This is a genomic window from Limimaricola sp. G21655-S1 (assembly GCF_027213785.1).
Lineage (GTDB): Bacteria > Pseudomonadota > Alphaproteobacteria > Rhodobacterales > Rhodobacteraceae > Limimaricola.
Genome location: NZ_JAPWGO010000008.1, coordinates 59,084 through 114,436, shown reverse-complemented (window position 1 = coordinate 114,436; position 55,353 = coordinate 59,084). Strand labels below are relative to the sequence as shown.

At 70.3% G+C, this 55,353-nt stretch carries 56 protein-coding genes (1 of these 56 running past the window's edge); 26 read left to right on the top strand and 30 right to left on the bottom strand.

All coding sequences use genetic code 11. The features are described from left to right. Positions 1–88: 88 nt before the first annotated feature. From O4G76_RS09985 to O4G76_RS09970, 4 genes are all read left to right on the top strand, one after another. Complete coding sequence (locus O4G76_RS09985) at positions 89–415, top strand: iron-sulfur cluster assembly accessory protein (protein ID WP_085897387.1); 327 nt, start codon at positions 89–91, stop codon at positions 413–415. 84 nt (positions 416–499) lie between these two features. After that, positions 500–2,944, top strand: a complete 2,445-nt coding sequence (locus O4G76_RS09980) for a PBP1A family penicillin-binding protein (protein ID WP_269397194.1) — start codon at positions 500–502, stop codon at positions 2,942–2,944. A 58-nt stretch (positions 2,945–3,002) separates the two neighbouring features. After that, a complete protein-coding gene (gene xth / locus O4G76_RS09975) occupies positions 3,003–3,785 on the top strand; it encodes an exodeoxyribonuclease III (protein ID WP_269397193.1) in 783 nt (260 codons plus the stop codon). 456 nt (positions 3,786–4,241) lie between these two features. Beyond that, positions 4,242–4,583, top strand: coding sequence for a hypothetical protein (locus O4G76_RS09970; protein ID WP_269397192.1), 342 nt, complete (start codon positions 4,242–4,244; stop codon positions 4,581–4,583). Positions 4,584–4,641: 58 nt separating this feature from the next. Here the strand turns inward: O4G76_RS09970 and O4G76_RS09965 are convergent, their stop codons facing one another. Both O4G76_RS09965 and dksA read right to left on the bottom strand, forming a co-directional pair. After that, positions 4,642–5,814 carry an FAD-dependent oxidoreductase gene (locus tag O4G76_RS09965; protein WP_269397191.1) on the bottom strand — a complete coding sequence of 391 codons (1,173 nt, stop codon included), beginning with the start codon at positions 5,812–5,814 and terminating at the stop codon, positions 4,642–4,644. Between the two features lie 4 nt (positions 5,815–5,818). Continuing rightward, positions 5,819–6,241, bottom strand: coding sequence for an RNA polymerase-binding protein DksA (dksA, locus tag O4G76_RS09960; protein WP_085897299.1), 423 nt, complete (start codon positions 6,239–6,241; stop codon positions 5,819–5,821). 361 nt (positions 6,242–6,602) lie between these two features. Between dksA and O4G76_RS09955 the strand changes: the two genes are divergently transcribed. After that, entirely contained in the window at positions 6,603–6,773 is a 171-nt protein-coding gene (locus O4G76_RS09955; RefSeq protein ID WP_269397190.1) for a hypothetical protein, read from the top strand. A 23-nt stretch (positions 6,774–6,796) separates the two neighbouring features. Here O4G76_RS09955 and O4G76_RS09950 read toward each other — a convergent pair whose 3' ends face one another. Beyond that, positions 6,797–6,955: a hypothetical protein gene (locus tag O4G76_RS09950; protein WP_269397189.1), complete on the bottom strand. Its 159-nt coding sequence runs from the start codon at positions 6,953–6,955 to the stop codon at positions 6,797–6,799. 170 nt (positions 6,956–7,125) lie between these two features. Here O4G76_RS09950 and O4G76_RS09945 point away from each other — a divergent pair, with 170 nt between their 5' ends. Then, positions 7,126–7,809, top strand: coding sequence for a M48 family metallopeptidase (locus O4G76_RS09945; RefSeq protein WP_269397188.1), 684 nt, complete (start codon positions 7,126–7,128; stop codon positions 7,807–7,809). On the opposite strand, the gene O4G76_RS09940 is transcribed toward O4G76_RS09945, so the two are convergent. Together O4G76_RS09940 and O4G76_RS09935 are read right to left on the bottom strand one after the other, a co-directional pair. Then, a complete protein-coding gene (locus O4G76_RS09940; protein WP_269397187.1) occupies positions 7,806–8,354 on the bottom strand; it encodes an RSP_2648 family PIN domain-containing protein in 549 nt (182 codons plus the stop codon). The two genes, O4G76_RS09945 and O4G76_RS09940, sit on opposite strands and share 4 nt — an antisense overlap. Next, positions 8,351–9,559: an RSP_2647 family RNA methyltransferase gene (locus O4G76_RS09935; RefSeq protein WP_269397186.1), complete on the bottom strand. Its 1,209-nt coding sequence runs from the start codon at positions 9,557–9,559 to the stop codon at positions 8,351–8,353. Before O4G76_RS09935 ends, O4G76_RS09940 begins: the two co-directional genes overlap by 4 nt. Positions 9,560–9,741: 182 nt before the next feature. Between O4G76_RS09935 and edd the strand changes: the two genes are divergently transcribed. Continuing rightward, positions 9,742–11,544, top strand: a complete 1,803-nt coding sequence (edd, locus tag O4G76_RS09930; RefSeq protein WP_269397185.1) for a phosphogluconate dehydratase — start codon at positions 9,742–9,744, stop codon at positions 11,542–11,544. On the opposite strand, the gene O4G76_RS09925 is transcribed toward edd, so the two are convergent. Further along, entirely contained in the window at positions 11,545–12,147 is a 603-nt protein-coding gene (locus O4G76_RS09925) for a hypothetical protein (RefSeq protein ID WP_269397184.1), read from the bottom strand. Positions 12,148–12,251: 104 nt separating this feature from the next. Here O4G76_RS09925 and eda point away from each other — a divergent pair, with 104 nt between their 5' ends. After that, complete coding sequence (gene eda / locus O4G76_RS09920) at positions 12,252–12,893, top strand: bifunctional 4-hydroxy-2-oxoglutarate aldolase/2-dehydro-3-deoxy-phosphogluconate aldolase (protein ID WP_269397183.1); 642 nt, start codon at positions 12,252–12,254, stop codon at positions 12,891–12,893. Between the two features lie 22 nt (positions 12,894–12,915). Here the strand turns inward: eda and O4G76_RS09915 are convergent, their stop codons facing one another. Both O4G76_RS09915 and O4G76_RS09910 read right to left on the bottom strand, forming a co-directional pair. Further along, the gene (locus tag O4G76_RS09915; RefSeq protein ID WP_269397182.1) at positions 12,916–13,182 is read right to left on the bottom strand and encodes a hypothetical protein; all 267 of its coding nucleotides are present in this window, start codon (positions 13,180–13,182) and stop codon (positions 12,916–12,918) included. Next, positions 13,179–15,965 (bottom strand): glutamine-synthetase adenylyltransferase, encoded by a 2,787-nt coding sequence (locus O4G76_RS09910; protein ID WP_269397181.1) that lies wholly within the window; start codon positions 15,963–15,965, stop codon positions 13,179–13,181. Before O4G76_RS09910 ends, O4G76_RS09915 begins: the two co-directional genes overlap by 4 nt. Before the next feature lie 188 nt (positions 15,966–16,153). Here O4G76_RS09910 and O4G76_RS09905 point away from each other — a divergent pair, with 188 nt between their 5' ends. The 3 genes from O4G76_RS09905 (at position 16,154) to O4G76_RS09895 (ending at position 18,126) form a co-directional block, all read left to right on the top strand. Next, positions 16,154–16,612, top strand: a complete 459-nt coding sequence (locus O4G76_RS09905; protein WP_373568028.1) for a DUF2852 domain-containing protein — start codon at positions 16,154–16,156, stop codon at positions 16,610–16,612. Between the two features lie 79 nt (positions 16,613–16,691). After that, positions 16,692–17,153 carry an RDD family protein gene (locus tag O4G76_RS09900; protein WP_269397180.1) on the top strand — a complete coding sequence of 154 codons (462 nt, stop codon included), beginning with the start codon at positions 16,692–16,694 and terminating at the stop codon, positions 17,151–17,153. 133 nt (positions 17,154–17,286) lie between these two features. After that, positions 17,287–18,126, top strand: coding sequence for an arginyltransferase (locus O4G76_RS09895; RefSeq protein WP_269397179.1), 840 nt, complete (start codon positions 17,287–17,289; stop codon positions 18,124–18,126). 23 nt (positions 18,127–18,149) lie between these two features. Here O4G76_RS09895 and O4G76_RS09890 read toward each other — a convergent pair whose 3' ends face one another. Continuing rightward, on the bottom strand, positions 18,150–19,799 hold the full coding sequence (locus O4G76_RS09890; RefSeq protein ID WP_269397178.1) for an alpha-amylase family protein: 1,650 nt from the start codon (positions 19,797–19,799) through the stop codon (positions 18,150–18,152). 115 nt (positions 19,800–19,914) lie between these two features. After that, entirely contained in the window at positions 19,915–21,792 is a 1,878-nt protein-coding gene (locus O4G76_RS09885) for a PhoX family phosphatase (RefSeq protein WP_269397177.1), read from the bottom strand. A 173-nt stretch (positions 21,793–21,965) separates the two neighbouring features. Here O4G76_RS09885 and O4G76_RS09880 point away from each other — a divergent pair, with 173 nt between their 5' ends. The 6 genes from O4G76_RS09880 (at position 21,966) to O4G76_RS09855 (ending at position 29,350) form a co-directional block, all read left to right on the top strand. Then, complete coding sequence (locus O4G76_RS09880) at positions 21,966–22,916, top strand: YihY/virulence factor BrkB family protein (protein ID WP_269397176.1); 951 nt, start codon at positions 21,966–21,968, stop codon at positions 22,914–22,916. Between the two features lie 289 nt (positions 22,917–23,205). Next, positions 23,206–24,984: an acetolactate synthase 3 large subunit gene (locus O4G76_RS09875; protein WP_269397175.1), complete on the top strand. Its 1,779-nt coding sequence runs from the start codon at positions 23,206–23,208 to the stop codon at positions 24,982–24,984. 72 nt (positions 24,985–25,056) lie between these two features. Further along, on the top strand, positions 25,057–25,623 hold the full coding sequence (gene ilvN / locus O4G76_RS09870; RefSeq protein WP_085897319.1) for an acetolactate synthase small subunit: 567 nt from the start codon (positions 25,057–25,059) through the stop codon (positions 25,621–25,623). An 87-nt stretch (positions 25,624–25,710) separates the two neighbouring features. Beyond that, positions 25,711–26,640 carry a nucleoside hydrolase gene (locus O4G76_RS09865; protein WP_269397174.1) on the top strand — a complete coding sequence of 310 codons (930 nt, stop codon included), beginning with the start codon at positions 25,711–25,713 and terminating at the stop codon, positions 26,638–26,640. Between the two features lie 123 nt (positions 26,641–26,763). Continuing rightward, positions 26,764–28,167 (top strand): YdiU family protein, encoded by a 1,404-nt coding sequence (locus O4G76_RS09860; protein ID WP_269397173.1) that lies wholly within the window; start codon positions 26,764–26,766, stop codon positions 28,165–28,167. 73 nt (positions 28,168–28,240) lie between these two features. Further along, positions 28,241–29,350, top strand: a complete 1,110-nt coding sequence (locus tag O4G76_RS09855; protein ID WP_269397172.1) for a histidine kinase dimerization/phosphoacceptor domain -containing protein — start codon at positions 28,241–28,243, stop codon at positions 29,348–29,350. Positions 29,351–29,394: 44 nt separating this feature from the next. Here O4G76_RS09855 and O4G76_RS09850 read toward each other — a convergent pair whose 3' ends face one another. After that, the gene (locus O4G76_RS09850) at positions 29,395–29,940 is read right to left on the bottom strand and encodes a peptidylprolyl isomerase (RefSeq protein WP_269397171.1); all 546 of its coding nucleotides are present in this window, start codon (positions 29,938–29,940) and stop codon (positions 29,395–29,397) included. After that, positions 29,933–30,439 (bottom strand): peptidylprolyl isomerase, encoded by a 507-nt coding sequence (locus tag O4G76_RS09845; RefSeq protein WP_085897324.1) that lies wholly within the window; start codon positions 30,437–30,439, stop codon positions 29,933–29,935. The genes O4G76_RS09850 and O4G76_RS09845 overlap by 8 nt, the downstream gene beginning before the upstream one ends. Positions 30,440–30,558: 119 nt before the next feature. Here O4G76_RS09845 and pgk point away from each other — a divergent pair, with 119 nt between their 5' ends. From pgk to O4G76_RS09810, 7 genes are all read left to right on the top strand, one after another. Next, positions 30,559–31,749: a phosphoglycerate kinase gene (pgk, locus tag O4G76_RS09840; protein ID WP_269397170.1), complete on the top strand. Its 1,191-nt coding sequence runs from the start codon at positions 30,559–30,561 to the stop codon at positions 31,747–31,749. Continuing rightward, a complete protein-coding gene (locus O4G76_RS09835; protein WP_269397169.1) occupies positions 31,746–32,573 on the top strand; it encodes an SDR family oxidoreductase in 828 nt (275 codons plus the stop codon). Before pgk ends, O4G76_RS09835 begins: the two co-directional genes overlap by 4 nt. 126 nt (positions 32,574–32,699) lie before the next feature. Further along, a complete protein-coding gene (locus O4G76_RS09830; protein WP_269397168.1) occupies positions 32,700–33,629 on the top strand; it encodes a class I fructose-bisphosphate aldolase in 930 nt (309 codons plus the stop codon). A gap of 160 nt (positions 33,630–33,789) precedes the next feature. Continuing rightward, positions 33,790–34,086, top strand: coding sequence for a septum formation initiator family protein (locus O4G76_RS09825; protein WP_085897328.1), 297 nt, complete (start codon positions 33,790–33,792; stop codon positions 34,084–34,086). A 165-nt stretch (positions 34,087–34,251) separates the two neighbouring features. After that, on the top strand, positions 34,252–35,298 hold the full coding sequence (pdhA, locus tag O4G76_RS09820) for a pyruvate dehydrogenase (acetyl-transferring) E1 component subunit alpha (RefSeq protein ID WP_269397167.1): 1,047 nt from the start codon (positions 34,252–34,254) through the stop codon (positions 35,296–35,298). Positions 35,299–35,301: 3 nt separating this feature from the next. Next, positions 35,302–36,702, top strand: coding sequence for a pyruvate dehydrogenase complex E1 component subunit beta (locus O4G76_RS09815; RefSeq protein WP_269397166.1), 1,401 nt, complete (start codon positions 35,302–35,304; stop codon positions 36,700–36,702). Between the two features lie 12 nt (positions 36,703–36,714). After that, the gene (locus O4G76_RS09810; protein ID WP_269397165.1) at positions 36,715–38,088 is read left to right on the top strand and encodes a pyruvate dehydrogenase complex dihydrolipoamide acetyltransferase; all 1,374 of its coding nucleotides are present in this window, start codon (positions 36,715–36,717) and stop codon (positions 38,086–38,088) included. A gap of 100 nt (positions 38,089–38,188) precedes the next feature. Here the strand turns inward: O4G76_RS09810 and O4G76_RS09805 are convergent, their stop codons facing one another. Next, positions 38,189–38,620 carry a carboxymuconolactone decarboxylase family protein gene (locus tag O4G76_RS09805; RefSeq protein ID WP_269397164.1) on the bottom strand — a complete coding sequence of 144 codons (432 nt, stop codon included), beginning with the start codon at positions 38,618–38,620 and terminating at the stop codon, positions 38,189–38,191. Positions 38,621–38,920: 300 nt separating this feature from the next. Between O4G76_RS09805 and O4G76_RS09800 the strand changes: the two genes are divergently transcribed. Further along, a complete protein-coding gene (locus O4G76_RS09800; protein WP_269397163.1) occupies positions 38,921–41,167 on the top strand; it encodes a pyrroloquinoline quinone-dependent dehydrogenase in 2,247 nt (748 codons plus the stop codon). Between the two features lie 108 nt (positions 41,168–41,275). Beyond that, positions 41,276–42,178 (top strand): DMT family transporter, encoded by a 903-nt coding sequence (locus tag O4G76_RS09795; RefSeq protein ID WP_373568027.1) that lies wholly within the window; start codon positions 41,276–41,278, stop codon positions 42,176–42,178. Between the two features lie 34 nt (positions 42,179–42,212). Here the strand turns inward: O4G76_RS09795 and cysE are convergent, their stop codons facing one another. The 17 genes from cysE to O4G76_RS09710 form a co-directional block, all read right to left on the bottom strand. Next, positions 42,213–43,028 (bottom strand): serine O-acetyltransferase, encoded by an 816-nt coding sequence (cysE, locus tag O4G76_RS09790; protein ID WP_269397161.1) that lies wholly within the window; start codon positions 43,026–43,028, stop codon positions 42,213–42,215. Positions 43,029–43,086: 58 nt separating this feature from the next. After that, the gene (locus tag O4G76_RS09785; protein WP_085897334.1) at positions 43,087–43,371 is read right to left on the bottom strand and encodes a hypothetical protein; all 285 of its coding nucleotides are present in this window, start codon (positions 43,369–43,371) and stop codon (positions 43,087–43,089) included. Continuing rightward, the gene (locus O4G76_RS09780) at positions 43,368–47,276 is read right to left on the bottom strand and encodes a glycoside hydrolase/phage tail family protein (protein WP_269397160.1); all 3,909 of its coding nucleotides are present in this window, start codon (positions 47,274–47,276) and stop codon (positions 43,368–43,370) included. Before O4G76_RS09780 ends, O4G76_RS09785 begins: the two co-directional genes overlap by 4 nt. After that, positions 47,276–47,695 (bottom strand): NlpC/P60 family protein, encoded by a 420-nt coding sequence (locus O4G76_RS09775; RefSeq protein WP_269397257.1) that lies wholly within the window; start codon positions 47,693–47,695, stop codon positions 47,276–47,278. Before O4G76_RS09775 ends, O4G76_RS09780 begins: the two co-directional genes overlap by 1 nt. A 197-nt stretch (positions 47,696–47,892) precedes the next feature. Continuing rightward, positions 47,893–48,744 carry a DUF2163 domain-containing protein gene (locus O4G76_RS09770; protein ID WP_269397159.1) on the bottom strand — a complete coding sequence of 284 codons (852 nt, stop codon included), beginning with the start codon at positions 48,742–48,744 and terminating at the stop codon, positions 47,893–47,895. Then, positions 48,741–49,373, bottom strand: a complete 633-nt coding sequence (locus O4G76_RS09765; RefSeq protein ID WP_269397158.1) for a DUF2460 domain-containing protein — start codon at positions 49,371–49,373, stop codon at positions 48,741–48,743. The genes O4G76_RS09770 and O4G76_RS09765 overlap by 4 nt, the downstream gene beginning before the upstream one ends. 11 nt (positions 49,374–49,384) lie before the next feature. Beyond that, positions 49,385–50,023 (bottom strand): phage tail tape measure protein, encoded by a 639-nt coding sequence (locus tag O4G76_RS09760; protein WP_269397157.1) that lies wholly within the window; start codon positions 50,021–50,023, stop codon positions 49,385–49,387. Further along, the gene (locus O4G76_RS09755; RefSeq protein ID WP_269397156.1) at positions 50,020–50,205 is read right to left on the bottom strand and encodes a rcc01693 family protein; all 186 of its coding nucleotides are present in this window, start codon (positions 50,203–50,205) and stop codon (positions 50,020–50,022) included. Before O4G76_RS09755 ends, O4G76_RS09760 begins: the two co-directional genes overlap by 4 nt. Continuing rightward, positions 50,205–50,519 carry a gene transfer agent family protein gene (locus O4G76_RS09750; protein WP_269397155.1) on the bottom strand — a complete coding sequence of 105 codons (315 nt, stop codon included), beginning with the start codon at positions 50,517–50,519 and terminating at the stop codon, positions 50,205–50,207. Before O4G76_RS09750 ends, O4G76_RS09755 begins: the two co-directional genes overlap by 1 nt. Beyond that, a complete protein-coding gene (locus tag O4G76_RS09745) occupies positions 50,519–50,932 on the bottom strand; it encodes a phage major tail protein, TP901-1 family (RefSeq protein ID WP_269397154.1) in 414 nt (137 codons plus the stop codon). The genes O4G76_RS09750 and O4G76_RS09745 overlap by 1 nt, the downstream gene beginning before the upstream one ends. Before the next feature lie 24 nt (positions 50,933–50,956). Further along, positions 50,957–51,367 (bottom strand): DUF3168 domain-containing protein, encoded by a 411-nt coding sequence (locus O4G76_RS09740; RefSeq protein ID WP_269397153.1) that lies wholly within the window; start codon positions 51,365–51,367, stop codon positions 50,957–50,959. Then, positions 51,364–51,702, bottom strand: a complete 339-nt coding sequence (locus tag O4G76_RS09735) for a head-tail adaptor protein (protein ID WP_269397152.1) — start codon at positions 51,700–51,702, stop codon at positions 51,364–51,366. Before O4G76_RS09735 ends, O4G76_RS09740 begins: the two co-directional genes overlap by 4 nt. Next, positions 51,699–52,298: a hypothetical protein gene (locus O4G76_RS09730; RefSeq protein WP_269397151.1), complete on the bottom strand. Its 600-nt coding sequence runs from the start codon at positions 52,296–52,298 to the stop codon at positions 51,699–51,701. The genes O4G76_RS09735 and O4G76_RS09730 overlap by 4 nt, the downstream gene beginning before the upstream one ends. A gap of 67 nt (positions 52,299–52,365) precedes the next feature. Continuing rightward, positions 52,366–53,517: a phage major capsid protein gene (locus O4G76_RS09725; protein ID WP_269397150.1), complete on the bottom strand. Its 1,152-nt coding sequence runs from the start codon at positions 53,515–53,517 to the stop codon at positions 52,366–52,368. After that, a complete protein-coding gene (locus O4G76_RS09720) occupies positions 53,510–54,058 on the bottom strand; it encodes an HK97 family phage prohead protease (RefSeq protein WP_269397149.1) in 549 nt (182 codons plus the stop codon). Before O4G76_RS09720 ends, O4G76_RS09725 begins: the two co-directional genes overlap by 8 nt. 11 nt (positions 54,059–54,069) lie before the next feature. Continuing rightward, the gene (locus O4G76_RS09715) at positions 54,070–54,285 is read right to left on the bottom strand and encodes a hypothetical protein (protein WP_269397148.1); all 216 of its coding nucleotides are present in this window, start codon (positions 54,283–54,285) and stop codon (positions 54,070–54,072) included. Beyond that, positions 54,278–55,353: the 3' portion of a phage portal protein gene (locus tag O4G76_RS09710; protein WP_269397147.1), read on the bottom strand. The gene runs 97 nt beyond the window's last position; only the last 1,076 of its 1,173 coding nucleotides appear in the window; its start codon lies beyond the right edge, outside the window; the stop codon is at positions 54,278–54,280. The genes O4G76_RS09715 and O4G76_RS09710 overlap by 8 nt, the downstream gene beginning before the upstream one ends.

Below are 55,353 nucleotides of genomic sequence, written 5' to 3'. Positions count from 1 at the left end.
ATGGGTCGGGAAGCCGCCCGGACAGGGAATTCGCACGGATTCCCGCGCCCGGACCCGGTCAATGACCCTGCCCATGGATAGGTTCCACATGCTGACGCTGCCCCCCAAGGTCACCCCCCGCGCCTGGGAACGCCTCGCCGAGATCGGCGCGCAGGCCCAGGGCAAGGCGCTGCGCGTCGCGGTCGAGGGCGGCGGCTGCTCGGGCTTTCAATACGAGATCGCGCTCGACGAGCCCAAGGAGGACGACCTCGTGCTCGAAGGCGCGGGCGAAAAGGTCGTGGTCGACAGCGTGTCGCTGCCCTTCCTCGCCGACGCGGTGATCGATTTCGCCGACGAGTTGATCGGCGCGCGCTTCGTGATCGAGAACCCCAACGCCACCAGCTCCTGCGGCTGCGGCACCAGCTTTTCCATCTGATCGCTTTCGGGTGGGCCGCGGCCGCTTGACGCGGCCCGGCCCTCGCCTACCCTCCGGGACTGACAGCACCGGAATTTCAAGATCATGACAGACGACAAGATGCCCGACCGCCCCGAACATGCCGCTGAGGGGACTGGCCAGGAGCCTCTTGCCGAACCGCGCGCGCACGCGCCCGGGACCCCGCCCGAGACCGATCTCGTGCAGGCCGCGCGCGCCTTCTGGGCCGCGCTGATGCGGGCGCTGGGGCGCGGCGGGCGTGGCATCGGCCGCGCGGCGACCGCCGGGATCGGCCATGGGAGCAAGGCCCTGAGCGGGCTCTCGGCCAAGGCGGCGCAGGGCGGTGCCGTCGCGGCGGAACGGCTGCGCGCCCGTCGCGACCGGGCCGAACCCCGGACCGCCTCCGATACGGACACCGGCCCGACCGTGCCGGACACCGAGGCCGCGCCGCGCCGTTCGCTCGCCGCCCGCGCGGCGCAGGGCTGGCGCGACGCCTCGGCGCGTCGCCGTGCCCGGCTCGAACAGCGCAAGCTGCACCCGGCCGCCACGGTTCGGGCGACGCGCTGGATCTGGCGCACCGTCTTCGGCCTCGCCTTCCTGCTGCTGCTCGGCATCGTTCTGGCGGGCGGCGTGCTGGTCTGGGCGGTGCGGGACCTGCCGCTGGCCGACATGCTGCCGCCGCTCGAGGAGCCCACGCTCACCGTGCAGGACGAGGCGGGAGACACGCTGTTCACCCGCGGGGCCTATCGCGCGGGCTACGTGCCGCTCGACCAGATGCCGGAGCACCTGCCGCAGGCGGTCTCGGCGATCGAGGACCGGCGTTTCTGGGATCATCCGGGCGTCGACATCGAGGGCATCGGCCGCGCGATGTGGCGCAATTTCTCCTCCGGCGGCGTGGTTGAGGGCGGCTCGACCATCACCCAGCAGCTCGTGAAGGTGCTCTATCTCGACCCCGACCGCACCTACAAACGCAAGCTGCAGGAGATGGTCCTCGCGCTGGGGCTGGAGCGCCAGCTCGGCAAGGACCGGATCATGGAGCTCTACCTGAACTCCACCTATCTCGGCGCCGGTGCCTGGGGCATGCCCGCCGCGGCGCAGCTCTATTTCGACAAGCCGGTGCAGGAGCTGAGCCTCGCGCAATCCGCGATCCTCGCCGCGACGATCCGCGCGCCCTCGGTGATCAACCCGGAGGCCGATCTGGAGCGCGCCCGCGAACGCGGTCTCGTGGTGCTGTCGGTGATGCGCGATCTCGGCCGCATCGACGATGCCGCCTTCGAGACCGCCAGCGCCGAGATGGCCACGATCGAGCCCTCGCCGCCCCCCGCCCGCGCCGGCAGCTACTTTGCCGACTGGGTGCTGGGCGAGGCGCAGGAGCTGTCGGGCGCCGTCGACGGCCCGCTCACCGTCACCGCGACGCTCGACATGGAGTTGCAGGCCAAGGCCGAGGAGATCCTTCGCAACGCCATCTCCGGCCCCGGCGCGCAGGCCGGCGCGAGCCAGGGCGCGATCGTCGCCATGACCCCGGACGGGCGGGTCCGCGCCATGGTCGGCGGCGTCGATTACGGCGAGAGCCAGTTCAACCGCGCCACCGACGCGCTGCGCCAGCCCGGCTCGACCTTCAAGCTGCCGGTGTTCCTCGCGGCCCTCGTGATGGGCGCCGACCCCGAGACCCGCCTGCCGGACGAGCCGATCGACATCAACGGCTACAAGCCCGAGAACTTCAACGGCCAGTATGCCGGGGTGGTGACGTTGCGCGAGGCCTTCGCACGCTCGCTCAACGCCGCCACGGTGCGGCTGGCCCAGGAGGTCGGCATCGACCAGGTGATCGAGGTGTCGCGCCAACTCGGCATCGAGGGCGAGCTGACACCGACGCCGAGCCTCGCGCTGGGCACCTCGGAAGTGTCCCTGCTCGACATGACCGAGGCCTATGCCGCGATCCTCGCGGGGCGCGCGCCGATCAAGGCCACCGGCATCGCCAGCCTGAAGCTGGGCGATACCGGCGTCGCCCTGTCGGTCTCGGGCTCGGACCCCAACGCGGTGCAGCTCAACCGCACCCGCGACCCGATGCTGTCGATGCTGCGCGCCGTGGTCACCGACGGCACCGGCAAGCGGGCGCAGATCCCCGGCTTCGCCGCCGGCAAGACCGGCACCAGCCAGAACAGCCGCGACGCTTGGTTCATCGGCTTCACCGACAAGCTGGTGGTCGGCGTCTGGATCGGCAACGACGACAACTCGCCGATGGATCAGCTCACCGGCGGCAGCCTTCCGGCCGAGATCTGGCGCGAGGTGGTGCAGGCGGCGGGCGGCGCGAGCGCGGCGCAGGCGCCCAGCGCCGAGAGCCAGACGCCGGTGCGGGTGCGTCGTGGCACACAGGTCGAGACCACCCGCGCCGACCGGCTGCGGCGGCGGGCGGCGGCGCAGGGCCAGCCGCAATGCGACGTGCGCGCCTGTTCGCGGGCCTACCGCTCGTTCCGCGCCTCGGACTGCACCTTCCAGCCCTATTCCGGCCCGCGCAAGCTCTGCACCCGCTAGCCTTGCCCGCCCGGCCCCGCCTGCTACAAGCCCCGGGACCCCGCCAAAGGATGCCCGCATGAAACTCGCCACCTTCAACATCAACGGCGTCAAGGCGCGGATCGGCGCGCTTTCGGACTGGCTGCAGGAGCAAAAGCCCGACGTGGCGTTGCTGCAGGAGATCAAATCCGTCGACGAGCAGTTTCCGCGACAGCATTTCGAGGAGATGGGCTACACCGTCGAGACCCATGGCCAGAAGGGCTTCAACGGCGTCGCCATCCTGTCGCGGCTGCCGCTCGAGGACATCAGCCGCGGCCTGCCGGGCGACGAGACCGACGAGCAGGCGCGCTACATCGAGGCGACGGTGATCGGCGAGACGCGGCCGGTGCGGATGGGCTGCCTCTACCTGCCCAACGGCAACCCGGCGCCGGGGCCGAAATACGACTACAAGCTGGCTTGGATGGAGCGGCTGCGCGACCGCGCCCGGGCGCTGCTGGCGCTCGAGGAGCCGGCGCTGCTCGCCGGCGACTGGAACGTGATCCCGCAGGCCGAGGACGCGGCCCGGCCGGAGGCCTGGGTCGAGGACGCGCTGTTCCGCCCCGAGACCCGCGCCGCCTATCGCCGGATCGAGACACTGGGCTTCACCGACGCGTTCCGCGCCCGGGTGCGCGGAGCCGGGCACTACACTTTCTGGGACTACCAGGCCAATTCCTGGGAACGGAACAACGGCATCCGCATCGACCACCTGCTGCTGTCGCCCCAAGCGGCGGATCTGCTGCGCGACGCCTGGATCGACCGCGAGGTGCGGGGCCGTGACAAGCCATCGGACCATGTCCCGGTCTGGGTCGAACTCGACGCCTGACCCCGAACCACAACACGCAAAGGGGGCGCGCGGTGAAAGCCGCGCGCCCCCTTTCACATATCGGCGCCCCCTCCCCGTATCGGCAGCGTGAAGACAATGCCACCCTGCCGCACAAAGAGAACGTCACGAATGCACATACTAAACTGTTCAGTTTACAGGCCGGAAGCCCTATCTCTCGCTCATCGCAAGACACTGGAGACACCCCGAACGACACCAAGACCAAGGCGCGCGGCATGAGCCAAAAAGGACATTCCGCAAGGCAGACGAGAGCTTTCAGCCCGAGTTTGTCGCCGCCTGTAACGGCACCGCCGCCTGCGACAGCTCGCGACAAAGCCGTGTTGGTCATGCGCCGCCCGGGGCGCGATATCCGAACTTGCAAGGCGCGCCGCAATCCGCGGTCGCCACCGGTACATATCATCGCCCCACCTCCCCGGGGCATTTCGAAAGGAAGACACCATGAAAACCCTGACCTTCGCCGCCGCCGTCGCTGCTGCCCTGACCGCCGCCCTGCCCGCCGCCGCCCTGACCGACAACCTCGGCGCCCAGCGTGCCGTCGCCGATGCCGGCCATGTCGAGCTTGACCGCGTGACCAGCGCCACCGGCGGCTATGTCGAGATCCTCGACGGCTCCAGCATCGAGACCGGCGTGCTGCTGGGCTCCGAAAATGTCCGCGCCGGGCTCGAGACCGACGTTCGCGTGCAGCTGATCCATCGCCCCTACCGCGACAACGTGATCGCCGTCCTCTACGACGCCGACGGCCAGGTCACCGCGACGCGCGAACTGCGCGTTCAGAACTGATCGCGCTTCGGGGGCGCCAAGCCCCCTTCTCTGCTCCAGTGGAGAACGGGCCCGTCATCTACGCGATGGCGGGCCTTTCCCGTGTCACGTCATGCGCATGGAGCCATGCCATGCGCGCGGTGAACCGATCCGGCGCCAGCCGACCGATCGCGCCGAGCCCCGCATGGGCCAGCCACCGCGCGGGACCCGAAAGATGATAGTTGCGCGCATTGGCCTCGGCCGCCGCGATGGCGCGCCGCACCCGTGGCCCCCGCGTCTTGGCATAGAGATCCAACGCCGCGTCGAGATCGGTCTTCGCCTCGAGCGCGCGGGCCAGCACCCAGCCATCCTCGATCGCCAGATTGGCGCCCTGCGCGAGAAAAGGCAGCGTCGGATGCGCCGCGTCGCCCAAGAGCATCAGCCGGCCACTATGCCAGCGCTCGGGCACCGGATGCCGGAACAGCCCCCAGAGCCGCACCGCCTCGACCCGCTCCAGCAGCGCCCGCAGTTCCGGCGCGGCGTCCGAGAAGATGGCGCGCAGCCGCGCCGGATCGTCCTCATGGTCCCAGCCCTCGGGCGCCCAGCCCGGCTGTTCGCGCACCGCCACCATGTTGAGCCGCCCGCCGGGCAAGGGATATGTCACCACGTGCCGCCCCGGCAGCATCCATATCCGCGCCAGCGGGGCCGCGCCGGGCGCGTCGATCACCATGCGCCATGCCACTTGGCCGGTGAAGACGGCCTCGCTGCCGGGAGCGACGAGAGGCCGCAACGCCGAACGCAGCCCGTCGGCCGCGACGATCAGATCGGCCGCGGTCGATGCCCCCTGTTCGAAATGGAGCTGCCCCGCATGCGGCTCGGCCCCCGTGACCGTCCGTCCGGTGATAATGCGGATACCGACCTGACGTGCGGCGTCGGCCAAGAGATCGACGAGCGCGGCGCGATGCAGGAAACGATAGGGATATGCGCCACGATCGAGCGCGAAGCGGGCGATGGCGCGACCGGAACGGCCATCCATGGGCTGCACCGCCTCGGCGCGGATCGAGGCGGCATCGAGCACCGGGCCGAGGCCCAGCCGCTCGAGCACCGCGGCGCCATTGGGCGTGATCTGCAACCCGGCGCCGATCTCTCGCAGCGCCGGTGCGCGTTCGAAGATGTCGACTTCGTGCCCCGCGCGCGCGAGGCAGAGCGCGGCGGTCAGGCCGCCGATCCCGGCGCCCGCGACGGCGATCCGCCGGGAGGGGCCGGGATTCACCGGATCAATCGTCGCGGTGCACGCGCTCGCGGCGTTCGTGGCGCTCCTGCGCCTCGAGGCTCATCGTGGCGATCGGACGGGCGTCGAGGCGGCGCAGCGAGATCGGCTCCCCGGTGATCTCGCAGTAGCCGTACTCGCCCTCGTCGATCCGCCGCAGCGCGGCGTCGATCTTCGAGACCAGCTTGCGCTGACGATCCCGGGTGCGCAGCTCCAGAGCCCGGTCGGTCTCTTCGCTGGCGCGGTCGGCGATGTCGGGAATGTTACGCGTCGCGTCCTTCATCCCCTCGATGGTGTCGCGGCTGTCCGACAGCAGTTCTGCCTTCCATGCCAGGAGTTTGCGACGGAAATATTCGAGCTGCCGCTCGTTCATGAACGGCTCGTCCTCGGCGGGCCGGTAGGTGTCGGAAAGAAAGGACTCGGCTTTCATGTCTGCTCCCGTTGAAGGGCCAGCGCCGGGTCCCCAATCACCCCGCTACCGGCGTACCCCTTATGCCGCCGTCCTACTCCCTGCGTCACCTCCTGTCACCCCTGTTTCTGCACCGCCGTGTCGCGGCGGCAACGGCGACTGCGGCTTTAAAATCAGGCGTTTCACAAATTCGTCATGCCAAAACACCCTGCCCGTGTTACTTGTTTGCAACATAACGTGTCTCATCCGTGGGATGAAAATGACGATACGGCAGCTCGCCGCGACGCTGCGACGCGGCGCGGGTGCTGGACAGGCGCCTCTTGCGCAGGCTAGGGACGGCGTCGCGGTCAGGTCCGGCCGCGTCCCGCGCGGAGAGCTTGCGATGATCCTTCCCCTGACCGGTCTCGTGATCGGCGCCATCCTCGGCGCATGGCGCGCGCGCCGTCATGGCGGCGGCGCCGCCGACATGGCGCAATGGGGAGCCGCGCATGGTGTCGCGCTCGGCGTCGTGGGGCTGTTCCTGCTTCTGCTCGTGAGCCGGCTCGCCGGCTGAGACACACGGGATCGTGCCGGGGATCAGCCGGCCCGGTCCTCGCGGCGCTTGTCCTGCCCCTGGCCGCGCGCCTGCAACTGCCGAAGCAGCTGGCTCAGGCGATCGGGGACGTCCTGTTCGAGCGGAAAGGCCCGCTGCAACGCCGCGTCGCGTATCTTCTGGTCGAATTGCTCGAAATTCATGGTTGCCTCGTTCAGTTGGACAACCCCCCTGACATGGTGACAATAGCATTAGCCCGGATTTGGTTCCCGAAGGGTTAATCACACTTGACGCAATCTGTGGCGTATCAGCCGCATGTGATCCGCAAGAGACGGTGCTTGCGGCGCCTCGTTCCCACCACCATATTCGCCAGATGCTGAAGCTCTCGCCGCTCATCTTGGCCCTGCTCTACGGGTTCGCCGTCTACCAGGTTTCGGTCTGGCGCACCCGCCGTGCGCTCGACAGCCAATCGACCGAGCTGGCCGAACCTCGGCTGCGCGCGGCATGCGAGAAGCTGGCCCGCGCGCTCGAGCTGCCCCGGATCAAGGTGCATGTCTACGAGATCGCGCCGGTCAACGGGCTGGCCGCGCCGGACGGGCGGATTTTCCTGACCCGCGGCTTTCTGCAGAAATTCACCGCGGGCGAGGTCACCGCCGAGGAGATCGCCTCGGTCATCGCGCATGAGTTGGGCCACGTGGCGCTGGGTCACTCGCGTCGTCGCATGGTCGATTTCTCGGCGCAGAACGCGCTGCGCACCGCGCTTGCGGCGCTCCTGTCGCGCATCATTCCCGGTATCGGCGGCCTGATCGCCAGCGGTCTGGCGCGGCTCGTGGCGGCGCGGATCAGCCGGGTCGACGAATACGAAGCCGATGCCTACGCCTCGGCGCTGATGATCAAGGCGGGCTTCGGCACCGGGCCGCAGAAATCGTTGCTGTCCAAGCTCGACAGGCTGGCGGGCGCCGGCGGCGCCACCCCGGCCTGGCTGATGAGCCACCCCAAGACCGAGGCGCGGCTGAAGGCGATCGAGACCAACGAGGCGAAGTGGCTCGGCGCTTAGCCCGCCGCCTCGACAGACTTGCCGAACCGGTTCAGCCGTGCCTTCTTCAACAGGCGGCGCGGCCTCCATTCCTCGCCCGAGAGGCGGCTCGCCTCGGACACCACGCCGGCCACCACCTCGCCCACCGGGCCCGGGTTCGCCTCGAACAGCCCCAGCAGGAAATTGTCCGGATCGGCGCGCGACAGCCCTTCCTCGGCGAGGACGTCGCGCGGGAAATCCTTGGCGTTCATGGTGACGATCACGTCGCAATGCCCTGCGACCGCGCTGGCCAGCACGTGGACGTCGTCCGGGTCGGGCAGCCAGAGCCGGCGCTCCAGATCCGGTGCCACGGCGACCTCGGCGCGCGGGAACCGCGCGCCCAGCAGCGCGATCTCGCCGCGCGCGATCGCCTCGCCCCCCGGCCCCAGCCGCGCCGCCGCCCGCGCCCATTCCTCCGAGATCCGCGCGCTCCAGCGTGGCTCGTAGAGCCCCCGCCCGGCGCAGCTGAGCAGCAGTTCGCGCATCACCGTGGGATACAGGACGCAGGCGTCGAGCAGGACCCTCACAGCCGGAACACGAGCGCCTTGAGATAGCCGCCCTCGGCCAGTTGCGGCAGCACCGGGTGGTCGGCTCCGGCGAAACCGGTGTAGCAGATCGCGCCCTTCCGGCCCGCCTTGCCGATGCCGCGCGCCGAGGCGGCGCGGAACTTCGACAGGTCGGCCGCGTGGGAACACGAGCACAGCACGAGGTAGCCGCCCTCCTCGACCAGCGGCGCCGCGAGCCGGGCGATCCGCTCATAGGCCCGAAGCCCCGGCTCCAAGGCCTGCTTCGACGGCGCGAAGGCGGGCGGGTCGCAGACCACCACCTCGAAGCGGCGGCCCTCCTTGTCCAGCGCCGCCAGCGTGTCGAAGGCGTCGCCCTGCCGGGTCTCGAACCGCTCGGCCACGCCCGAGGCCTCCGCCCCCTTGCGTGCCAGATCCAGCGCCGGGGCCGAGCCGTCCACGGCCAGCGCCGAGGCCGCGCCCTGCGCCAGCGCCGCGAGGCCGAAGCCGCCGACATGGCTGAACACGTCGAGCACGCGCGCATCCTTGGACAGCCCGGCGGTGAAGGCGTGGTTCGGGCGCTGGTCGTAGAACAGCCCGGTCTTCTGGCCGCCCATCAGGTCCGCCATGTAGGTGGCGCCGTTCATCGGCACCTCGACCGGCCCCTCGGGCGCCTCGCCGCGCAGCATCCGCAGCTCCTCGCCCAGACCCTCGAGCCCGCGCGCCCGGCCCGAACCGTTGAGCACGACGCGGCGGATGCCGGTCGCGGCCAGAAGCGCGTCGGCGATGGTCTCGGCCCCGGTATCGGCCCAGGCGGCGTTGGGCTGCAGCACCGCGATGTCGCCGAAGCGGTCGATCACCACGCCCGGCAGCCCGTCGGCCTCGGCATGGACCAGCCGGTAGAAGGGCTGATCGAACAGCGCCTCGCGGTGGCGCAATGCGCGCACCAGCTTGGCGGCGATCCAGTCACCGTCGATCACCGCCTCCGGGTCGCGGTCCAGCACGCGGGCCGCGATCTTGGAGCCGGGATTGACCGTGACCACGGCCATCGGCCGGCGCTCGGTATCCTCGAGGATCGCCAGCGCGCCGGGGGCGAGCGCCTTGGTGCGGCGGTCGAGAACCATCTCGTTGGCGAAGACCCAAGGAAAGCCGTGGCGGATCGCGCGGGCATCGGCCTTGGGCATCAGCCGGACGGTGGGATAGGGCGGGAGGTGCGGAAAGGGTGTCATGCGCTCTCCTACCCCGAGCGCCGGTCCACGAAAAGCCGCACCGCACGAAACCGGGCCGCCCATGGGCGGGTTTTTCCTTCAGGCGCCGCCGGTCCCGCCGGACCAGACCAGCGGGACAGGTTGTTAGCGCTAACGATCCGTGCTAACTGCGCGGCAACCCGATTACCGACAGGAGCTGCCAGATGGCCCTCAACCGCACGCTCGAAGCCGTCACCGACCGCATCCGTGCCCGCAGCGAAGGCCCGCGCCGGACCTATCTCGACACCATGGCCGCCGCCGCCGCCGAAGGCCCGCGCCGCGCGCATCTGACCTGCGGCAACCAGGCCCATGCCTATGCCGCCACCGGCCCCGACAAGGACGCGCTGGCCGAGGGACGGGTACCCAATATCGGCATCATCACCGCCTATAACGACATGCTCTCGGCGCATCAGCCCTTCGAGACCTACCCGGCGCTGATCCGCGAGGCGGCGCGCAAGGCCGGCGCCACGGCGCAGGTCGCGGGCGGTGTGCCGGCGATGTGCGACGGCGTGACCCAGGGCCAGACCGGGATGGAGCTGTCGCTGTTCTCGCGGGACGTGATCGCGCTCGCCGCGGCGGTGGGCATGTCGCACAACGTGTTCGACAGCTCGGTCTATCTGGGCGTCTGCGACAAGATCGTGCCGGGCCTCGTGATGGCCGCCGCGACCTTCGGCTATATCCCGGCGGTGTTCCTGCCCGCCGGCCCGATGACCTCGGGCCTGCCCAATGACGAGAAGGCCCGGGTGCGCCAGCAATTCGCCTCCGGCGAGGTCGGCCGCGACGCGCTGATGGCGGCCGAGATGGCGTCGTATCACGGGCCGGGCACCTGCACCTTCTACGGCACCGCCAACTCGAACCAGATGCTGATGGAGTTCATGGGGCTGCACCTGCCCGGCGCCAGCTTCGTCAACCCGAACACGCCGCTGCGCGACGCGCTGACCGTCGCCGGCACCGAGCGGGCGGCGCAGATCACCGCGCTCGGCAACGAGTTCACGCCGGTCTCGGACGTGCTCGACGAGCGCGCCTTCGTGAACGGCATTGTCGGGCTGATGGCGACGGGCGGCTCGACCAACCTCGTGCTGCACCTGCCCGCCATGGCCAAGGCGGCGGGCGTGATCCTCGATCTCGAGGATTTCGCCGAGCTTTCGGCGATCACCCCGCTGATGGCCAAGGTCTATCCCAACGGGCTCGCGGACGTGAACCATTTCCACGCTGCCGGCGGGCTTGGCTACATGATCGGCGAGCTCTTGAACGCCGGGCTGCTGCATCCCGACACCCGCACCGTCGCGGGCGAAGGGCTCGAACTCTACACGCAGGAGCCGAAGCTGCAGGAGGGCCGCGTCGCCTATGCGCCGGGCACCCGCGAGACGCTCAACGACAAGATCCTGCGCCCGGTCTCTGACCCGTTCCAGAAGACCGGCGGGCTGCGCCAGCTAACCGGCAATATCGGCCGCGCCGTGATCAAGACCTCGGCCGTGTCGCCGGAGCGCCACGTGATCGAGGCCCGCGCCCGCGTCTTCCACGATCAGGCCGCGGTCAAGGAGGCGTTCCGCAACGACGAGTTCAAGGAGGACACGATCGTCGTGGTCCGCTACCAGGGCCCGAAATCGAACGGCATGCCCGAGCTGCACAACCTGACCCCCACCCTCGCGGTGCTGCAGGATCGCGGGCTCAAGGTGGCGCTGGTCACCGATGGCCGGATGTCGGGTGCGAGCGGCAAGGTGCCGGCGGCGATCCACGTCACGCCGGAGGCTGCCGATGGCGGCGCCATCGCGCTGATCCGCGACGGCGACATGGTCCGGCTCGACGCGCCGGCGGGCACGCTCGAAGTGCTCGACAGCCTCGATGGGCGCGAGCCTGCCCCGGCCGATCTGGCCGGCAATGGCAACGGCGTCGGCCGCGAGCTGTTCGAGACCTTCCGCAAGAACGTGGGCGGCGCGGCTTACGGCGCCGCGGTGGTGGTCTGATCAATCGGTGGTCGCATGGAACTGGCCCGTCAGGACATGCGGCTGATCGGTGAAGGGCGCGGTGAGGATCGTGCCCGACACCGGCCCCGCCAGCGCCCGGCCGCGCGCACCGCGCAGCGGGCTCTCGAGGCCGATGTCGAGGCGGCGCGCCGCGCCCGCGAGCGGCAGCTCCGCGCCGAACCCCGCCACGACCGCCCCGCCCTGCCGATCCAGCACCAGGCGGCCGCCGCCCGGCACCATCTCCAGCGCGTCGATCCGCAGGTCCTCTCCGAGGAAACTGCCGGTGATGTCGTGCAATTCCCCACGGATCGGCAACGTCGCGGGCGCATCGGCAAAGTCGAGCGCGATCGTCACGCCGCCCTCGATCCGTCCGCTGGGCATGACGTCGCCCTGCCGGATATCGGCGACGAAGCCGCCATCGTAGCGCGCGCTGCCGCTCTGCGGCAGGTCGGTGGCGGGGGGCAGCGCCGACAGGCGGCCGAAGGCCGTGCGATCGAACTGCGACGACGGCAGGTGTGCCTCGGACCCGCCGCCGCCGCATCCGGCAAGAGTGATGGCGCTCGTGAGGGCACCCGCAAGACCCCTCAAACCGCCGCGCGCCATTGCCTTCCTCCTCCAGCCACCCCAGTCTGCCGCCAAAGGGTTAACCACACGTTAACGGCGAACAGATTCATTCGAATTCATCCTAAAAGCGATAGGACCGCATCATGACTCCCGAACATGCCTCCGAACTGACCGCCAAGGTCTGCGCCCTCGCCCCGGTGATCCCGGTGCTGGTGGTCGAGGATGCCGGCCGCGCCGCCGATCTCGCCCGGGCGCTGGTCGAGGGCGGGCTGCCCGCGCTCGAGGTGACGCTGCGCACCCCCTCGGCGCTCGACGTGATCCGCGAGATGGCCTCGGTCGAGGGCGGCGTCGTCGGCGCCGGCACGCTGCTGTCGCCGAAGGATGTCGAGGCGGCCAAGGACGCCGGCGCCACCTTCGGCGTCTGCCCCGGCGCCACCGATCGCATCCTCGACGCCTGCGAGGCCAACGACCTGCCGCTGCTGCCCGCTGCCGCCACGGCGTCCGAGGTGCTGCGCCTGCTCGATCGCGGCTACAGCGTGCAGAAGTTCTTCCCGGCCGAGGTCAATGGCGGCGTGCCCGCGCTCAAGGCGATCGGCGCGCCGATCCCGCAGGTCAAGTTCTGCCCCACCGGCGGCGTCAGCCTGAAGAACGCGCCCGAATACCTCGCGCTGCCCAACACGCTCTGCGTCGGCGGCAGCTGGGTCGCGCCCAAGGACATGGTCAATTCCGGCGACTGGGCCGGGATCACCCGGCTCGCCGCCCAAGCGGCGCAACTCGCCCGCTGAGACGCCCGACGCGCGGCGGCTCTCAGCCCGCCGCGCGGCCCGCGCGCCCGCCGCGCCTGCGCGGTTCGGGCGAAACGTCGAGCCCTTCGGTCAGCACCCGGGTCATCGGGTGCCCCTCGGGCGCGGTGGCGTGGCGCTCCAGCAGCCGCCGGATCGCCATGCCGCTCTCCTGCCCCTCGGGCAGCGACAGCGCCCAGTCGAGAAAGATCGAGCGGCATTCCTCGATGCTGATGCCCTCGATCCTGTAGGCCTCGCGCACCAGCCCCTTGGGGTCGATCCCGTCCGTCATCGCGCCTCTCCCGGCTCCACGCCCTTCAGGGCTTCCGAGATCACCCCCTCTGCCCGCGCGGCGGCCGCGTCAAGGGCGCGCTTGAGATCGGCCAGATCCTCGCAGCCGCTTTCGCGCAGCAACAGCCGCGCGCCGCCCTCGGCCGGTGCCTCGGGCAGCGTGCCGCCGCCGGTGAGCAGCCGTGCCACGCATTGCACCCGCCGCAGCAGCCCGGCGGTCTCGCGCAGCACCGCCTCGGCCTCCTCGTCGATCAGCCCGGCCTCGCGCCCGGCGGCGATCTGCGCCTGCACCTCGCGCGCGGGCGAGCCGGCGCGCAGCGCGAGGCTCTGGGCGAACAGTTCGACATCCTGCAGCCGCCCCGCCCCGTCGCGCAGGTTCCAGCCGCCGCTGGCGGGCCGCGCCTCTGCCAGCCGCGCCCGCATCGCCGCGAGATCGGCGAGCACGGTCTCGCCCGCGGCCTTGGCCGCGATCAGCTCGCGCCGGAACGCCTCGATCTCCGCGCCGAGACAGGGCTCCCCCGCCACCGGGCGCGCCCGGGTCAGCGCCAGATGCTCCCAGGTCCAGGCCTCGTCCTGCTGGTAGGATTTGAAGGCCGGCAGCGCCGTCGCCACCGGGCCCTGCCGCCCCGAGGGGCGCAGCCGCATGTCAACCTCGTAGAGCTTGCCGTCGGGCATCGGCGCGGTGAGCGCGGTGATCAGCCCCTGGGTGAAACGCGCATACCATGTCCGCGCCGCGAGCGGGCGCGGGCCGTCCGAGGACTCGACCCCCTGAGCGTCGTAGATCACGATCAGGTCGAGATCCGATGACGATCCCAGCCGCCCTGCGCCGAGCGAGCCCATCGCCAGCACCGAGAGGCCGCGCCCGGGCGGCGGGCCGTGGCGGCGCGAGATCTCGTCGATCACCACGGGCACCAGCGCCGCGACCACCGCCTCGGCCAGCTCGGCATATTCGCGCCCCGCCCGCTCCGCGTCGATCAGCCCGCGCAGATGGTGCACGCCGATCCGGAAATGGATCTCCTTGGCCCAGATCCGCGCCGCGCCCAGCCGCGCCTCGTGGTCGGGCTGGCGCGCCAGCCGGTCGGCCAGCTCCGAGCGCAGCGCCTCGGTGCCGGGCCAATCGGCGAAGAACCCGCCGCCGATCACCGCGTCGAGCACGCCCGAATTGCGCGACAGGTACTGCGCCAGCCCCGGCGCGGTGGCGCAGATGTCCACCAGAAGCCGGGTCAGCTGCGGGTTGGCCTCGAACAGCGAGAACAGCTGCACGCCGGCGGGCAGCCCCGCCAGAAACGCGTCGAACTGCGCCAGCGCCTCCTCGGGACGGGCGGCCTCCGACAGCGTCTTGAGGATCTCGGGACGCAGCCGGTCGAAGATCTCGACCGCCCGGTCCGAGCGCAGCGCCGGGTAGCCGGGCCAGCGCGCCGTCACCTCCTGCCCGAAATCGGGCACCTCCGAGCTGGCATGACCGGGGGCGAAGAAATCCTCGGTCAGCGCGTGGACCTGCTCCAGCCGCTCGGTCAGGTCGGATTGCAGATCGTCGAGGTCGCGGTCCATGAAGGCCGCGAGCCGCGCGAAGCCCTCCTCCGAGGCGGGCAGCATGTGGGTCTGCTGGTCGCCCACCATCTGCACCCGATGCTCGATCTCGCGGTGAAAGCGGTAATGACGGGTCAGGGCCTCGGCCGTGTCGCGCTCGATCCAGCCCGCCGCGGCCAGCCGGTCGAGCCCCTCGACGGTGCCGCGCACCCGCAGGCTCGGATCGCGCCCGCCAGAGATCAGCTGCCGCGTCTGGGTGAAGAACTCGATCTCGCGAATGCCGCCGCGCCCGAGCTTCATGTCGTGGCCCGGCAGGCTCAGAGCGCCGCCCAACCCCTTGTGATCGCGGATCTTCAGCCGCATGTCATGCGCGTCGCGGATCGCGTGGAAATCGAGATGCCGACGCCAGACGAAGGGGCGCAGCGTCTCGACGAAACCGGCCCCCGCCGAGAGATCGCCGGCGCAGGGCCGGGCCTTGATCCAGGCGGCGCGCTCCCAAGTCCGGCCGACGCTCTCGTAATACTGCTCGGCCGCGGCCATCGACAGGCAGACCGGCGTGACGGCCGCGTCGGGCCTGAGCCGCAGGTCGGTGCGGAACACGTAGCCCTCACCGGTGATGTCGCCGATCAGCGCCGCGAGCTTGCGCGTCACCCGCACCAGAACGGCACGCGCCTCGTGCTGGTCGCTGCCCTCGTAGCGGGTCTCGTCGTAAAGGCAGATCAGGTCGATATCCGAGGAATAGTTCAGCTCGAGCGCGCCCATCTTGCCCATCGCGAAGAGCGCCATGCCGGCGCCGCTCTCGATATCGGCCTCGCCCATGCCGGGCAGCTTGCCGCGCGCGATCTCGGGCGCGATCAGCGCCTCGAGCCCCGCTTGCAGCGCCGCGTCGGCAAGCCGGGTCAGGCTGCCGGTCACCTCTTCGAGCGGCCAGGCACCGCCGAGATCGGCCAGCGCCGCGATTAGCGCTACGCGCCGCTTCGCCTGCCGCAGCCTCGGCCCCAGCGCCGTGGCGTCGCGGCCCCCGAGATCGGCCAGCTCGGCCGCCACCGCCGCTTCGGGATCGGCGCAGGCGGCCTCGAGCCAGCCCGCCTCGCGCGAGATCAGTCCGGCGAGATAGGGGCTGCACCCGGCGGTGCCGCCGATCAGCTCGGCCGTGGCCGGGTCGGCCCAGCCGCATTGCTGCCGGGCCTCGGCGGCCATGTCGGAATCGAAGGGGCGCGGGGCGCGGCGCAGGCGCGAGGCGAGATCGGTCATGACCGGACCGTGGCGCGCCGCGCGGGGGCCGTCAATCGGCCAGCCGCGCCGGGCCCGCGCGAAAAATGTTAATCTTGTTCACATCACCCCTTGAAGTGGCGCTTCGCCCCGCCCATCTGCGGTAATGTGAAGCACATTCACATTCCACCGGCCCGGCAGACGGGCCCCTTCCACGAAGGAGTTCCTCGATGTCCACGACCGACATGCCCCTGTCACGCCACGTCGGGCGCCCCGGGTTCAAGGACTGGCTCGTCCGCGCCGAGAACTGGCTCGACGCCCGTGGCAAGCCCGCCTGGATCGCCGCCATGGTGCTTGGCTTCATCGCCTTCTGGCCCCTGGGCCTCGCCATCCTCGCCTACATGATCTGGAGCAAACGCATGTTCAGCAAAACCTGCCGCAGCCGCGGTGCCCGCGTCTCGCCCTTCACCGCCATGCGTTCCTCGGGCAACACCGCCTTCGACGCCTACAAGGCCGAGACGCTGCGCCGGCTCGAAGAGGAGCAGCGCGCCTTCGAGAGCTTCCTCGAGCGGCTGCGCGAGGCCAAGGACAAGGCCGAGTTCGACCAGTTCATGGAAGACCGCGCCGCCAAGGCCCGCGCCGCCCGCGAGGACGACGAGAACGGCAATGGCGACAAGGACGCGGCCTGACCGCGACGCCAGCCCCGCGCGGCCCCTTCGGGGGCCGCCACCCTTGCCACCCACCCGCCCCGCATGAGAGGATCGCGACATGACCGCCACCCCGACATTCGCCGCCCGACTGCGCGGCCTGCCCGACCCCGAGACGAGCCCCGAATGCTATGACGGCGTTGCGCTCAAGCGCGGCATCGCCTGGCTCGTCGACGTTACCGTGATCGCGGTGATCTCCGCGCTTCTGGTGCCGCTCACCGCCTTTGTCGGGCTGTTCTTCTTTCCGCTGATGATGATGGTGGTGGGCTTCGTCTACCGGGTCGCCACGATCGCCTCGGGCTCGGCCACCTGGGGCATGCGGCTGATGGCGATCGAACTGCGCGACGGCGACGACCGGCCGCTCGACACCACGCAGGCCTTCCTGCACACCACCGGCTATGCCGTGTCGATGATGGTGTTCCCGCTGCAGCTGGTCTCGATGGCGATGATGCTGCTGACGCCGCATGGTCAGGGCCTGACCGACAGCGTGCTGGCCACCACGGCGCTGCGCCGCCGCCGCTGACATCACGGGGTCCGGTCGGACAACCCGGCCGGACAAGCCGTGCGGGCAACCGCGCGTCATGTCCCTTCGGGGACTTGGCAGGTGCCCGGTCGGGCGCTAGCTTTGCTCGGGACAAGGAGCCCGAGCCCTTTTTATGCGCCATTCACTGCCCTTCGCGCCGCAGTTCTACGTGACGGCCCCACAGCCCTGCCCCTATCTGGCGGACAGGATGGAGCGGAAGTTGTTCACCGCGCTGCAAGGCGAGCAGGCCGAGAAGCTCAACGACGCGCTGTCGAAGCAGGGCTTCCGGCGCAGCCAGAACGTGCTCTACCGCCCCTCCTGCGCCGAATGCACCGCCTGCCTCTCGGCCCGGATCGACGTGAACCGCTTCACCCCGTCGCGCAGCCAGAGCCGCGTGCTCAAGCGCAACCGCGACCTCGCGCGCCGCGCCACCTCGCCCTGGGCCACCGAGGAGCAATACGCGCTGTTTCGCGACTATCTCGACAGCCGCCACGCGACCGGCGGCATGGCCGACATGGACATGTTCGAATTCGCCGCGATGGTCGAGGAGACGCCGGTGCGCTCGCGGCTGGTGGAATACACCGATCCCGAGGCCGCGCATGACGCGCGCCACGGGCTGCGCGCGGTCTGCCTGACCGACATCCTCGATGACGGGCTGTCGATGGTCTATTCCTTCTTCGACCCGGCCGAGGACCGCCGCTCGCTCGGCACCCATGTGATCCTCGACCACGTGCGCATCGCCCAGGAGATGGGGCTGCCCTACGTCTATCTCGGCTACTGGGTGCCCGGCAGCCCGAAGATGGATTACAAGGCGCGCTTCGCGGCGCTGGAACTCTACCGTGGCGGCCGCTGGCAGCCGATGGGCGACCGCGACGATTATTCCGCCGAGACGCATCCGCTCTCGGTGGCGCCGATCTCCGAACAGGTGGCGCGCATCACCCTGCCCGACACTCGCCCGGTCACCAGCGGCTGAACCGCCGCGTCGCGGACGGGCCCTCAGGCCCGCTCGCCGTCGATCCTGAACCAGCGATAGCCACGGCCCGGCAGCGCGATCTCGTCGCCGGGCGCGAGCGGGTCGCCGGTCGCCTCGTCCGGCCCGCCGAGCAGCGCCACGAGATGGCTCGCCCCCTCGATCTTCGGGGCGCAGGTCACGTCCTTCTCCGACAGGTTGTGCAGCGTCAGCACCCGCGAGCCGCGCCAGGACGACACCAGCCCCAGCACCGCTTCGGGCAGGCCGTCGATGACCGCCGTGTCGCCCCAGCCGATCTCGGGACAGGCGCGACGGCAGCGCACCAGTTGCTGCACCCGGGTCAGCAGGCTGCCGGGGCGACCGCGCTGCGCCGCGACCGAGGTCTCGTGAAAGCCGAACGGCCCGTCCTCGACCAGCGGCCGCACCGGGTCGCAATCCGCGCGCGAGAAACCGGCCCGATGCTCGTCGGCCCATTGCATCGGCGTGCGCACGGCGTTGCGCTCGGACAGCGACAGGTCCTCGCCCTGCCCGATCTCGTCGCCATACCACATCACCGGCGTGCCCGGCAGCGCGAACAGGAGCGACTGCGCCAGCGCCACCCGGTCGATGTCGCCCAGCATCGGCGCGAGGCGGCGCCGCAGCCCGCGCCCGTAGAGCTGCATCTCCTCATCGGGACCGAAGGCGTCGAACACCTCCTGCCGTTCCGCCTCCGAGAGCTTGTCGAGCGACAACTCGTCGTGGTTGCGCAGGAAGGTGGCCCATTGCGCCTGATCGGGCGCCTCTCTGGGACGCGAGCCCAGCGCCTCGACGATCGGCGCCGCCTGCGACCGGGCCAGCGCCAGGAACAGCGCTTGGTTCAGCGGAAAGTCGAGGATCAGGTGCATTCGCTCGTCGGTGCCGAACTCGCGGCCGCCGAAATACTCGGGCGCCTTGTCACGGGTGATGTTGGCCTCGGCCAGCATGATCGCCCCGGCGCGCCGCCATGACAGGAAATCGCGCATCTCCGACAAGAGCAGCAGCGGATCGCGGTCCGGCTCCTCGTCGAGACCCTTGTACTCGACCAGGAACGGCACCGCGTCGATCCGGAACCCCCAGACCCCCAGCTCGAGCCAGTAGCCCATGATCTTCAGGATCTCCTCGCGCACCGCCGGGTTGGCGATGTTGAAATCGGCCTGATGCTCGTAGAAGCGGTGCAGGTACCACGCCCCGGCCTGCTCGTCCCAGCTCCAGACCGCCTCCTGCACGCCGGGAAAGATGATGCCGTCGGTGATGTCCTCGGGCTTCTCCTCGGACCAGACGAACCAGTCGCGATAGGGGCTCTCGGGGTCGGAGCGGGCCGACTGGAACCACGGGTGATCGATCGAGCAGTGATTGACCACCAGATCGACGATCACCTTGAGCCCGCGATCGGCGGCGGCGCGGGCGAAGCCCACGAAGTCGCCCGCATTGCCCGATCGCGGATCGATGCCGTAGAAATCGGTGATGTCGTAGCCGTTGTCGCGGTTCGGCGTCGGGTAGAACGGATTGAGCCAGATCGCCGTGGCGCCCAGCCCCTCGATATGATCGAGCCGGTCGGCCAGGCCCCTGAAATCGCCGATGCCGTCGCCATTGGCATCCATGAAGGTCTCGACATCGAGACAGTAGATCACGGCGTTCTTGTACCACAGGTCGATCATCGCGGCCTCCCTTTCCACGCCAGTTAGGCCGCGCGCCCGCCCCGGCGAGAGCGGCTGCGAAAAGGGCGGCCCGGATCGCTCCGGGCCGCCCCCACCTCGCCGATCGGCGGATCGATCAGCCGATCACGGCGCCGTCGATGCGGCGGATCGCGACGATCGAGGAGCGCGGCAGCGCCTCGGGGTCGGGGAAGTTCATCGGGTGCTGGATACCCACGAACATGGTCTTCCGGTCGGTGGAGAAGGTCGCGCCGGTGACCTCGGAGCCGTTCGGCCCGGTCATGAAGCGCGCGATCTCGCCCGTCTCCGGGTCGCCGCAGAGCATCTGGTTGTTGCCCATCCCGGCAAAGTCGCCCTCGTTGCTGTCGTCGCCGTCGGTCTGGATCCACAGCATGCCCTGGCTGTCGAACTTCATCCCGTCGGGGCTGTTGAACATGTTGCCGGGGGTGACGTTGTCCGAGCCCGCATAGGCGTCGTCATGCACCTCCGGGTTGCCGGCCATCACGTAGAGATCCCAGTCGAAGCCATCGGCGGCGTGATCCTCGCCGGTCGGGCGCCAGCGGACGATCTGGCCGTAATTGTTCTCGGCCCGCGGGTTCGGCCCGCCTACCGGCGTCTCGTCGCCGCCCGCATTGGGCTTCACGGCGCGGTTCTTGTTGTTGGTGAGCGCGCAGTAGGCCTCGGCCTTCGCCGGGTTCACCGCGACCCATTCGGGGCGGTCCATGGTGGTGGCGCCCACGGCCGAGGCGGCCTGACGGGTGTGGATGTGGATCATCGCCCGATCCATGCCGGTGGCCTCGGGGGTCAGCGCCAGCCATTCGCCGGTGCCGTCCTCGTGGAACCGGGCCACGTAGAGCTGGCCGTCATCGAGCAGCGTCGAGGTGTCGCCGCCCTCCTCGTAGGTGCCGTTCGAGACGTAGCGGTAGAGGAACTCGCCGCGCTCGTCATCGCCCAGATAGACCACCACGCGGTTGTCGGCGGCCAGCGTCACCTCGGCGTTCTCGTGCTTGAAGCGGCCCAGCGCGGTGCGCTTCACCGGGGTCGAGCTGGCGTCGGCGGGGTCGATCTCGACCACGTAGCCGGCGCGGTTCGGCTCGTTGGCGGTCTTCGAGATGTCGAAGCGGGCGTCGAACATCTCGTAGTCGTAGCCCGATTCCAGCTCGATGCCGTAGCGGTCGAAGCCCTCGGGGCGCTCGAACGCCGCATCGGTCGAGCCGAAGTAGCCGTTGAAGTTCTCTTCGCAGGTCAGGTAGGTGCCCCAGGGCGTGCGGCCGGCGCCGCAGTTGTTGAAAGTGCCCAGCGCCTCGGTGCCCGTGGGATCGGCCTCGGTCTTGAGCAGGTCGTGACCGGCGGCGGGGCCCGCGATGCGCATCGGCGTGTTGTGAGTGATGCGGCGGTTGTAGGGGCTGTCGATCACGATCTCCCAGCCGTTCTCGCCCTCGGCCACCTCGAACACCGCCACGCCCTGCGCGTCCTGGATCTTGCGCACGTCATCGGCGGAGACCGGCGCGCCCTCGTCGTTCTGCGGCAGGTTGATGTCGAGATTGGCGTATTCGTGGTTCACCGCGATCACCTCGCGGCCATCGATCGAGAACAGCTCCATGCCGTCGGTGTTCTCGCCGAAGGCGCGGGCCTGGCCCTCGACCGTGGTGCCGGTCTGCGGGTCGAAGGCGGGCGCGTCCGAGAACAGCGGGTCGCCCCAGCTCGCCACGGTCTTCCACTCGTAGCCCTCGGGGACGTGGATGGTGAAATCGGTCTGCGCCGCGATCGGGGTGAAGGCGAAGCGCGAGGCCCCCTGCGCCAGCGCCGTCGATCCCCTGAGCATGCCCGAGCCCATCACGGCGGCACCCGAGCCGAAGGCCACCAGACCCGACAGGAAGCCGCGACGCGACACCGCGCCCGCGACGACGCGGTCGAAATCGGTGGTCTCGGGCGTCGGCCGGCGCAGCTCATCGAGCTCGTCCCAGCTGATCTTGTTGATGTTGAAGCGCTTCATGGCATGTCCCCTTGTTGCCGGACGGCTTGTGCCGCCCTGCTAGTGCCCGGCCTTGAAGGGGATGCGACGGTTTTGTGAGAGTTTTGTATCAAGGTCGGTTTCGGCGGGAACCCGCGGGAACGGCCCCGGTGCTTTCACGTTGACGTGTCGACAGACATCATCGGAGGCCCGACATGGCGCACGCGAAGAACCCAGATGCCCATCCGGGCGACATCAACAAGCCGGGCTGGTTCGCCACCCTCAAGCGGGTCTATTCCGAGATCGGCGACGACCATGTCAGCCTGATCGCCGCCGGTTGCGCCTTCTACGGCCTGCTCGCGATCTTTCCCGGCATCGTCGCCGCCATGGCCATCGCCGGGCTGTTCTTCGAACCCTCGACCGTGGTGAACCAGCTCGAAAGCCTCTCCGGATTCCTGCCGCAGCAGGCCGCCGAGATCGTGCTGGGTCAGGCGCAGGAGGTCGCGGGCTCCGAGGAAGGCGGTCTCGGCCTCGCCGCGGTCTTCGGCATCCTCGTCGCGATCTATTCGGCCTCCAAGGGCGTGCAGTCGCTGATGGAGGGGCTCAACGTCGCCTTCGAGGCCGAGGAGAGCCGCGGGCTGGTGAAGTTCAACCTCGTGAAGCTGGCACTGACGCTGGGCATGATCCTCGGCTTCCTGCTGATCGTCGCGGTCGCCGCGCTGCTGCCCGCCGTGCTGGGCGTGCTGCCCTGGGGCGCCACGACCGAGCTGATCATCAACATCGTGCGCTGGCCCGTGCTGCTGGTCTTCGTGGCACTGGGGCTGGCCATCCTCTACCGCTACGGCCCCGACCGGGGTGAGAAGAAGTGGCGCTGGATCACGCCGGGCGCCGCGCTGGCCTGCCTGCTGTGGCTGGTGGGATCGCTGGGCTTCGCCTTCTACGTCCGCAACTTCGGCGGCTACAACGAGACGTTCGGCGCGCTGGGCGGGGTGATCGTGCTGCTGATGTGGCTCTGGCTGTCCTCCTTCATCGTGCTGATGGGCGCCGAGTTCGACAGCGAGATGGAGCGTCAGGCCAAGCACGACCCGCAGCCCGAGGACGCCAGGAACGACCCCCTCATGGAAGATGCCAAGGCCGAGGCCGGTAAACCCGCCGCGCAGAGCTGAATCCTTTGCGGATCGACCCTGAATGACCGCGAAGCGTTAAGAAAGTTTCTCACGCCGTGCGGTCCGCGACATTTTCTCCGCCGTTTGCGGTTGACCCCCGCGCCCGCCCGTGCATATCTGCGCGGGCGGAACGGAAAGGACCGGAGAAGATGGATCTCCTTCTTGTAATCGGTGAGGCAGGGCGCGTGGGCCGGTAACGGCAGGGACCATGACGGTCGACCATGCGCCCCCGGATCACCGGGGGCTTTTTTGTGCGCAGGGCGCGACAGACAGACAGGGAAACGGCACGATGACAGGGCAGACGCAATCGGCGCAGACCGGCAGGCAGATGACGGGCGCGAAGATGGTCGTGCAGGCGCTGAAGGATCAGGGCGTCGACACGGTGTTCGGCTATCCCGGCGGCGCGGTGCTGCCGATCTATGACGAGCTGTTCCAGCAAAACGACATCCGCCACGTGCTGGTGCGCCACGAACAGGGCGCGATCCACGCCGCCGAAGGCTATGCCCGCTCGACCGGCAAGCCCGGCGTCGCGATCGTCACCTCCGGCCCCGGCGCCACCAACGCCGTCACCGGCCTGACCGACGCGCTCTTGGATTCGATCCCGATCGTCGTGCTGTCGGGCCAGGTCCCGACCTTCATGATCGGCTCCGACGCGTTCCAGGAGGCCGACACGGTCGGCATCACCCGCCCCTGCACCAAGCACAACTGGCTGGTGAAGGAGACCGACCGGCTGGGCCAAACACTGCACGAGGCGTTCCACGTCGCCACCGCCGGCCGTCCCGGCCCGGTGCTGGTCGACATCCCCAAGGACGTGCAGTTCGCCACCGGCAGCTATGGCGGCAAGGAAACCCGCTCGACTCGCTACGCGCCCGCCGTCAAAGGCGACCGCGCCGCGATCGAGGCGCTGGCGCGGGCCATGGAGACCGCCAAGCGCCCGGTCTTCTACACCGGCGGCGGCGTCATCAACTCCGGGCCCGAGGCCTCGAAGCTGCTGCGCGAGCTGGTCGCGGCGACCGGCTTCCCGATCACCTCGACCCTGATGGGTCTCGGCGCCTACCCGGCCTCGGGTGAGCAGTGGCTCGGCATGCTCGGCATGCACGGTCTCTACGAGGCCAACATGGCGATGCATGGCTGCGACCTGCTGATCTGCATCGGCGCCCGCTTCGACGACCGGATCACCGGCCGCATCGACGCCTTCTCGCCGAACTCGATCCGCGCCCATATCGACATCGACCCCTCCTCGCTCAACAAGGTGATCCGCACCGACATCCCGATCATCGGCGACGTCGCCCACGTGCTGAAGGACCTTCTCGAGGCGTGGTCGGCGGGCGGCCGCAAGACCGATCGCGAGGCGCTGGCGCAATGGCAGGCGCAGATCGGCGAATGGCGGTCCAAGGACTGCCTCGCCTTCCGCAACTCCGACAAGGTGATCAAGCCGCAATTCGCGCTGCAGCGGCTCGAGGCGCTGACCAAGGACCGCGACCGCTACATCACCACCGAGGTCGGCCAGCACCAGATGTGGGCCGCACAATATCTGGGCTTCGAGGATCCGAACCGCTGGATGACCTCCGGTGGCCTCGGCACGATGGGCTACGGCTTCCCGGCCTCGGTCGGCGTGCAGATGGCCCATCCCGACAGCCTCGTCATCAACGTCGCGGGTGAGGCGTCGTGGCTGATGAACATGCAGGAGATGGGAACGGCGGTGCAATACCGGCTGCCGGTCAAGCAGTTCATCCTCAACAACGAGCGTCTGGGCATGGTGCGCCAGTGGCAGGAGCTGCTGCATGGCGAGCGCTACTCCCAGAGCTGGTCCGAGGCGCTGCCCGATTTCGTCAAGCTCGCCGAGGCCTTCGGCGCCAAGGGCATCCTGTGCAAGGATCCCGCCGATCTCGACGACGCGATCATGGAGATGCTCGATCATGACGGCCCGGTCATCTTCGACTGCCTTGTCGAGAAGCACGAGAACTGCTTCCCGATGATCCCCTCCGGCAAGGCCCATAACGAGATGCTGATGGGCGAGGTCTCCACCGCCCACGCCATCGAAGCCGGCGGCGCGGTGCTGGTATGAGCGCGTTTCCTTGCAAGGAAACGCCCCGGAAAATTGGAATTTTCCGGCCACGTGCCGGACAGGGAGCATGACATGCTGAACATCAAGGAAGGCTCGACCAGCCACTCCGCCTACAATCTGCGCTCCACCTTCTCCGACGTTGAGGAGCGCCACACCCTTGCGGTGATCGTCGAGAACGAGCCCGGCGTGCTGGCGCGCGTGATCGGCCTGTTCTCGGGCCGCGGCTACAACATCGAAAGCCTCACCGTGGCCGAGATCGACCATACCGGTCACATGTCGCGGATCACCCTCGTCACCTCCGGCACGCCGCAGGTGATCGAACAGATCAAGGCGCAGCTGGGGCGCATCGTGCCGGTGCACGAGGTGCACGACCTCACCGTCGAGGGCCCCACGGTCGAGCGCGAGCTGGCGCTGTTCAAGGTGCGCGGCGAGGGCGAGCACCGGGTCGAGGCGCTGCGCCTCGCCGACATCTTCCGCGCCAACGTGGTCGACTCGACGCTCGAAAGCTTCGTCTTCGAGATCACCGGCACCCCGGACAAGATCGACGCCTTCGCCGATCTGATGCGGCCCCTGGGCCTCACCGAGCTGGCCCGCACCGGCGTCGCCGCCCTGTCGCGCGGCCCCGAGGCGCGCGTCTGAAACTTGCGCGGACACGCTGACGCCGCGCGAGGCTTGCCCCCGCGCGGTGTTCCTGCCTTGCTGTGGGCCTGAGCGACGGAGGACCGCATGGCGCAGAAGATCATCATCGACACCGATCCCGGCCAGGACGACGCCGTCGCGATCCTGCTGGCGCTGGCCTCGCCCGAGATCGATCTGCTGGGGATCACCGCCGTCGCCGGCAACGTGCCGCTCGACCTGACCCAGCGCAACGCGCGGCAGGTGGTGGAGCTCGCGGGCCGCGACACCCCCGTCTTCGCCGGATGCGACGCACCGCTCGCGCGCCCTCTCGTCACCGCCGAGCACGTGCATGGCAAGACCGGCCTCGACGGCATCGCCCTGCCCGAGCCGACCCTGCCCCTGCAAGCGCAGCACGGCGTCGATTTCATCATCGAGACGCTGCGCCGCGAGGCGCCGGACAGCGTCACGCTCTGCCCGCTCGGGCCGCTCACCAACATCGCCACGGCGTTCCAACGCGCGCCCGACATCGTCGAACGGGTGCGGCGCATCGTGCTGATGGGCGGCGGCTGTTTCGAGGGCGGCAACATCACCCCCGCGGCCGAGTTCAACATCTATGTCGACCCCGAAGCCGCGAAGATCGTCTTCGGCTGCGGCCGCCCCATCACCGTGCTGCCGCTCGATGCGACGCACAAGGCGCTGACCTCCAAGGACTGGATCGCCACGATGCGCGGCATGGGCCGGATCGGCGAGGTGGTGGCGAGCTGGACCGATTTCTTCGAACGTTTCGACGTGGCGAAATACGGCTCGGAGGGTGCGCCGCTGCACGACCCCTGCGTCATCGCCTGGCTGCTGCGCCCCGAGCTCTTCAAGGGCCGCGAGATCAATGTCGAGATCGAGACCAGCTCGGAGCTGACGTTGGGCATGACCGTGGCCGATTGGTGGGGCGTCACCGACCGGCCCGCGAACGCGCTGTTCATCGGCGATGTCGATCGCGACGGCTTCTTCGACCTGTTGACCGAGCGGATCGGGCGGCTCTGACCGACCTCTGGCGCGCCTGCCACCACCCGGACGCCATGCGTATTTGAGGAACAAAGTGGCCCGCGACGCCGAAATCGGCGGCGCTCCGCTTGGTTCGGCGGCGCGACGGCATAGATCGGGGGCATGAGCCTGCACATCGCCTTCGACAATTCCTATGACCGCCTGCCCGATCGCCTGTTCACGCGGCAGGCGCCGGTCCCCGTGGCGGCGCCGGGCTGGATCGCCCTCAATGACGGGCTGGCCCGCGAGCTCGGGCTCGATGCGGGCGCGCTGCGCTCCGAGGAGGGGCTGGCAATGTTCTCCGGCAACGCCGTGCCCGAGGGCGCGGCGCCGCTGGCCCAGCTCTATGCCGGGCACCAGTTCGGCAACTGGAACCCGCAGCTGGGCGACGGGCGCGCGATCCTTCTGGGCGAGGTGGTGGGCCCGGACGGCATCCGCCGCGACATCGCGCTCAAGGGATCGGGGCGCACGCCCTATTCCCGCATGGGCGACGGCCGGGCCTGGATCGGCCCGGTGATCCGCGAATACCTGATGAGCGAGGCGATGCACGCGCTCGGCGTGCCGACCACCCGCGCGCTCGCCGCCGTCACCACCGGCGAGGAGGTGATCCGGGAAACCGCCCTGCCCGGCGCGGTGCTGACCCGCGTGGCGCAAAGCCATATCCGTGTCGGCACCTTCCAGATCCTCACGGCGCGCGGCGATCTGGAGGGGCTGCGCGCGCTGGCCGATCACGCCATGGCGCGGCATTACCCCGAGGCGGGTTCGGTGCCCGAGATGCTGGCGCAGATGGTGGCGCGGCAGGCTGATCTGATCGCGCAGTGGATGAGCCTCGGCTTCATCCACGGCGTGATGAACACCGACAACTGCTCGGTCGCCGGCGAGACCATCGATTACGGCCCCTGCGCCTTCATGGATGCCTACCACCCGGGCCGCGTCTTTTCCTCGATCGACGCCTATGGCCGCTATGCCTACGGCAATCAGCCGCAGGTGGCGCTGTGGAACATCGCGCAGTTCGCCACCGCGTTGGTGCCGCTGATGCCGGACCAGCAACGCGCCGTCGACGACTTCACCGCGATCATCAACCGCTTCGCGGATCTCTACCAGGAGGCGTGGATTGCCCGGTTCGGGGCCAAGCTCGGCCTGCCGGACCCGCGCCCCGAGGATCGCCCTCTGATCGAGGGGCTGCTCACGGCCATGACCGGCGCCGAGACCGATTTCACCAACGGCTTCCGGGCACTGGCCGAGGATGGGCCGGAACGTGCCGGCGCCTCCCCCGAGTGGATCGCCCGGTGGCGCGCGCGCGGGCCCGATTTCGGCATCGCGGCCGCTGCCAACCCGGTGGTCGTGCCGCGTCTGCACCGGATCGAGGCCGCGATCACCGCCGCCATGGCCGGCGATCATGATCCGTTCGACGAAATGCTGGGTGTCGTGACCCGGCCATTCGACCCGGATCCGGCGCTGGCGGAACGTTACGTAGCGCCACCGCAGGAACACGAAAAGGTCGACAAAACTTTCTGTGGCACGTAAAAGCGACCGGATCATTCGCCATTTTTCCGACAGGACCCGCCGATCCATGCCGGTCCCGACCAAGAGGCCGCCTGTGAAAGACGTTTCCGATCACTCGGCCGAGCGGCGGGCGGACGCGATCCGCTCGCTCGGGATCATGGACAGCGAGGACGAGGCGGATTTCGACGAGATCACCGCCTATGCGGCCGAGATCTGCGGCGCGCCGATCTCGCTGGTCACGCTGGTGAGCACCGACCGGCAATGGGCGAAATCCGCCTTCGGAACCGAGCAGCGCGACTACAGCATGGACGAGTCGATCTGCTCGCACGGCCTCACCGGGCCCGATTTCCTCGAGATCGAGGACACCGCCACCGATCCGCGCACCTGCGACAACCCGCTGGTCACCGGCCCCGAGGCGATCCGCTACTATGGCGGCGCCATCCTCAAGCTGAACGACGTCACGCCGATCGGCGCCCTGTGCATCCTCGACCGCAAGCCGCGCCGCCTGTCCGATGAGACCAAGCGCCTGCTGGTGATCCTCGCCCGTCAGGTGACGCGGCGCATGGAGCTGCGCCGAGCGCTGGCGGTGCAGGAGACGCTGGCCAACGAGGTCGACCACCGGGTCAAGAATTCGCTGCAGATGGTCACCGCGATGGTCCGGATCCAGCGCGCGCAGGCGCAGAGCGACGAGACCCGCGACGCGCTCGCGGTGACGATCGACCGGCTTTCGGCGATCGCGCTCCTGCATGCCGAGCTGCACAAGGTCTCGGCCCGCAACGAGATCGCGCTGCACCAGTTCCTGCCCGACATCTTCCGCCATCTCGACAACAGCCTGCCCGACAACGTGGTGATCTCGCACAGCCTCGTGCCGATGCTGGTCCGCTCCGAGGTCGCGACCTCGCTGGCGCTGCTGGTCAGCGAGGCGATCACCAACGCCGCCAAGCACGCCTTTCCGCGGGCGCGCGCGGGACGGATCACGGTGACGCTTGAGTTGAACGGGGCGATGGGTCGGCTCACGGTCGCCGATGACGGCGTCGGCAGCGACAGCCTGCGGGCCGAACCCGGGGGCGGCAGCGGCCTCGGCCGGCAGATCATCGATGCCTCGGTGGCCCGGATCAACGGCGAGATCCGCCGCGAAAGCGGCGCGGGCGGCACCGCGATCGAGGTGCGCTTTCCGGCACCGCGGCTGCTGCCTCACGACTAGCAAAGCGCCGCGGCCCGCGCATGGGGCCGCGACGCCGCGGCGCGTCACTCGGTGACGCGCACCTCGCGCATCACGTCGGGCTCGCCGATCACCGCGCCGTTCGGACCCTCGCCGCGCTTGATCGCGTCGAGCACCTCGAGACCTTCGGTAACCTGCCCCACGACCGTGTACTGGCCGTTGAGGAAATCGCCCGGGGCGAACATGATGAAGAACTGGCTGTTGGCCGAGTTCGGGTCCTGGCTGCGCGCCATGCCGACGGTGCCGCGCTCGAACGGGATGTCCGAGAACTCGGCCGCCAGATCGTCACGCTCGGAGCCGCCCATGCCGGCCATGGCGGCATCGCCGCCCTCGCCGCCGAACTCGACGTCGCCGGTCTGCGCCATGAAGCCGTCGATCACGCGGTGGAACATCACCCCGTCATAGGCGCCCTCGCGCGCCAGCGCGGTGATCTGCTCCACATGGTTCGGCGCGACCTCTTCGAGCAGGTCGATCTTGATCGTGCCATTGGCCTGCCCCGCGACGTCGATCTCGAGCCCGGTGGCGGCGGCGGGGCCGGCGGCGAGCGCCAGCAGAACGGCGAGCTTACGCATCGGCGGCCACCTTCACGCTGATCATCCGGTCGGGATTCGCCGGCGGCTCGCCCTTGGTGATGGCGTCGACATGCTCCATCCCCTCGATCACCCGGCCATAGACGGTGTACTGGCCGTTGAGGAAGTGGTTGTCCTTGAAGTTGATGAAGAACTGCGAGTTGGCCGAGTTCGGGTTGGCCGAACGCGCCGCGCCCAGCGTGCCGCGGTCATGCGGCAGTTTCGAGAATTCGGCCGGCAGGTCCGGCTTGTCCGAGCCGCCGGTGCCGGCGCGGCGCGGGTTGTAGTCCTTTTCCATGTTGGCGTGCTGCACGTCGCCGGTCTGCGCCATGAAGCCGTCGATCACGCGGTGGAAGGCGACGTTGTCATAGGCGCCGGCGCGGGCCAGCTCCTTCATGCGCTCGGCGTGCTTCGGCGCCACGTCGGGCAGAAGCTCGATCACCACGCGGCCGTCCTTCAGCTCGATGATGATGGTGTTCTCGGGGTCCTTGATCTCGGCCATCGCCGGTCCTCCTGCTGCTTTGCTCCCGACATAAGGCCGTGCGACGACTAAGCCAATGGCTTGAGAGCCCGGGCCCCCGGCGCTACCTATTCGCCAACGCGAAACGGAAAGGACGCCGCATGGGCTGGAAGACGATCGACGAGATGGACCTCGCGGGCAAGCGGGCCCTCGTGAGGGTGGACGTGAACGTGCCGGTCGAAGCGGGCCGCGTCACCGACGCGACCCGGATCGAGCGCATCCTGCCCACCGTGAACGACATCGCGGACAAGGGCGGCCGGGTGATCCTGCTGGCGCATTTCGACCGGCCCAAGGGCCGCGTGGTGCCCGAGATGTCCCTGAAGCAGATCGTGCCGACGCTCGAGGAAAAGCTCGGCCGCAAGGTCGCCTTCGCCGAGGATTGCGTGGGCGACGCGGCGCAGGCGGCGGTCGACGCGTTGGGCGACGGCGAGGTGCTGCTGCTCGAGAACACCCGCTTCCACCCCGGCGAGGAAAAGAACGAGCTGGAATTCGCCGAGAAGCTCGCGCATCTGGGCGATCTCTACGTCAACGACGCCTTCTCGGCGGCGCATCGCGCCCATGCCTCGACCGAGGCGCTGGCGCGGCTGCTGCCCGCCTGCGCCGGCCGGCTGATGGCCGAGGAGCTTTCGGCGCTCGACAAGGCGCTGGGCAACCCCGAACGCCCCGTCGTCGCCGTGGTCGGCGGCGCCAAGGTCTCGACCAAGCTCGACCTGCTGTCGAACCTCGTCGAGAAGGTCGACACGCTGGTGATCGGCGGCGGCATGGCCAACACCTTCCTCGCGGCCCAGGAGCTCGATGTCGGCAAGTCGCTGTGCGAGCACGACCTGACCGGGACCGCGAAGGAGATCGCGCAGAAGGCCGCCGACAAGGGCTGCACCATCCTGCTGCCGCGCGATGTCGTGGTGGCGCGCGAGTTCAAGGCCGGCGCCGCGAGCGAGACCGTCAAGGCCGAGGACACGCCCGCCGACGCGATGATCCTCGACGCCGGCCCCGACAGCGTCGCGCATGTCGAGATGGCGCTCGAGAACGCAAAGACGCTGGTCTGGAACGGGCCGCTGGGCGCCTTCGAGATCGCGCCCTTCGACCGCGGCACCGTCGCGGCGGCGAAGAAGGCGGCCGAGCTGACCAAGGCCGGCAAGCTGGTCTCGGTCGCGGGCGGCGGCGACACCGTGGCCGCGCTCAACGCCGCGGGGGTGGCGCAGGACTTCTCCTACGTCTCGACGGCGGGCGGCGCCTTCCTCGAATGGATGGAAGGCAAGGTGCTTCCGGGCGTGAAGGCGCTGGGCGCATGAGCGGGAGCACGCAGATGAACCACGCCCGCACCGACCTGGTCCCGCAAAGCCGCGGCTGGACGCTGATCACCGGCGCCTCCTCCGGTCTCGGCGTCGAGTTCGCCCGCATCGCGGCGCGCGGCGGCCGCCGCCTGATCCTCTCGGCCCGCTCCGAGGACAAGCTCGAGACGCTGGCCGCCGAGCTGCGCGAGCGCGTCGAGGTGGTGGTGATCCCCGCCGATCTCGCCCGCCCCGGCGCCGCCGAGCGGCTGTGGCGCGAGGCCTCCGAGGGCCGTCGTATCGAGATCCTCGTCAACAATGCGGGCCTCGGGCTGCAGCGCCGCTTCGGCGATGGCGGCACCGAGGAGGTCGAGACCCTCGTCGCGGTCAACGTCTCGGCCGCCACCGTGCTGATGCAGGCCGCCGTCGCGCATATGCGCAAGGAGGGCGCCGGCCACATCATGAACGTGGCCTCGGTCGCGGCCTTCATCCCCGGCCCCGGCATGGCGGTCTACCACGCCACCAAGGCCTACCTGCTGTCGCTCTCGGACGCCGTGTCGAGCGAGCTCTCGGGCGAGGAGATCGACGTCACGGTCACCGCGCTCTGCCCCGGCCCTGTCGATACCGGCTTCTTCGAGGCGGCCGGCATGGCGGCGGGCGGTCCCTCGGGCCCGATGCGCCCGGCGCGGGCCCGCGACGTGGCGCAGGCCGGCTGGGAGGCGATGCTGGCGGGGCGCCAGACCGTGGTGCCGGGCGGCATGACGCGGATCGCGGCGCTTGCCGGGCGGGTGCTGCCGCGCGGCCTGACCGCGCGGATCGCTGGCCGGGCCTACGGCCGGGGCTGATCCCAAAACCCCGTGCGATCACGGGGGTTTGGTGGCGCTAACAGTGCCGCCCGGTGGCGCTAACAGGATTGTGAGCCGCCGGGCGGAGCCCTAGGTTTGCCGCAACCGCAAACCGAAAGGCTCCCCATGCAGACCACTGAAACCGTCCGCGACATCCTTCGCAACTACGAGGGCGAGACCCCCGGCGTGAAGGCCAACCTCGCCCGGATGCTGATGGCGGGCAAGCTGGGCGGCACCGGCAAGATGATCATCCTGCCGGTCGATCAGGGCTTCGAGCACGGCCCGGCCCGCAGCTTCGCGCCCAACCCCGAGGGCTACGACCCGCATTACCACTACCAGCTCGCCATCGATGCCGGGCTCAACGCCTATGCCGCGCCCCTGGGCATGATCGAGGCGGGCGCCGACAGCTTCGCCGGCCAGATCCCGACCATCCTGAAATGCAACAGCGCCAACTCGCTGATGTCCGGCACCGCCGGCAAGAACCAGGCCGTCACCGCCTCGGTCGATGACGCGCTGCGGCTGGGCTGCTCGGCGATCGGCTTCACGATCTACCCGGGCTCGGACTGCGCGCTCGAGATGTTCGAGGAGATCGTCGAGATGCGCAAGGAGGCCGCCGCCAAGGGCGTGGCCACCGTGATCTGGTCCTACCCGCGCGGCGAGGCGCTCGACAAGGACGGCGAGACCGCGATCGACATCGCCGCCTATGCCGCGCAGATCGCGGCGCTGATCGGCGCCCATGTCATCAAGATCAAGCTCTCGACCGACCACCTGTCGCTGCCCGAGGCCAAGAAGGTCTACGAGGCCGAGAACATCGACATCTCGACCCAGGCGGCGCGGGTACGCCACTGCGTGCAGTCGGCCTTCGGCGGCCGCCGCCTGATGGTGTTCTCGGGCGGCGCCAAGAAGGGCGCGGATTCGGTCTATGACGACGCCCGCGCGATCCGCGACGGCGGCGGCAACGGCTCGATCATCGGCCGCAACTCGTTCCAGCGTCCGCGCGCCGAGGCGCTGGAGATGCTCGGCAAGCTGCAGGACATCTATCTGGGCAAGGCCTGAGGGACAGCCTGACCGGATCGACTGCGCCAAAGCGGCAATCCGGTCACGGTCTCCGGCAATAAGGCGCCAAGGCGGCGGAAACGCGATGTTTCCGCCGCCTTTTTCGTGGCATACTGGTCGCAGCCGCCCGACCCAAGAGGTGGCACACGAGGCACGAGTGATGTTGAAACGCACCCCTTCTCTGGGCCCCGCCCTCTACCTGATCGGCATGCTGCTGATCGGTCTCTACTTCACCTTTGCCGCCGTTCAGGGCGATTACGGCGTGTTCCGCCGGGCCGAGGTCGAGGCCGAGGCCCGGGGCCTGGAGAAGGAACTCGCCAGCCTGCGCGAGGAGGTGGCGCGGATGGAGAATCTGACCCGCCGACTCTCCGACCGCTATCTCGATCTCGACCTGCTCGACGCCCGCGCCCGTGAGGTGCTCGGCATGATCCGCGCCGACGAGATCGTCATCCGCTGACCCTGCGGCAGCCCCGGCTGCCTTGTTTTGCTGCGCCGCGCCGGAAAATCCGGGCGCGGCCGCCGTCATTCCGCGCATGGCCGAATTGCCCTGTTGCATCCGGCCCAACTTCTGTAAGTGATAGTTCAAGGCTAAACTATCCGTCACAGCGCGAAGGGAGACGCCATGGCGACCCGGAAGACCTCCGACACAGGCCCCGCCAAGGGTTCCAATCCTGCCCCCAAGGGCTCCAACATCCCCGCAGAAGAGCTGAAGCACTACTACCGCGAAATGCTGCTGATCCGGCGCTTCGAGGAGAAGGCGGGCCAGCTTTACGGCATGGGTCTGATCGGCGGCTTCTGCCACCTCTATATCGGCCAGGAGGCCGTGGTGGTCGGGCTCGAGGCCGCGGCCGAGGAAGGCGACAAGCGCGTCACCTCGTATCGCGACCACGGCCACATGCTGGCCTGCGGCATGGACCCCAAGGGGGTGATGGCCGAGCTCACGGGCCGCGAGGGCGGCTACTCGAAGGGCAAGGGCGGGAGCATGCACATGTTCTCGAAGGAAAAGCACTTCTATGGCGGCCACGGCATCGTCGGTGCGCAGGTGCCGATCGGCGCCGGCCTCGCCTTCGCCGACAAGTATCTCGAGAACGGCCGCGTGACCTTCGCCTATTTCGGTGACGGCGCTGCGAACCAGGGCCAGGTCTACGAGACCTACAACATGGCGCAGCTGTGGGAGCTTCCGGTCGTCTTCGTGATCGAGAACAACCAGTACGCGATGGGCACGAGCGTCCAGCGCTCGACCAAGTCCCCCTCCCTGTGGGAGCGCGGCGCCGCCTACGGCATCAAGGGCGAGGAAGTCGACGGCATGGACGTACTGGCGGTGAAGGAAGCCGGCGAGCGCGCCGTGGGCCACTGCCGCGAGGGCAAGGGTCCCTACATCCTCGAGATCAAGACCTACCGCTACCGCGGCCACTCGATGTCCGACCCCGCGAAGTACCGCTCGCGCGAGGAAGTGCAGAAGATGCGCGACGAGCGCGACCCGATCGAGCAGATCCGGCAGGTGCTGCTCTCGGGCCAGCACGCGACCGAGGACGACCTCAAGGCGATCGACAAGGAGATCAAGGAGATCGTCAACGAGTCCGCCGAGTTCTCCAAGGAGAGCCCAGAGCCCGCGCTCGAGGAACTCTGGACCGACATCTACGCTAAAGAAGCCCCGCAGGAGGCCTGATCCATGGCGACCGAAATTCTGATGCCCGCCCTCTCCCCGACCATGGAGGAAGGCACGCTCGCCAAGTGGCTCGTGAAGGAGGGCGACACCGTCTCCTCCGGCGACATCCTGGCCGAGATCGAGACCGACAAGGCCACGATGGAGTTCGAGGCCGTCGACGAGGGCACCGTCGGCAAGATCCTGATCGAGGAAGGCACCGAGGGCGTGAAGGTGAACACCCCGATCGCGGTGCTGCTCGAAGAGGGCGAGGACGCCTCCGCCGCCGAGAGCGCCGGCGCCAACAAGGGCGATGACGCCAAGGCGCAGGTCAAGGAGGAGACCAAGGCCAAGGACACCCTGCCCTCCGACACCCCCGCCGCCGCCTCGCCCGCCGCCGCCGCGCCGAAGCCGCCGCGGACCCCGGACTGGCCCGAGGGCACCGAGACCAAGACCACCACGGTCCGCGAAGCGCTGCGCGACGCGATGGCCGAGGAGATGCGCCGCGCCGACAACGTCTTCCTGATGGGCGAGGAAGTCGGCGAGTACCAGGGCGCCTACAAGATCAGCCAGGGCCTCCTCGACGAGTTCGGTCCCAAGCGCGTGGTCGACACGCCGATCACCGAGCATGGCTTCACCGGCATCGCGGTCGGCGCCGCCTTCGGCGGGCTGCGCCCGATCGTCGAGTTCATGACCTTCAACTTCGCGCTTCAGGCGATGGACCAGATCATCAACTCGGCCGCCAAGACGCTCTACATGTCGGGCGGCCAGATGGGCGCGCCGATGGTGTTCCGCGGCCCGAACGGCGCCGCCGCCCGCGTCGCCGCGCAGCACAGCCAGGACTTCGCCGCCTGGTTCATGCAGATCCCCGGCCTCAAGGTGGTGATGCCCTACTCCGCCGCCGACGCGAAGGGCCTGCTGAAATCCGCGATCCGCGACCCCAACCCGGTGATCTTCCTCGAGAACGAGATCCTCTACGGCCGCTCCTTCGAGGTGCCGGTGCTGGACGATTTCACCATTCCGCTGGGCAAGGCGCGCATCGCCCGCGAGGGCACGGACGTCACCATCGTGTCGTTCGGCATCGGCATGACCTATGCGCTGGAGGCGGCCGAGAAGCTGGCCCAGGACGGCATCGAGGCCGAGGTGATCGACCTGCGCACGATCCGGCCGATGGACACCGACGCGATCATCGAGAGCGTCAAGAAGACCAACCGCTGCGTCACCGTCGAGGAAGGCTGGCCGCAGGGTTCGGTCGGCGGCTACATCTCGAACGTGCTGATGCAGGAGGCCTTCGACCATCTCGACGCGCCGGTCATCAACTGCACCGGCAAGGACGTGCCGATGCCCTATGCGGCCAACCTCGAGAAGCACGCGCTGGTGACGACCGACGAGGTCGTCGAGGCGGTGCGCAAAGTGACCTACAAGTAAGGGGCGCGAGACATGCCAACGGAAATCCTGATGCCCGCGCTGTCGCCGACCATGGAGGAAGGCACGCTCGCGAAATGGCTGGTCAAGGAGGGTGACAACGTCTCCTCCGGCGACCTTCTGGCCGAGATCGAGACCGACAAGGCGACGATGGAGTTCGAGGCCGTCGACGAGGGCGTCGTCGGCAAGATCCTGATCGCCGAGGGCACCGAGGGGGTGAAGGTCAACACCCCCATCGCCGTGCTGCTCGAGGATGGCGAGAGCGCCGACGACATCGACGCCTCGACCGAACCCAAGAAGGGCGACGCCGACAGCCACGCCGAACCCGCCACGCCCAAGGCCGAGACCTCTCCCGCCAAGGGCTATGGCGACGATGCCGGTGCCGCGCAGCAGGCCAAGGGTAGCGACGCCGCCCCGGCCTCGTCGGGCGCCTCCGGCGATCGCGTCTTCGCTTCGCCGCTGGCGCGGCGGATCGCGGCCGACAAGGGCCTCGACCTGAGCCAGATCAAGGGCTCGGGCCCGAACGGCCGCATCGTCAAGGCCGATGTCGAAAGCGCCAAGCCCGGCCAGAAGCCCGCCGCGGCCGAGGCCGGGAAGGCCCCCGCCGCCCAAGCCGACAAGGCCGACAAGGCCCCGGTGGCGGCCCCCGCCGCCCCCGGCGTGCAGGCCGAGCAGATCCGCAAGATGTACGCGGATCGCGAGTTCGAGGAGGTCAAGCTCGACGGCATGCGCCGCACCATCGCGGCGCGTCTCACCGAGGCCAAGCAGACCATCCCGCATTTCTACCTGCGCCGCGACATCAAGCTCGACGCGCTGCTGAAATTCCGCTCGCAGCTGAACAAGCAGCTCGAAGCCCGCGGCGTGAAGCTCTCGGTCAACGACTTTATCATCAAGGCCTCGGCCCTGGCGCTGCAGGCGGTGCCGGACGCCAACGCCGTCTGGGCCGGCGACCGGGTGCTGAAGCTCAAGCCCTCCGACGTGGCGGTGGCCGTGGCGATCGAAGGCGGTCTCTTCACCCCGGTGCTGCGCGACGCCGAGAGCCGCTCGCTCTCGTCGCTGTCGAGCCAGATGAAGGACCTCGCCAAGCGGGCCCGCGACAAGAAGCTCGCGCCGCATGAATACCAGGGCGGCAGCTTCGCGATCTCCAACCTCGGCATGTTCGGCATCGACAATTTCGATGCCGTCATCAACCCGCCGCACGGCGCGATCCTCGCGGTCGGCGCCGGCGTGAAGAAGCCGGTGGTCAACGATGCGGGCGAGATCGAGGTGGCGACGGTGATGTCGGTGACGCTCTCGGTCGATCACCGGGTGATCGACGGCGCGCTGGGGGCGGAACTGCTCAAGCAAATCGCCGAGGCGCTGGAAAACCCGATGATGATGCTGGCCTGACAGGTCGCGTCACGCCGTTCGAAGGGGCCGCACCACAAGGGTGCGGCCCCTTTGCGTTTCGCATCCGTGTCGCAGCGGTCGGCCAGTTCGATCGGTCGCGTCAGTTGGTCGGTGGCATCCTCTCGTCATGCTCGGCCTTATACGCCTCGAAGTCGTAATCCATCCCGTTGAGCATCGTGCTCCACATGCGGACATTGGCGGCGGTCGCCACCGCCTCCCGGACCTCGGCTTCCGTCGCGCCCGCGCTCATCGCATTCTTCTTGTGGGCATAGACGCAGTAATCGCAGGGGATCTGCGCGGCGACCGCGAGCGCGACAAGCTCGCGGGTCTTGGCATCGAGTTCCGCTCCCTCGCCGCCAAGGGCACCGTAGAGCGCCATCGCCTCGTCGAAGGCGTGTTCGGGATAGATGCTGCGGAAGAATTCCGGGGGTCCCTGCTCGCCCGATGCGTCGGGCATCGCCTCCTGGGCCTCCTGTGCGCCGGCCATCCCCCCGGCGCATGCGACCGCGATGGCCATCATCATGCGTTTCATGGCGTATCCTCCCATGAGCTTCTGAAGATGTCGGATCAGGGCCAGTCGCCAAGATGTTTTCGGCGAAGGCCGAAAATTTCCGCGAGTCTGTTCACGAGCCTACCACGTATTGGTACGCGATGCACTTGGAGCCGTTGCTGCGCCGCGTCGTCCCGCATCATGAACCCCGGCGCGTTGCCTTCTTCCGGCGCGACCTTCCTTCTTCATGTGCGATACGCCGTCGTTCCCTCGTTCCCACGCCGCAGGCAGGAACCCGCCGCCCGACCTCGCGTTTCCCTGAGGTAAAAGTGAGGGAACCGAATGACCTATCGAGACAAGCAGCCGGGCATCGGCCTGACCCTGATCGCCGCCATCGTCGCGAGCGTGGCGCTGGCGATCGCCTATTTCCGGCCCGAGAGCGGCGTCGCGGGCAGCGTCGGCGCGGGGCTGGCGTTGTTCGGGGCGCTGGCGGTCGCGGTGGCCTCGGCGCTGGTCCTGTTCAAATGGATGCCCTACTGGCTGAACCTCACGCTGAAATGGCTCACGCTTCTGGGCGCGGCGCTGACGGCGGTGGCCGCGTATTTCCTGATGCAGGACATCGCGATGTGGTCGATGGTCCTCGCCACCATCGGCGCCATCTGGAACCTCGTCTCCCGCAAGGGCCACGACCGCCGAACCGCCATGCTGGTGCTGCTGGCCCTGCCCCTCGCCCATGCGCCCGAGGCGCGCGCGCAGGACTGGCCCGGCTTCCACGGCGACCTGCAGGCGCGCAAGTACAGCCCGCTGACCGAGATCACCGCCGCCAACGTGCACCTGCTGGAGCCGGTCTGGGAGGTCGAGACCGGCGACGTCTCTGACGGCTCTGGCGATCTGCCGCAGACCGTCTGGTCCGCCACCCCGGTCTATGCCAACGAGACGCTCTATGTCGGCACCCCCTTCTACCGCATCCTCGCGCTCGACCCCGCCACCGGCGAGGAGCTCTGGTCCTATGACAGCCAGGCCCGGCTCGAAGCCCTCACCCAGCCCGCGCTGAAGAACCGCGGCGTCACCTATTGGGAGGAGCCGGGCGCCAGCGGCACCTGCGCCAAGCGCGTCTATATCGGCACGATGGATGCCAAGCTGCACGCCGTCGATGCCGATACCGGCCAGCCCTGCGAGGACTTCGCCGAGGGCGGCGTGCTCGACGTGAACCAGTGGAACGACACCAACGACCGCTGGCCGCTGTCGCTGTTGCAGCCGCCCGTCGCCCATGAGGGCCGCCTGTTCATCGGCTGGGCCGGCAAGGACTGGGAAAGCGCGCAGGCCCCTCCGGGCACCGTCTTCGCGGTGGACGCGAAGACCGGCGAACTCGACTGGACCGTGAACTTCATCCCCAAGGAGCTGTGGGATCGTACCGGCACTGCCAATGTCTGGACCCACATGACCGTCGATCCCGAGCGCGACATCATCTACATGCCGGTCTCCTCGCCCTCGCCCAACTATTACGGCGGCAACCGCACCGAGGAGCTGCCGCTGGCGACGAGCGTGACCGCGGTGGACACCAATTCGGGCGAGATCATCTGGTCGCGCCAGCTGGTGCATCACGACATCTGGGATTACGACACCGGCGCCGCCCCCACCCTCGTCGACATCGAGCGGGACGGCGAGACCATTCCGGCGCTGATCCAGACCTCCAAGCAGGGCATGCTCTACGTGCTGAACCGCGAGACCGGCGAGCCGGTCTTCGGCATGGAGGAACGGCCCGTCCCCGCCTCGGACCTGCCGGGCGAAGAGGCGGCGCCGACGCAGCCCTTCTACGACGTGCCGAAGCCCACCAATACCTACGACACATGGCCCGGCATCTGGTGGCTCGCCGATCTGGCGAGCTTCGGCTATTGCTCGCGCACCCTCGAAGAGCTGCGCTACGAGGGGCTGTTCACGCCGCCCACCGCCGAAGGCAAGGGCACGCTGATGTATCCGGGCACGGCGGGCGGCATGCAGTGGGGCGGCGGCGCGCTCGATCCCGAGACCAACACCTTCTACGTCAACACCCAGAAGGTGGCGCAGATCCTGCGGATGATCCCGCGCGAGGAATACGAGGAGATCGCGGGCGAAAGCGGCGCCGAGCAGGGCTTCTACCCGCAGGAGGGCGTGCCCTACGGCTTCGAGCTGACGAATTTCCTGACGCCTCTGGGCCTGCCCTGCTGGAAGCCGCCCTTCGGCACGATCCTCGCCTATGACCTCGACACCGGCGAACAGCTCTGGGAGCGGCCCTTCGGCCAGACCCAGCAATGGGGCTTCTACGCGCCCGAGGGTTGGGGCAGCCCGACGCTGGGCGGCCCGGCGGTGACGGCGGGCGGCGTGATCTTCATCGGCGCCTCGATGGACGCGCATGTCCGCGCGCTTTCGGCCGCCTCGGGCGAGGAGCTATGGAAATGGCGGGTCGAGGCGCCCGCCGTCGCCATCCCGGCGGTCTACGAGCATGAGGGGCGGCAATATGTGAGCTTCGTCGCCGGCGGCAACCCGATCCTCAAGCCGCAGGTCGGCGACCAGCTGATCACCTTCGCCCTGCCGATGCTGGAGGACTGACCCCATGGCCGTCGCAAGGCGCGTTCCGGGCGGATCCGGCCGCCTGCCCCGGCCGGAACGCGTCCGCCCCGCCCGTCGCGATGCCGATCCCCTCCTGCCGGGAAAGCCGTGCCCTTGACCGATGAGACCACCCGCCGCGTCGCCAGCCTGCTCGTGGTCGCCTCGGGCGTGCTCTGGGGCTTTTACTGGCTGCCGGTCCGAAGGCTTGAGGAGATCGGCCTCTCGGGCGCCTGGGGCACCTTCGCGATCACGCTGGCCGCGACGGCGCTGCTCGCGCCCGCCGCGCTGGCGCGCCGGCGGCTGCGCCATGCCGACCCCTGGGCCCTGGCCTCGGTGGCTCTCGGCGGCGCGGCCTTCATGCTCTACTCGGTGGGCTTCGTCTATGGCCGGGTCGCGATCATCATCCTGCTGTTCTTCCTCACCCCGGTCTGGAGCACGCTGATCGGCCGCCTGCTCGGCTGGCACACGCCGAGGCTGCGGCTCGCGGCGATCGCGGCGGGGCTGGCGGGGCTCGCGGTGATGCTCGGTGCGGATGGCGAATGGCCGCTGCCGCGCGGCGCCGGCGAATGGCTGGCGCTGGCCTCGGGCCTCATGTGGTCGGTCTCGACCACCGGCATCCGGCTGCGCCCGGCGCTGGCGCCGCCCGAGGCCGCCTTCGTCTTCGCCATGGGCGCGAGCGCGGGCGCGCTGGCGATCGCGCCGCTGTTCGGGCCGCTTCCCGGTCCCGGGGTCGAGATCGCCCCGGCCCTCCTGTGGTCGGGCGTCACCGGCGGGCTGTGGTGGGGGGTCTTCATGGCCGGGCTGATGTGGGCCACCACCCGGCTGGAACCGGCGCGCACCGGCATCCTGTTGATGTCCGAAGTGCTGGTCGGCGCGCTCTCGGCCGCGTGGCTCGCGGGCGAGCATCTGGGGCCGCTGGAGCTCGCGGGCGGGGCGCTGGTGCTCTGCGCCGGGGTGCTGGAGGTCTGGCCGCTGCGCCGCCCGCAGGCGCCGCTGCCCTCGGAGGGATGAGGCGGCTGGCGGCCCCGAAGGCCGCCCATGGCGCTCAGCCCCGTTCGTCGCCCTTGAAGGTCTGGTCCATCGACACCGAGGGCTGGGCGCAGCCCGCCTCGCCGACGATCCGCGCGGGCACGCCCGCCACGGTCTTGCAGGCCGGGATGTCGATCAGCACCACCGAACCGGCGGCGATCCGCGAGCAGTCGCCGATGCGGATGTTGCCCAGCACCTTGGCGCCCGCGCCGATCAGCACGCCGTTGCCGATCTTGGGGTGGCGATCCTGCTCTTCCTTGCCGGTGCCGCCAAGCGTCACCGAATGCAGCATCGACACGTTGTCGCCGACCACCGCCGTCTCGCCGATCACCACCGAATGGGCGTGATCGATCATGACGCCGCGCCCGATCCGCGCCGCCGGGTGAATGTCGACGCCGAAGGTCTCGGAGACGCGCATCTGCACGAAATAAGCGAGGTCGAGCCGCCCTTCCTGCCAGAGCCAATGGCCGAGGCGGTAGGCCTGGATCGCCTGGTAGCCCTTGAAGTACAAGAGCGGCTGCAGAAAGCGGTGGCAGGCCGGGTCGCGCTCGTATGTGGCGACGAGATCGGCGCGGGCCGAGACCACCAGTTCCGGCTCGGCGCCATAGGCGCCGTCGATGATCTCGCGCAGGATCTGCGCCGGCATCTCGTCCGAGGCAAGCTTGAGCGACAGCCTGTAGGCCAGCGCACAGGCAAAGCTCTGGTGATGCAGCACGCTCGAATGGATCAGCCCGCCCATCAGCGGCTCGGCCGCGATCGCCTCCTCGGCCTCGCTGCGAATGCGGCTCCAGACCGGATCGATCTCGGCCAGCTGCGCCTGTGGTTTCGCCATCGCCATGGCCTCCTGATGCCGCGTCCTGTCTAGCCCAGATAGGGCCTCCCGGCCAAGATCAAAGGCCGGAGGAGCCGTCAAGTGCATCGAGCACCTGCCGCAGCGCCGCCCGCGCTTCGCGGCCCAGCGATGGCGGCAGCGGCCGCGCCGGGTGCCGCAGCGCCGCCGACATCAGCGAACCGTCGCCCCAGAGCGGATGCGCCCGGCCGCGCCGCTTGCGCCAGGCATCGGCGGCGCGCGCCTCGGACACGATCCGCAGCGCCAGCCCCGCGCGCCCCTCGGGCGGCGCGGCGAGCAGCGCCGCCACCGCCCGGTCGAGGCATCCGGGCAGGATCGGCCTCATCCCGCCACCGCGATGTCGGCGAAGGGGCCCGGCCCGAACGCCTCCGAGATCTGCGCCACCTGCACCACGAGCGGCCCGGCCGCGCCGTCGGCCATGCGCATCGCCGCCGTGTAGGCGAAGCCCGGCGCGCCGAGCTCCGCCTCGCGCAGCAACACGCCATTGGTCGAGATACGCAGCAGGTAGGCCTCGCGCGCCTCGCCCAGCGGCACCTCGCGCCCCGCCCAGCCATCGCCGCCGATCCGCGCCCGCCGGATCCAAGAGATCGCGAGATCGCCGCCGGTTTGCCGCGCCCGCAGATGCACCGGCGCCCAGGGCCTGAGCCCGACGCCCGAAAAGGCCCGCGCCGCGTGCCGCCAGCTCGGATCGGTGAGCGGCCGCCGCGCCGGGCCATACCGGTAATGCCGGGTCAGCCCGCGCGCCGCGTCCGGCAGCGCGACCTGCCGCGGCACGCCATCGAGCAGCACGACGCGGCTGCCCGCGGGCCAGATCTCGGGCATCACCGCATCGGTCCCCGCCTGCCCCCTGAGCCGCATCGAAACCTCGAAGACCCCCGGCTCCACCGGATCGGCCCGAAGGAATTGCAGCAGCTCCCAGTGGTCGCTCTCGCCATCGCCGATCGCCATGAGGTTGGCCCCCGCCAGCACCGCCGCCCGGCTGGCCCCGGTCAGCTGCCCCTGCGCCAGCCGCAGCCGCAGCGCCGGGCCGCGATCCCACAGCCCGGCAGGCGCGGCGGCGAGCGGCGTCAATGTCGTGCCGATGGTGGCGGCCAGGGGCTGCGTCAGGTCGAGCCGGTGATCGGCATCCTCGACGCCCGAGACCAGCGCCACCGCGCCGGGCCATGGCCGCGCCGTGGCCGCGAAATGCGGCGCGTGCGGCACCTCCTCCCCGGTGAGCAGCGGCAGGTCGAGGAACACCCCCTCGACCGGCACCGGCGGGACATGGGCGCCGGGGGCCTCGGCCTCGTCCTCGGCGGGCTGCGGCAGGTAGAGCCCCGGCGCGGTGCGCACCGCCTCGATCGCGGCAAAGCTCGTCCGCTCCAGCCGCTCGATCCGCCAGGCGCCGCCCTCTCCGCGATCCTTACCTGCGATCTCGACCACGTCACCGGGGCCGAGGCCATGCGCCGAGGGCGGCAGCGCGAACTCGGCGCGCTCGCGCCCGAGCCGCATCTCCGCCAGCCAGCGCGCGGCCATGGCCTGCGCCTCGGCCCGGGTCAGAACCATCGGCAGCTCGGCCGCCTCGACATGGCGCGCCGCGCCGTCCGGCGGCGCCGCCTCGACGCTGCCCGTGGCCCCGGTTTCGGCCGCGACATAGCCCAGCCGCACCCGGTCGGGCAGCGCCGCGCCGGCCTCGCGCGCGATCTCCAGAACCGGCATCTCCGGCGACACGCGCACCAGCCCCGCGGGATCGAGCGCGGCGTCAGCCAGCCCGTCGCGGCTGCGGAACACCAGCCGCCCCTCGCGCTCGACCGCGTCGAAGCCATGCGCCAGCATCAGGGGCTGCAACATCGCCCGCGCGCTCTGCTGACCCCGGGCGAGATAGCCGCGCACCAGCCCGTGCAGCCGCGAGGTGTCGATCTCGCTCACCCCCGCCTCGGCGCAGATGTCCGCCACCACCGAGGCGAGGTCGCGATGCGCGGTGCGCCCGGTGATCCAGTGGCCGCGCGCCCAGTTCTCGCCGTCGCTCCAGACCTCCGACAGCCCCGGAAACCAAGGATAGGGCCGCAGGTCCCAGGCCCAGACCAGCATCCGCTCGGTGTCGAGCATCGGCGCGCCGTAGATCTCCGAGACCGGGTTCGCCCCCGGATCGGCGAAATGCCGATGCACGGCGCGCAGATACTGCATCTGGATCCGCTCGTCGCGATGGCCACGCGAATGATAGGGCAGCGAAGATTCGGAGGATTTCGGATCGATGAACTTGTTGGGCTGGTTGCTGCCCCGGTCCACGGCGGCGCAGCCCAGCTCGGTGAAGCGAATGGGCTTCGATCCCGGCCGCCACGCGGTGGGCTGCGGCTGCCGCACCCCGTCGATCCGCTCGTGATGCGGGTTGCCCCACCAGCCCTTGAGGTCCTTGTAGCGCCAAACCCACGGCTCGCCGTCGCCATCGGTGATCGGCGTGCGGATCTGCGCCGCGCGGGCCTCGGGCGAATGGTAGTACCAGTCATGGCCCTCGCCGCCCGCGACATTGCCCGCGAGATAGTCGAGATCGTAGATCGAGCGGTGCCGCGCCGCGTCGAGGTGATCGGTGCCGTCGCGCCAGTCCGAGAGCGGCATGTAGTTGTCGATGCCGATGAAATCGATCTCCGGGTCGGCCCAGAGCGGGTCGAGGTGGAACCGCTTGGTCGCCCCGCCGGGCTGGTGGCCGTGATACTCGGTCCAGTCGGCGGCGTAGGAGAGCTTCACGTCCCGCCCCAGGATGCCGCGCAGCTCGGCCGCCAGATCGCGCAGCGCCTCCACGGCGGGGTAGCTGTCGCCCGCCCCCCGGATCGTGGTGAGCGCCACCAGCTCCGAGCCTATGCAGAACGCCTCGACCCCGCCCGCCATGGCGCACAGATGCGCCTGGTGCAGCGCGAAGCGCCTGAGCCCCCAATCCTCGGGGCCCTCATAGACCGGCCCGTCCGGCGTGATCGTGAAATCCGAGGCCCGCGCCGCGCCGAAGAAGGCCGCGACCTCGGCCTCGGCCGCCGCCGTCCGGTCGGTGGTTCCCGGCTGCCCCGGCGCGCGCGCGGTGCTGATCCGGCCGCGCCACGGCAAGGCGGCCTGTTCGGCCCCACCCCACGGATCGGGCAGGCCGTTGCCCGGCAGCTGGTCCATCAGGATGAAGGGGTAGTAGGTCACCTCCAGCCCGCGCGCCGTCATCGCCCGGATCGCCCCGATCACCGAGAGGTCCGAGGGCGTGCCGCCATAGACCGGCCGGTCCTCGACGCGCGGCACCGCCATCGCGCCCGCGCGGTCCAGCCCCGAGACCCGCCACGGCATCTCCTCGCCCTCGGTCTCGCGGCGCTCGACCTTGGGACGGATCCTGCAATGCCCGGCGCGCAGGTCATCGCCGAACCACGACACCACCAGCGAGGCGACGCGGCATTCGGGCAGCTCCTCGACCAGATCGTCGAGCGCGGCCTCGGCGTCGCTCGGCCCCGAGGGCCCGTGCAGGTTGGCGGGCCTCCGCTCGGCAAAGCCCGAGGCGACATGCACCGGGCTCGTCGCCAGCGCGTATTCGCCGGTGCCCGGGATCACCGCGACGCCGCGCACGAGACGGGCGATGTCCTCGGCCCGGGCGGGGTCCGACACCTCGGCGGGGCGCAGCACCTCGAAGGAGAATTGCGGCACTCGGTTGCCGAAGCGCGTGAGGTCGAGATCCTCGATCACCACATAGGCCAGCCCGCGATAGGCGGGCGCGCGGCCGATCCCCTCGACCGCCTCGATCTTCGCATCCGGCCGCTGGTCCTCGCGGCCCTCGTGCAGCCGCCACGTGATCTCGTCACGGCCCAGCTCGACCCCGTCGGCCCAGATCCGCGCCACCCGGCGCACCGGCCCCTCGCAGAACCCGATGGCGAGGCTCACCGCGTAGGAATACTCGACCACCTCCGAGCGCGGCGCGCCCTTGCCGCCGCCCGAACTGGCGCGGCGCTCCTCGAAATCAGAGGCCCAGATCACCTGCCCGCCGATCCGCATCCGGCCCCAGAGCCGGGCGATCGGCTCGCCCTCGCCCGCACCGGTGAGACGGAACCGGTCGACCCGCCCGGTCTCGACCGGGTCGGCCCCCGATCCCAGGAGCCGCGCGTCGATCGCCCGGCCCAGCGCCGCGCCGCCCGCGCGGCCCAGCACCGCGCCCGACAACCCCATGAGGCTGCCGCCAACGGCGCCGCCAAGGGCCATCCCCGCCGCTCCGAACACGATGGTCGCCATCAGCCGATCCTTTCCGTCAATGCGAAACCGGCGGCGATGCGCCGCCGCCATGGCGGGGTCAGCGGGCTCTCGACCACGCCATGCCCCTCATAGGCGTGGATGAAGCGCGGGGCCTCGGGCGGCCCCGAAAGCAGCCCCAGATGCCGCGCCGCCATCCCGGCCCGCAGCCGGAACAGCAGCAGGTCGCCGGGCCGGGCCTTGGCGAACGCGATCTCGCGCAGATGCCGCCGCGCCGCGTCGCGCAGCACCTCGCCGCCCCGCGCCTCGTGGCGCGGATAGGCGGGCACGGGCTCGGGCGCGGCGCCCGCCAGCGCCATCCAGACGCCGCGCACCAGCCCGAGGCAATCGCAACCCGCGCCGCGCCGCGCGGCCCCGTGCAGATAGGGCGTGCCGATCCAGAGCCGCGCCTCGGCCACGATCCGGTCGCCCGCCCCCGGCAGCGATCCCGCGCCCGCTCTTGGCGAGGATTTCTTACGCGCGTTCGACGGGACCTTCCTGCCCGAACCGGGCGGAACCTCACCGCATGGCCTTCGCGAAACGCCTGCGCCTGCCACTGGCACGCCTTCCCCGCACGCTTTTGGCACGCCTTCCCCGTACGCTTTCGGCGTGACCCGCCTCACGCGCCGCCCGCCCGTGGCACCGCCATCAGCCAGTCCGCCCCCGGCAGATGCGGGAAGCCTCGGAAGTTCAGGAAATTGTCGAATTTCAGACGACAGGTCTCGCCCCGCTTGTCGCAGCCCGCGACGAGGCGCAGCGCCGTGCCGGGCGCGAGGTCGGCGCCGACGGGCCGCCACAGGTCGAGGATCCGCGCGCCCGCCTCGACCCGGTCCTCGCGGATCTCCGCCGCGAGCCCGGCGCCGGGCCCGTCCAGCACCTCGACCCGGCCATGGGCGAACCAGCCCGCCACCGGCCCGTCGGGCCAGTCGAGGCGCAGCCGGGCGCCCTCCGCCGCGCCGAGCGGGCGCGCCACCGAAACACCGGGCTGGTCGAGATCGACCCCGCAGCGCGCATCGCCGAGGCAGGCGTCGCAGCGCGGCTGGTAGACCCGGCCCAGCGGTTGGTTCAGCAGGTCCGAGAGCCCGCGCAGCTCGGCCCGGAACAGCGTGCCGTCGCGGCGGATCTCGCCCAGGCGCCCCCGGAACTCCAGCAGCCGCTGCTCGGGCGCCGCCCAGTTGACCCGCCAGAGCCGCAGCTCGGCCCCGTCGAGCCGGCCTTCGGCGATCTCGGCCTCGGTGATCCCCGCATCCGAGATCGCGCCCAGCGCCTCGCCGGTATCGGCCGCGAGCCCCGCGCCCTGCACCAGCGCGCTGGCGCTTATCCCCGTTTCGGGCCGGAACGCGATGCCCTCGAAGGACAGCGCCCGGTCGTGATCGGTAAAGCCGCGCTCCAGCCCGTCGGCGCGCCTGAGCGCCCAGGCGCGGCAGAGCGTCGTCACCCCGCTCGCGAGATGGCCATCGAGCCCGCTCACAGCCGGATCTCCACCACCGGGATCTCCGGCACCGTCCCGGCCCGGAACCCCGCGACCGATCCCGACAGCGTCTCCGTGTCGAACCGCGCCGGCACGTCGAACTCGAACCCGGCGGTGACGATCTCGCCCATGGCGGGCGGCACCGCGAAGCGCACCAGCCCCGTGGCGTGATCCACCTCGACCCCCTCGCCCGGGCCGATCTCGTCGCCGCCCACCGCGACCCGGACGCTGCCCGCGATCGGCTTGGCGATGGGACGCAGATAGGGGCTCGGGCCGTCGCCATAGCGCTTGACCAGCTGGAACGCCGTCGTGGTGTCGTCGCCGAAGCCGATCTGCTGGTCGAGAGGTTCGATCGGGCGCGCCGCCGGGGCCGAGCGGAAGTCGAGCCAGTCCTTCCAGCGAAACCCGAAGAGCGGGCCGCGCCGCGCCTCGAAGAAGCCCATCACCGTCTCGACGTCCTCGAGCGCGCGCAGCCCCAGCCCGGCGTCGTAGCGCCGCCGCGCATGCGCCCAGGGGCTGTTGCGCTCCTCGAAGCCATTGGCGAGGGTGACGATCTCGCAGCGCCGCTCCGGCCCGCCGGAGGCACCGAAGCTCAGCGCGACGGGAAATCTCACATCGTGGAACCCCATATTCGCCTCCCTCACCTGTCGCGGCGGCCGCGATCGACCGCGCGGGCGATCTGCGCCGCCACCTGCCCGCGCGAGCGGCGGAACCCCTCGATGTCGGGCGTGGATATGTTGACCGTGACCTGCGCCGCGCCGCCACCGCCGCCCGCGGCGACGCCGAGCCGGCCGTCGGCGCCGCGCGCCAGCGGCAGGATCGCCTCCGGCCCCGCCTCGCCCATCAGCCCGGCGCCGCCGCGCATCGGAAAGGCCACCGGCCCCGAGACCACGCCGCCACGGGCGAATGGCGTGACCCGCCCGCCCGCGAAGGCACCGCCCTCGGCGAAGGGCATCAGCCCCGCCACCAGCCCGTTCACCCCCTGCGCCAGCATCCCGCCGAGCCGGTCGGTCACGGGCCGCATCGCGTTGCCGTAGACGGTGCCCGACATGCTCCCCGCCAGCCCCTTGAGCGCGCCGCCGACCGAGCGGCCCTCGAACAGCACGCCGTCGATGGCGCGGCGGATGCCGCCGGAAAAGCCGCGCTCCAGCCGGCCGAGATCGCGCGTCGTCTCGCTCAGCCCGGCGCGCATCCGCTCCAGCTCGCGCGAGAAGCTCTCGGCGACGCCGCCCGCCTCCTCCATGGCGCGTTCCAGCGCCTCGAACTCGTCCTCGGTCATGTCCTCTCCCCGTCAGGATGCTCGCGGCACAGCGCCTCGAAGCGGGCCCGGTCCATCGGCGCGGGCCCGGGCGGGCCCAGCATCAGCCGCAGCTCGGCCGGGGTCAGCGCCCAGAACTCGGACGGCCTGAGCCCGAGCCCGCCGATCCCCGCCCGCATCATCGCCGCCCAGTCGAGCCGCATCAGCCGATCTCCCCGAAGGCGCGCGCCACCAAGAGCGCGGCGAGGCGCGCCGCCTCGACCGGCCCGCCCTCGATCTCGGCCGCCACCAGATCGGCGGCCCGGCCGGGCCAGCCGCCGCCCCTCAGCCCCGCGACGATCAGCGCCATGACGTCGCGCGCCGAGACCTCGCCGCCTTCGAGCCGGGCCACCAGCGCCGCGATGCTGTCGGCACCGAGGCTCTCCTCCAGCTCGGCCAGCGCGCCGAGGCTCAGCTTCATGACGTGGCGCCGCCCGTCGAGGATCAGCGCCACCTCGCCGGCGCGCGGATTGGCCATCAGGGCGCCGCCTCGAAGGCGAGCGGCCCGGCCGAGACCAGCGCGATCTCGAAGCTGGCCTCGCCGTCATGGCTGCCCGCATAGTCGATCGAGGCGATCTGGAACGGCCCGGTCATGGTGCCGAAATCGGGGATCACCAGCTGGAAATCCGGCGTCTCGCCCGCGAAGAAGATCGCCCGCGCCCGGGCGTCGGTCGAGGCGTCGCGGAACACGCCCGAGCCCGCCACGGCGGCCGAGCGCATGCCGGCACCGCCCAGAAGCTCGCGCCAGCCCTCGCTGCCCAGATGGGTGATGTCGACGCTCTGCGCATTGAGCGTGAGCCGCGTCGCGCGCAGCCCCGCCATGGTCTCGAACAGCCCGTCGCCGGTCATGTCGATCTTGAGCAGGAGATCCCTGCCGTTCTGAGCCGCCATCCTCTGGCCCTCCCTCGCTTGTGTTCAGACGTCCTCGCTGCGTGCGCGGAACACCAGGTCGATGCGCCGCGCCTCGCCGCTGCCGATCCGCTTGGCCCGGGCGCGCAGGAACCACAGCCCCACCAGCCGCCCGCGATCCAGCGCGGGGGCGGTGCCCGCCAGCGCGTCGCAGATCGCCGCCGCCGCCAGCTTGGCGCTTCGGAACCCGGCCGCGTCGCTGACCACGCTCACCGTGATGTGGTGCAGCGCCCCCGCCGCCGTGCCGTCGGAGCGGTCGCGCGCCGTTTCGGGGCCCAGCACCGCGTAGAGCGGCGGCAGCGGCCCGGCGGGCAGCGCGTCGTAGATCGCGGCGCCCAGCAGGTCGGCCAGGGGCGGATGCGCCGCCAGCCGCGCATGGATCGCGGCTTGCAGCGCCGCCGAGACCGCGTAGCTCATCGCGCCACCTCCTCTTCGGCCTCGCACAGGAGATAGCGCCCCTCGGCGTCGAGCTCGCGCACCGCGCGGATCGCGAAGATCCGCGCCCCCTCGCGAAAGCGCTGCTCGGGCGCCGGGCGCATCGTCGAGCCCGGCGGCGCGGCGCGGGTGACGATGCGCAGCCTGACCCGGCTCAGCGCCGCGCCCATGCCGTCGAGATCGCGCCCGGAACGGGCCTCGACCGAGGCCCAGAGCGTGCCCAGCGCGGTCCAGCCGCGCTCGAACCCGCCAGCGCCGTCGGGGGCGCGCCGGGGCGCTTCGAGCAGGAGCGCCCGGTTCAGCCGCACCGGCCTCATGCCCCGCCCCCCGCCGAAAGCCGCAGCGCCCGGAACCGCTCGGTCAGCGCGGTGACGCCGAACGGCATGCAGCCCGGACCGAGCGCGGTGTCGTGCCGGTATTCGTGGTAATGCGCCGCCAGCATCATCACCGCCTGCGCCAGATCGGCGGGGATCTCGGACCAATGCGCCCCGTAACCCGCCTCGAAACCGATGCGCGCGGTGCCGCCCTGCGGTATGCCCGGCCAGCCCGCCGCGACGGGCAGGAGATGCGGCCGCTGGTCGTCCATTACGGCCTGCCAGCGCTCGGGGGCGACGGCCACGGCCACGCCCTGCGCGTCGACGATCTCGAACGCCGTCACCGCGCGCAGCGGCGCCACCGGCAGCGCCAGCCGCCGCGCGTCGCGCCAGCGCCCGACCTCCAGCACGAAGCCGCGCGCCAGCAGCACCTTGCCGGTGCGGCCCTCGATCGCGGCAATCGCCGCGCGCAGGAATCCCGCCAGCGCCGCGTCCTGCAACCCGGCCTCGGCAAAGCCGGTGCCGATCCGCAGATGCGCGCGAAAGCCCTCGACCGGCAGCGCCGCCTCGGGCACAGCGCCCGTTTCGATCAGTCTCATCACCCGTCCTTTCGCGGTCGCAGCCATGATGCCGGGCCGCGTCGCCGCGCGGCCCGGCCCCCCCGCATCAGGCGATGCCGAATTTCAGCAGCTTGATCGCCGCGAAATCGCTCACCGCGCCGCCGACCCGCTTGGTCGCGTAGAAGATCACGTGCGGCTTGGCCGAGAACGGATCGCGCAGCACCCGCAGGTCGGGCCGCTCGGCGATGGTGTAGCCCGCCTCGAAATTGCCGAAGGCCACGGCGCAGGTGTCGGAGGCGATGTCGGGCATGTCCTCGGCGATGAGCACCGGATAGCCCAGGAGCCGCGCCGGTTCCCCCGCCGAAAGGCCGTCGGACCACAGGAACCGGCCATCGGCGTCCTTGAGCTTGCGCAGCGCGCCGGCGGTGCGCGAGTTCATCACGAAGCTCGCGCCCGCGCGATACGGCGCGCCGAGCCGGTAGACGAGGTCGATCACCGCATCGGCCGGGTTCGCGGCGTCGAAGCCGCCATCGGTGCCGGTCGCGACATAGCCGAGGCTGTTCCAGGCCCAGCCCTCATCATCGACCCGCGGATAGTCGAGGATGCCGCGCGGCTTGTCGACGCCGTTGCCCGAGACGAAGGCCGCGGCCTCGGCCCGCGCGAAGGTGTCGGCGATCCGGCCCGCGAGCCAGCCCTCGATGTCGAAGGCGCTGTCGTCCAAGAGCCGCTGCGAGGTCTTGGGCAGCGCCGAAAGCTCGTGCAGCGGGATGTTGATCCGGTCGATCTGCGGCGTGCCGGTCTCGGTCCGCGCCGAGGTCTCGTCGGCCCAGCCGGCGCCCGGCTCGGCATGGTCGATCAGCACGTCATACGAGCCCGCATCCACCGCCACGACGCTGGCGATGGCGCGCAGCGAGGCGGTCGCGCCGAGCACGCCGCGCACCCGTTCGGCGGTCTGCGGATCGACGAGATAGCCGCCATCGGCGGCGACCGTGGTGCTCATCGCCTTGCCCTCGAGCCCGAGCCCGCGCAGCCCCTCATCCTCGCCGGTGCGCAGATAGGCGCCGAAGGCGGCGCGATGCGGCTGGCCTGCGGTCTTGGCTTCGAGCGGGCTGCGCGCGGCGAGCGCGGTCTTGCGGTCCAGTCGGGTCATCCGGTCGTCCTGTGCCTTGAGTTTCGTTCGGATCTCGGCCGAGAACCGGCCCAGCTCTTCCATCAGCCCGCCGATCTCGCGGCCAAGCTCGTCGTCATCGTCACGCATCGCGTTCCCCCTCTCGTCCCCCGAGCGCGCCCCGCGCCGCCCGTATCTTCGCCAGAAGCGCGCCCGACCGCTTGGTGCCGACCCGCGCCTCGCGCAGCATCGGGAAGGTCACCAGCGACACCTCCCACAGCTCCAGCTCGTCGAGCCTGCGGCCCGTGCCCGCCTTGCTCGACCGCCGCGTCCGGTAGCCGATCGACAGCCCGTCGATCGCCCCCGCCGCCACCAGCGCCGCCGCCTCGCGGCCCTGCGCCACCTCCGTGAGGATCCGGCCCTTGACCCATAGGCCCGTGCCGTCCTCGCGCACCTCGTCCCAGACGCCGATCGGGCGCGCCGGGTCGTGCTGCCACAGCATCCGCACCCGGCCGCCGCAGCCCTCCAGCCGCTTCAGCGAGGCGGCATAGGCGCCCGGCGCCACCACGTCGCCGCCCTGGTCGGCGCGGCCGAACAGCGAGGCGTAGCCCGAGATCACCGCCCCCTCGCCGATCTCCAGCGGCCCGGTGCGATCCGTGCCGCCCGCGCAGAACTTGCGTTCCAGTTCCATCAATCCCTCCCTCAAAGCCCCACGATCCCCTGCGCCGCCTGCGCGCCGATCGCCGCGACGACGCCGTAGACGGCGAGCCAGAGCCGGCGCTCCAGCCGCTCCATCACCGCCTCGATCCGCTCCAGCGTCGCGGCCACCTGCGCGAATTGCAGCGCCACGAGCCGCTCATGCGCCTCGATTTGGAGGCCCGGCGCGCAGGCGAAGCGATGTTCGCGCAGATCATCCATCCGAGCCGACCTCGCGCGCGGGCAGGCCCAGCAGCGCGCGTTTTTCCGCATCGGTCAGGAACAGCGCCTCCGAGACGCGGCGCCACTGGCCGTCGCGCTCGGCGGCCAGGGCGGGCACCTGGTCGAGATCGACCCGAAGCTCGAACCGTTCGCCCGCGAAATCCGACAGCCACTCGGCCAGGGCCGCCGCGACCCGCGTCATCAGCGGCAGCACGGTCAGCCGGTAGAAGGCGCGATTGGCTTCCTGGTAATTGGCATAGGTGGCGTCACCCGGGATCCCGAGGATCATCGGCGGCACCCCGAAGGCCAGCGCGATCTCGCGCGCCGCGGCCTCCTTGGTCTTCTGGAACTCCATGTCGGAAGGGCTGAAGCCCATCGGCTTCCAGTCGAGCCCGCCCTCGAGCAGCATCGGTCGGCCGGCGTTGCGCGCGCCCTGGTGCTGGCTCTCCATCTCCTCGACCAGCCGGTCGTATTGATCGGGGGTCAGCCCCGCCTGCCCGTCGGCGCCGCGATAGACGATGGCGCCAGAGGGGCGCGCGGCGTTGTCGAGAAGCGCCTTGGACCACGCCGAAGCGGCGTTGTGCACGTCGATCGCGCTGGCGGCGGCGGTGAGCGCCGAGAGACCGTAATGGTCGTCCTGCGGGTGAAAGCTCTTGATGTGGCAGATCGGCGTAAGGCCATCCGTCACCGTGAAGCGGTGCTTGGCGCCGCCGGCGGCATATTCATAGGCCGTGGGCCAGCCATCCGCGCCGGGCACCAGCGCCATACGCTCCGAGCGCAGCACGTGCAGCTCGTAGGGCAGCCCCTCGGCGCCCACCGCCTCGACATAGCCGTTGCCGGTGAGCAGGATCTGACCGACCAGCGCCTCGATCATCTCGGCCCGGCCCTGTCCGGAATTGGGCCGCGCCAGGAGCGCCAGCGCCGGGTGCTCGTCATAGCGGCGGCCCCGGTCCTGCAGCATCAAGGGCAGCGCCGCCGCCGCCTCGGAGATGAGCCGGACCGCGCGAAACCCCACCGGGTTGCCCAGAAAGCCCGCCCGGGTGAGCGATCCGGTGTCGCGCGCGCTCC

Coding starts and splice junctions, on each gene's coding strand:
- O4G76_RS09985 (WP_085897387.1), top strand. CDS start 89: ATGCTGACGCTGCCCCCCAAGGTCACCCCCCGCGCCTGGGAACGCCTC.
- O4G76_RS09980 (WP_269397194.1), top strand. CDS start 500: ATGACAGACGACAAGATGCCCGACCGCCCCGAACATGCCGCTGAGGGG.
- xth (WP_269397193.1), top strand. CDS start 3,003: ATGAAACTCGCCACCTTCAACATCAACGGCGTCAAGGCGCGGATCGGC.
- O4G76_RS09970 (WP_269397192.1), top strand. CDS start 4,242: ATGAAAACCCTGACCTTCGCCGCCGCCGTCGCTGCTGCCCTGACCGCC.
- dksA (WP_085897299.1), bottom strand. CDS start 6,241: ATGAAAGCCGAGTCCTTTCTTTCCGACACCTACCGGCCCGCCGAGGAC.
- O4G76_RS09955 (WP_269397190.1), top strand. CDS start 6,603: ATGATCCTTCCCCTGACCGGTCTCGTGATCGGCGCCATCCTCGGCGCA.
- O4G76_RS09950 (WP_269397189.1), bottom strand. CDS start 6,955: ATGAATTTCGAGCAATTCGACCAGAAGATACGCGACGCGGCGTTGCAG.
- O4G76_RS09945 (WP_269397188.1), top strand. CDS start 7,126: ATGCTGAAGCTCTCGCCGCTCATCTTGGCCCTGCTCTACGGGTTCGCC.
- O4G76_RS09935 (WP_269397186.1), bottom strand. CDS start 9,559: ATGACACCCTTTCCGCACCTCCCGCCCTATCCCACCGTCCGGCTGATG.
- edd (WP_269397185.1), top strand. CDS start 9,742: ATGGCCCTCAACCGCACGCTCGAAGCCGTCACCGACCGCATCCGTGCC.
- O4G76_RS09925 (WP_269397184.1), bottom strand. CDS start 12,147: ATGGCGCGCGGCGGTTTGAGGGGTCTTGCGGGTGCCCTCACGAGCGCC.
- eda (WP_269397183.1), top strand. CDS start 12,252: ATGACTCCCGAACATGCCTCCGAACTGACCGCCAAGGTCTGCGCCCTC.
- O4G76_RS09915 (WP_269397182.1), bottom strand. CDS start 13,182: ATGACGGACGGGATCGACCCCAAGGGGCTGGTGCGCGAGGCCTACAGG.
- O4G76_RS09910 (WP_269397181.1), bottom strand. CDS start 15,965: ATGACCGATCTCGCCTCGCGCCTGCGCCGCGCCCCGCGCCCCTTCGAT.
- O4G76_RS09905 (WP_373568028.1), top strand. CDS start 16,154: ATGTCCACGACCGACATGCCCCTGTCACGCCACGTCGGGCGCCCCGGG.
- O4G76_RS09900 (WP_269397180.1), top strand. CDS start 16,692: ATGACCGCCACCCCGACATTCGCCGCCCGACTGCGCGGCCTGCCCGAC.
- O4G76_RS09895 (WP_269397179.1), top strand. CDS start 17,287: ATGCGCCATTCACTGCCCTTCGCGCCGCAGTTCTACGTGACGGCCCCA.
- O4G76_RS09890 (WP_269397178.1), bottom strand. CDS start 19,799: ATGATCGACCTGTGGTACAAGAACGCCGTGATCTACTGTCTCGATGTC.
- O4G76_RS09885 (WP_269397177.1), bottom strand. CDS start 21,792: ATGAAGCGCTTCAACATCAACAAGATCAGCTGGGACGAGCTCGATGAG.
- O4G76_RS09880 (WP_269397176.1), top strand. CDS start 21,966: ATGGCGCACGCGAAGAACCCAGATGCCCATCCGGGCGACATCAACAAG.
- O4G76_RS09875 (WP_269397175.1), top strand. CDS start 23,206: ATGACAGGGCAGACGCAATCGGCGCAGACCGGCAGGCAGATGACGGGC.
- ilvN (WP_085897319.1), top strand. CDS start 25,057: ATGCTGAACATCAAGGAAGGCTCGACCAGCCACTCCGCCTACAATCTG.
- O4G76_RS09865 (WP_269397174.1), top strand. CDS start 25,711: ATGGCGCAGAAGATCATCATCGACACCGATCCCGGCCAGGACGACGCC.
- O4G76_RS09860 (WP_269397173.1), top strand. CDS start 26,764: ATGAGCCTGCACATCGCCTTCGACAATTCCTATGACCGCCTGCCCGAT.
- O4G76_RS09850 (WP_269397171.1), bottom strand. CDS start 29,940: ATGCGTAAGCTCGCCGTTCTGCTGGCGCTCGCCGCCGGCCCCGCCGCC.
- O4G76_RS09845 (WP_085897324.1), bottom strand. CDS start 30,439: ATGGCCGAGATCAAGGACCCCGAGAACACCATCATCATCGAGCTGAAG.
- pgk (WP_269397170.1), top strand. CDS start 30,559: ATGGGCTGGAAGACGATCGACGAGATGGACCTCGCGGGCAAGCGGGCC.
- O4G76_RS09835 (WP_269397169.1), top strand. CDS start 31,746: ATGAGCGGGAGCACGCAGATGAACCACGCCCGCACCGACCTGGTCCCG.
- O4G76_RS09830 (WP_269397168.1), top strand. CDS start 32,700: ATGCAGACCACTGAAACCGTCCGCGACATCCTTCGCAACTACGAGGGC.
- O4G76_RS09825 (WP_085897328.1), top strand. CDS start 33,790: ATGTTGAAACGCACCCCTTCTCTGGGCCCCGCCCTCTACCTGATCGGC.
- pdhA (WP_269397167.1), top strand. CDS start 34,252: ATGGCGACCCGGAAGACCTCCGACACAGGCCCCGCCAAGGGTTCCAAT.
- O4G76_RS09815 (WP_269397166.1), top strand. CDS start 35,302: ATGGCGACCGAAATTCTGATGCCCGCCCTCTCCCCGACCATGGAGGAA.
- O4G76_RS09810 (WP_269397165.1), top strand. CDS start 36,715: ATGCCAACGGAAATCCTGATGCCCGCGCTGTCGCCGACCATGGAGGAA.
- O4G76_RS09805 (WP_269397164.1), bottom strand. CDS start 38,620: ATGAAACGCATGATGATGGCCATCGCGGTCGCATGCGCCGGGGGGATG.
- O4G76_RS09800 (WP_269397163.1), top strand. CDS start 38,921: ATGACCTATCGAGACAAGCAGCCGGGCATCGGCCTGACCCTGATCGCC.
- cysE (WP_269397161.1), bottom strand. CDS start 43,028: ATGGCGAAACCACAGGCGCAGCTGGCCGAGATCGATCCGGTCTGGAGC.
- O4G76_RS09785 (WP_085897334.1), bottom strand. CDS start 43,371: ATGAGGCCGATCCTGCCCGGATGCCTCGACCGGGCGGTGGCGGCGCTG.
- O4G76_RS09780 (WP_269397160.1), bottom strand. CDS start 47,276: ATGGCGACCATCGTGTTCGGAGCGGCGGGGATGGCCCTTGGCGGCGCC.
- O4G76_RS09765 (WP_269397158.1), bottom strand. CDS start 49,373: ATGGGGTTCCACGATGTGAGATTTCCCGTCGCGCTGAGCTTCGGTGCC.
- O4G76_RS09760 (WP_269397157.1), bottom strand. CDS start 50,023: ATGACCGAGGACGAGTTCGAGGCGCTGGAACGCGCCATGGAGGAGGCG.
- O4G76_RS09755 (WP_269397156.1), bottom strand. CDS start 50,205: ATGCGGCTCGACTGGGCGGCGATGATGCGGGCGGGGATCGGCGGGCTC.
- O4G76_RS09750 (WP_269397155.1), bottom strand. CDS start 50,519: ATGGCCAATCCGCGCGCCGGCGAGGTGGCGCTGATCCTCGACGGGCGG.
- O4G76_RS09745 (WP_269397154.1), bottom strand. CDS start 50,932: ATGGCGGCTCAGAACGGCAGGGATCTCCTGCTCAAGATCGACATGACC.
- O4G76_RS09740 (WP_269397153.1), bottom strand. CDS start 51,367: ATGAGCTACGCGGTCTCGGCGGCGCTGCAAGCCGCGATCCATGCGCGG.
- O4G76_RS09735 (WP_269397152.1), bottom strand. CDS start 51,702: ATGAGGCCGGTGCGGCTGAACCGGGCGCTCCTGCTCGAAGCGCCCCGG.
- O4G76_RS09730 (WP_269397151.1), bottom strand. CDS start 52,298: ATGAGACTGATCGAAACGGGCGCTGTGCCCGAGGCGGCGCTGCCGGTC.
- O4G76_RS09725 (WP_269397150.1), bottom strand. CDS start 53,517: ATGCGTGACGATGACGACGAGCTTGGCCGCGAGATCGGCGGGCTGATG.
- O4G76_RS09720 (WP_269397149.1), bottom strand. CDS start 54,058: ATGGAACTGGAACGCAAGTTCTGCGCGGGCGGCACGGATCGCACCGGG.
- O4G76_RS09715 (WP_269397148.1), bottom strand. CDS start 54,285: ATGGATGATCTGCGCGAACATCGCTTCGCCTGCGCGCCGGGCCTCCAA.